We start from the raw sequence: 57,671 nt of genomic DNA, 5'->3' as shown, positions 1-57,671 counted from the left end.
CCACCATCGACCCGCAAACCGGCGAACGCAGCGAAGATCGCGAACCTTTGGCCACCTTGCAGAAGTACCGTGCCGAGGCCGATGGCGCGATGTTCGGCCAGAATCTGGTCAATGACAGCAATGGCCGGCTTGAAGTCGGCATGCCGGTGACGATCCTGGAATAAAGAGCCTGAATAATAAATGCCCGTGTCCAAGGACGCGGGCATTTATTTGTCGCCGTGAAAACCCAGGGTTTTAGCCGCGGTATTCGCACAGGTAAGCGGTGTCTACGGCCACTTTCAGCTGGAACTTGCTGTTGGCAGGTACATTGAACTGGCTGCCGGCGCCGAAGGTTTCCCAGTCGCTGCTGTCCGGCAGCTTGACGGTCAGGGCGCCGGACACCACGTGCATGATTTCACGCTGGCTGGTGCCGAATTCATATTCGCCCGGAGCCATGACGCCGATGGTCGCCGGACCTTCAGCGGTGCCAAAGGCGATCGACTTGACGGTGCCGTCGAAGTACTCGTTGACTTTAAACATGGGCGATTCCTCGAAAAGGGCTAAAAATGGCCGGCCAGTATGCACAAGGGGGCCGGTGTCGTCACCTCTCCAGAGGGGGGAGTATCTGCGGTAACAGGCGCGCGGTATTGCGCGCATCCTCCAGTGCCCGGTGTTGTTGCCCGGCAAATTGCAGGCCGGCCAGTTGCAGCGCGCCATTAAGTCCCAGCGGGCGCTCCAGGCGACGGGCCTTGGCAAAACGTTGCTTGAGGTTGATGTGCGGTGTACGGCTCAGGAGGCTGTCGAGTTGCAGACGCTGCCATTCCTGAATCAGCTGCTGGCGATCGTAATCGCCCCAACTGACCCAACTTTCCAGTGACGCTTGATGTTGTCCGAGCCATTGTTCGAATGAGGGCCAGATCTCGCCCAGCGTTTGTGCCGTATCAACGTCCGCCTGAGTGATGTGCGTCAGTTCGCGGCAAAACGGCGTCAGCAGCGGCCGCCGCAATGGCCGCACAAAGCACTGGAAGTGATCCACTTCGCGCCCTTTGCGGTCCACCAGGGTGGCGCCGATTTCGATGATTTCCATCTCCGTTACTGGCCAACCACCCTCGTCGGTGGTGGCCTCCAGATCAATGACCAGCCATTGAGGCATCGCAGGGTTCCTGGTATCCGCGTCCTGATAGGCTTTGAGCGTAGCCAAACCCGGCGGTTCCGCCTAGCGGCTTATTCGACCTCCAATAAAATCTGACGATTCTTGACCTGATCACCGACCCGGACCTGCAAACGCTTGAGTACGCCGTCGATGCCCGATTTGAGCGGATGCTCCATTTTCATGGCTTCGAGTACCACCAGCAGTTGGCCCTTGCTCACCGGACTGCCCTCGCTGACCAGCACATCGACGATTGCGCCGTCCATAGGTGCCTTGAGGGTGCCGGTGCTGGCACTGACCTGGCTGCCAACCAAAGCCTGGGTCCGATCCGTCAAGCACAGGCTGCCCGGACGGGTAAACAGGCAGATTTGCCCGGCCTGCAGCTGGTAGGCATGGCGTTGACGGATGCCGTCGATCTCCAGGGTAGCCCGGCGTGCATCGCACTCAATGATCTTCAGTTCAAGACTGCGGCTGGCGACTTGAATGCTGTACGCCTGGCCCGGCACGGCGTTCAACGCCACCGACCACTCCTGGTCTTCCAGACCCAGGCGATAGTGCAGCGGCACACTGGCGTTGTTGCGCCAACCCGCCAGCGGCCCGCGGTGCGCACCGGCAGAGGCCTGGTAGAGCAGGGCGCAGGCAATCGCCAACTCTTCTGCGGCGGGTACATGAGGGTGCAGGCACGGATGGTCGGCGAAATGCTGCGTAATGAATCCGGTACTGAATTGGCCGCTGATGAATTGCGGGTGCTGCAACAGGCTGGCGAGCAAGCGCTGGTTGCTCTGCATGCCCAGCAGCACGCTGTCCTGTACTGCCCGCAGCAGCTTGCGTCGGGCTTCTTCGCGGGTGGCGCCATGGGCGATGATCTTGCCCAGCATCGGATCGTAAAAGGGGCTGATGTGTCCACCTTCGATCAGGCCATCATCGATCCGCACGCCATCGCGCAGCGCCGGTTCCCAGGCCGTGATGTGCCCGGTTTGCGGGACAAACCCCTGGGCCGGGTCCTCGGCATAAAGCCTCACCTCCATGGCATGACCGTTGAGTTGTACCTGCTCCTGACGCAGCGGCAACGGTTGGCCTTCGGCGACGTTCAGTTGCCAGGCCACCAAGTCCAGGCCGGTGATCAGTTCGGTAACCGGGTGTTCCACTTGCAGACGGGTGTTCATCTCCAGGAAATAAAACTGTCCGCGCGCATCCAGCAGGAATTCCACGGTGCCCGCGCCGACGTAGTTCACCGCACGACCGGCCTTGAGCGCCGCTTCGCCCATGGCCTGACGCAAGGGGGCGGTCATGACCGGGCAGGGCGCTTCTTCGATGACTTTCTGATGGCGGCGCTGGATCGAACAATCGCGCTCGCCGAGGTAGATCAGGTTGCCGTGCTGGTCGCCGAACAGCTGGACTTCGACGTGCCGTGGCTCGATCAACGCCTGTTCGAGGATCAGTTCATCACTGCCAAATCCATGCAGGGCTTCGGAGCGGGCGGTGCGAACCTGCTCCAGAAAATCACCGGCATCGTGCACCAGGCGCATGCCGCGCCCGCCACCCCCGGCACTGGCCTTGATCATCAGTGGATAGCCGATGCGTTCGGCTTCGCGGCTTAAGGTGGCGTCATCCTGTTCGGCGCCCTGATAACCCTGGATGCAGGGTACGCCGGCGTTGATCATGGCGATTTTCGACAGGCGTTTGCTGCCCATCAGTTCGATGGCTTCGGGGCTGGGGCCGATGAAGGTGATGCCGGCGTGTTGGCAGGCGCGGGCGAACCCCGCGTTTTCCGAAAGAAAACCGTAACCCGGATGGATCGCGTCCGCTCCGGTTCGGCGAGCCGCGTCGAGGATCGCCGGAATGTTCAGGTAAGACTGTTGCACCGGGGCGGGGCCGATGTGCACGGCCTCGTCGGCCATTTGCACATGCAGCGCGTCGGCATCGGCATCGCTGAACACGGCGACGGTTCGATAGCCCAGAACCTGGGCGGTGCGCTGGATGCGACAGGCGATTTCACCGCGGTTGGCGATCAGGATTTTTGTGAATCCGGGCATTGGGTTGTTCCCTAGGTTTTGCGGTGATTGTGAAGGCCTCTTCGCGAGCAAGCCCGCTCCCACATTGGAATGCATTTCAAAATGTGGGAGCGGGCTTGCCCGCGAAGCTTTTTATGAGGCCCACCCCGGTTTTCTTTTTTGCACAAAGGCGATGGTCCCCTCGACGCCTTCCGCACCGGTCACGGCCTCGCTGAACCACTGGGCCGCTTCATCCAGCAGCTCGCTTGACGGCTGCACCGCACTCGCCAGCAACAACTTTTTGGTCGCCGCATTCGCTTGCGGAGCACAACACAGCACGTGGGCCAGCACTTCATCAAGGCGTTCGGCCAGGGCTTGCGGGTCGTGCTCTACAAAATGCACCAACCCCATGCGCCGCGCCTGCGTGCCATCGAAGCGTGCCGCCGTCAGGGCCAAGCGCCGGGTCTGGGTCAGGCCGATGCGCTGGACCACGAACGGAGCAATCTGCGCCGGCAACAGGCCGAGGCTGGTTTCCGGCAGACCGAATTGCGCCTGATGATCGGCCATGGCGATATCGCTGACGCAGGCCAACCCGAAGCCACCACCCAATACCGCGCCTTGCAGCACGGTGATGACGACTTGCGGCGCGTGCTGGGTTTCTTCCAGCAGGGCACCGAAGGCACGGTTCAATTCGCGGTATGCGGTCGCGCCCTGGGTGCGGGCGTTGGCCATGTCCTTGATGTCGCCGCCCGAACAGAAGTGCCCGCCGGCACCGCCGATCACCAGGGCGCGAACAGCACGGTCATCACGCACCGCCGCCAGCACCGCGCGCAGTTCGTTGACCATCTGCAAGCTCATGGCATTGCGGCTTTGCGGGCGATTGAGGGTGATGTGCAGCACGCCGTTATGGGGCTCCAGCAACAACGTCTGGCAAACGGGCAGGCTGCTCATTTCTTTTTCCCCGGCAGGATGCCCATGAGTTTGCAGATGATCCCCAGCATGATTTCGTCGGCGCCGCCGCCGATCGACACCAGCCGCACATCGCGGTAAGCCCGGGCCACCGGGTTGTCCCACATGAAGCCCATGCCTCCCCAATATTGCAGACAGCTGTCGCTGACTTCGCGACCCAGCCGCCCGGCCTTGAGTTTGGCCATGGACGCCAGGCGGGTGACGTCCTGGCCTTTGACGTATTGCTCGGTAGCTTGATAGACCAGTGCGCGCAGGCATTCGATTTCGGTCTGCAATTCGGCCAGACGGAAGTGAATGACCTGGTTATCGATCAGCGCGCTGCCGAACGTCTTGCGCTCCTTGCAGTATTCGATGGTGCTGTCGACGCAGTACTCCAGGCCCTTGATCATGTTTGCTGCGCCGAACAGACGTTCCTCCTGGAACTGCAGCATCTGCATCATGAACCCCGCGCCTTCATGACCGATGCGGTTGCGCTGCGGCACGCGCACGTTGTCGAAAAACACCTGGGCGGTTTCCGAACTGCGCATGCCGAGTTTGTCCAGGTGCGAGCTGAGACTGATGCCGGGAGTGTGCATCGGCACCATGATCAGCGACTTGTTGATGTGCGGCTTGTCGTCCGAGGTGTTGGCCAGCAGACAAATGAAATCGGCGCTGGGCGAGTTGGTGATCCACATCTTGCTGCCGTTGATCACATAGTCATCGCCATCCTTGCGCGCGGTGGTTTTCAACCCCGCCACGTCGGACCCGGCACCGACTTCGGAGACACCGATGCAGCCGACCTGTTCGCCGCTGATCGCCGGGCGCAGGAATTCGTCGCGCAGCTCATCGGAACCGAAGCGCGCCAGGGCCGGGGTGCACATGTCGGTCTGCACGCCGATGGACATCGGAATGCCGCCGCAATGAATGGTGCCGAACTCTTCGGCGGCGACGATCGAGTAGCTGTAGTCCAGCCCCATGCCGCCGAATTTTTCCGGTTTGGAAATCCCCAGCAGGCCAAGGTCGCCGGCCTTGCGGAAGATCTCGTGAATCGGAAAACGTCCGGCCTTTTCCCATTCCTCGACATGAGGATTGATCTCGTGATCGACGAATTGGCGGACGGTGCGGCGCAGTGCTTCGTGTTCCTGGGTGAAGATCATTTTTATTGTTCTCCTTTAGAGTCGGCCTAGAACCGGGCCACACCAAAACTGTTGGCTTGCAACGGCCGCACCTGAGCTTCGTGACAGATATCCAGCAAGTAACCGAGCAAGGTCCGGGTGTCCCGTGGATCGATCAAACCGTCGTCCCACAGATTGGCACTGCCGTAGAGTGCCGTGGACTGGCTGTCGAGTTTCTGCGCGGTGACCTGTTCCAGCGTGTCGAGCATTTTCGGGTCGGGTACCAGGCCATCCTTGGCCTGTTTGGCCTCGGTGACGATGCGCAGCACCTTGCCGGCCTGTGCGCCGCCCATGACCGCGGTGCGGCTGTTGGGCCAGGCGAAGATGAAGCGCGGGTCGAGGCCGCGGCCGCACATCGCGTAGTTGCCGGCGCCATAGGAACCACCCACCACAAGGGTGAGTTTCGGTACACGGGCGTTGGCCACCGCCTGGATCATCTTGGCGCCGTGCTTGATCACGCCTTGCTGCTCCGATTCGGTGCCGACCATGAACCCGGTGGTGTTGTGGAAAAACAGAAGCGGTGTCTGGCTCTGGTCGCACAGCTGAATGAACTGTGCAGCCTTGCTCGCACCCTTGGGCGTGATCGGGCCGTTGTTGCCGATGAAGCCGCAGGTGCGCCCCTGGATTTTCAGGTGACCGCAAACGGTCTGCTGGTCGAACTCGGCCTTGAACTCGAGGAAGTTCGAGCCGTCGGCGATACGGGCGATGATTTCGCGTACGTCGTAAGGCTTTTTCGGATCATCCGGGATCAGCCCCAGCAATTCATCGACGGGGTAGAGCGGTTCTTCCCATTGCGCTTCCGGGCACCACGGCAGTTGATCGTTCCAGGACAGCAGGCTGACGATCTCGCGCACCTGGCGCACGCCGTCGGCATCGTTTTCGGCCAGGTATTCTGCGGTGCCGGCGGTTTGCGCGTGCATCTCGGCGCCGCCCAGTTCTTCATCGGTGGCGACTTCGCCGGTGGCTGCCTTGAGCAGCGGCGGCCCGGCGAGAAACAGCTTGGCCTTGCCGCGCACCACCACCACGTAGTCCGACAAACCCGGCTGATAAGCACCACCGGCCGTCGCCGAGCCATGCACGACGGTAATCTGCGGCAGACCCATGGCCGACATTCGCGCCTGATTGGCAAAGCTGCGCGCACCCTCGACGAAAATCTCCGCTGCATAGTTGAGGTTGGCGCCGCCGCTTTCGGCAAGGGTAATCACCGGCAGTTTGTTTTCCATGGCGATCTGTTGCAGGCGCAGGGACTTTTTCAAACCGCTGGGGGAAATGGTCCCGCCCTTGATCGCGCTGTTGTTCGCCACCACCAGCACGCGCACGCCGGACACGTAGCCTATGCCGGCGATCAAGCCACCACCGGCGGAGCTGCCATCCTTGTCGTCGTGCAGTTTGTAGCCGGCCAGGCTTGCCAGTTCGAGGAACGGTGCACCGGGATCCAGCAGCAGGTTGAGGCGTTCACGGGGCAGCAATTGCCCACGCTTGTCGAATTTTTCCTTGGCTTCAGCGGCCTTGTTCAGCAGGTTCTGTTCGAGCACCCGGACTTGCTCGATGCACGTCAGCATCGCCGCGCGATTGCAGGCGAACTGTTCGCTTTGGGGGTCGAGTTGCGACTGAATCACCGGCATGGGTTATTCCTTGTTCTTGAGCACGTCGGACCGCAGTACGTCTGGTAAGTACGCGCGATGGAAGCCGTTGTACGACTCACTGTTCTGCGCCTTGTGAATCGGCCAGGCCCGCCCGCCGAGGCTGGCGGCGCCATCGATGCGCAAGGTGCTGCCGCTGATAAACGCCGCCGCCGGGCTGAGCAGGAAAACGATCGCGGCGCTGACTTCCGATTCGGTGCCGATGCGCTTGAGCGGGACGTGTTCACGCAAGGTCGGGATCACCGCCTTGAATGCGCCTTCGTAGGTGTCCATGCCACTGGATGCGATCCAGCCCGGTGCCACGGCGTTGACCCGCACCCCGGCATAGCCCCATTCGAAAGCGGCGGTCTTGGTCAGGTTGTCCATGCCCGAACGCGCCGCGCCGGAGTGGCCCATGCCGGGCATGCCGCCCCACATATCGGCGAGCATGTTGACGATGGCGCCGCCGTGCTTGCTCATGGACTGGTTGAACACTTCCCGGGCCATCAGGAAACCGCCCACCAGATTGGTGCGCATGACCGTTTCGAAACCCTTCTGGTTGATCGAGGCCAGGGGCGACGGGTACTGCCCACCGGCATTGTTGACCAGGCCGTGAATCGGGCCGTGCTTGTTGATCAGGTCGCCGACGCGATCCTTGACTGCATCTTCGTCTCGGATGTCGCAGACGATCCAGTCCGCCTTGCCACCGTCCTCGGCAATTTCCGCGGCAACGGCTTTCAGTTTGTCGGCCTTGCGACCCACTAGCAGCACTTGGGCGCCGAGGGCCGCCAGTTCGTGGGCGGTGCAACGGCCGATGCCACTGCCGCCACCGGTCACGATGATGGTCTGGCCTGCAAACAGCTCAGCTTTGAAAATCGAATCGTAAGCCATGGCGGCAATCCTCTAGTTGACCTGGTCGGCGATGCGTTGCGGCACCGGAATCTGGATTTCCAGCAGTTGCTGGGCGAAGGCCTTGCCTTGCGGGTCGATGCGCAGGCTGGCGACACCGCCGCCGCCGAGGGCGTTTTCCAAGAGAAAATTCAGGCTGTGGGTGGCAGGCAAATACCAGCGTTCGACGCGCCCGTGGACCGGGTCGAGGACATGGCTCATCCAGTCGACGATCACTTCCGGGGTCAGCGCTTCAGCGATCCACGGCAGGTACTCGGGCTCGCGGGCCATGACCCCGATGTTGCTGTGGTTGCCTTTATCGCCGGAGCGCGCCACGGCGAGCTTGATCAGTGCCACGCTGGCGTCGGCCGGGCCGTCGGGTTTGGGTGGTTCGAACGGCGCGGGCAAATCGTGGGTATCGAGCACTTCCAGGGCGGGCAGGGCGCATGAATGGCGCTGGCCCATGAGATCAATTTCCAGCGTGCAAGTGGTTTTGTCGATGAGGAACGAGAACAAGCGGATCAGCGGATACACCGTCGGCCGTCCACCGACGATGCCGGTCAGCCCCGGTGCCATGCCAGTGGCGGCCTGGGCGATTTCCCGGGAAAACAGGATCAACGCTTGTTTGTTCGGATGTCGCACCGCCAGTTTGATCACTACTTCACGGCTGTCCTGGCGGTGGCCATGGGGGCCGTAAGTGGCCTCGCTGCCAAGCAGTTCGATACTCACATCGCTGTAGGGCGCCCAGCCGCGCCGGGTGAAGATTTCCGAGGTCTTGTTGATGATCGCTTCGCTGACACGCCGGGCCTTGTCGACCGCATCGATGCCGGCGATCAGGCAACTGGCGGTACAGCGGTAACCATCCGGGTAGGTGGCGCTGACCTTGTATTGATCGGTCGGCGCAAGGCCTTTTGCACCGTGCACCTGAACGGCGTTCTTGCCTTGTTGCACGAGTCTGACCTGGGTGAAATCGCAGACTACGTCCGGCAGCAAATAAGCGCGCGGATCGCCGATCTCATAGAGCATCTGTTCGCCCACCGTCAGAGGTGTAACCAGGCCTCCGGAGCCCTCGGGTTTGCTGATGATGAACTGGCTGTCGGCGCTGACTTCGACGATGGGAAAGCCGATGTGTTCGTAGTCGGGCACATCGCGCCAGTCAGTAAAGTTGCCGCCGGTGCACTGCGCGCCGCATTCGATGATGTGCCCGGCCAGCGCAGCCTGCGCCAGTTTGTCGTAGTCGTGCCACGACCAGCCGAATTCATGCACCAACGCCGCGCTGACCACGGCGCTGTCGACCACGCGCCCGGTGATCACGATGTCCGCGCCAAGGCGCAGGGCCTCGACGATGCCCGGCGCGCCGAGGTAGGCGTTGGTCGAGACGCACATTGGCGGAAGCGGGGCGCCGCTGAACATTTCATGAACACCGCGAGCGCTCAATTGCTTGAACTGCGGTTGCAGGTCATCACCCAGCAGCACGGCGATCTTCAAGGCGACCCCGGTCTTGTCGCAAGCCGCTTGCAGGGCGGCGGCACAGGCCTGTGGATTGACCCCGCCGGCATTGCTGATGACGCGGATTTTCCGCTCGGCGATCTGCGGGAGCAGGGGGCTCAAGACTTCAACGAAGTCGCTGGCGTAACCGGCCTGGGGATCTTTCATCCGCGCGCCGGCCATGATCGACAGGGTGATTTCCGCCAGGTAATCGAATACCAGGTAGTCCAGGCGTCCGGCTTCCACCAGTTGCTCGGCGGCGGTCGAGGTGTCGCCCCAGAAAGCACTGGCGCAACCGATGCGAATAGTTTTGGGCGCAGTCAATTCCATAACCCCCTCCGGCAAATGTGTCTCGAGACTACCAAGCAAGCGCTTGGTTTGTAAACGACTGAAATATCTTATGCCCGAGCGCTTGCTTGGTTGCCAATGCCAGCTTAAATTGCCCGCGCAACCCCGCTGTTTTAGCGGTGATCATGACTGTAGGAGAGAACGGGTGGACGAGCAAAAAGCCCTGAGGGTCATGCGTGAACTGGTCGACAACGGCCAGTTGACCGATCCGGACAGCGCCCGTGGCAAGCTGCTGCAAGTGGCGGCCCACCTGTTTCGCAATAAAGGCTACGAGCGCACCACGGTGCGTGATCTTGCTGGCGCCGTGGGTATCCAGTCGGGGAGCATTTTCCATCACTTCAAGAGCAAGGACGAAATCTTGCGGGCAGTGATGGAAGAGACCATCCGCTACAACACGGCGCTGATGCGCGCAGCCATCGCCGAAGCCGGCAGCGTGCGCGAGCGGGTGCTGGCGCTGATCCGTTGTGAATTGCAGTCGATCATGGGTGGCAGCGGCGAGGCCATGGCGGTGCTGGTCTACGAATGGCGCTCGCTGTCCGAGGACGGCCAGGCCAAAGTCCTGGCGCTGCGGGACATCTATGAAGACATCTGGCTGCAGGTGCTGGGTGAGGCCAAGAGTGCCGGGTTCATACGCGGTGATGTATTCGTCACCCGACGCTTCCTCACCGGAGCATTGTCCTGGACCACCACCTGGTTTCGCGCCGATGGCAGTATGAGCCTCGATCAGTTGGCCGATGAGGCGCTGATTCTGGTGTTGGAGGAGAAATAATAAGTTTGTGTTGGTCGGCAGGAAACTGGCTAACTGGGCGAAACCGCCTAGCTTGAATGCATTGATGCGGTATTTCTGGGGAGTGGGTCGTTTTGATGTCTTCGCCAATTTGGACGGCTTCGCGTCTTTTGCTGGCAGCGCTGGCGGCGTTATCGATACTGCCGTCCCAGGCAGCACAACTGGTGCGCATCGGTGCCGCACATTTTCCGCCGTATACCGTGCGCCCGGAAACCGGTGTCGACACGGGGCTGCTGCCGCAACTGGTCGAAGCGCTCAACGCCCTGCAAAGCAATTATCAGTTCGTACTGGTGCCGACTTCCATTCCCCGGCGTTTTGGTGACTTCAAGCAAGGCCGGGTGGACATGGCGATCTTCGAAAACCCCGACTGGGGCTGGAAAGATATTCCACACACCACTGTCGACATGGGCCTGGAAGACGCCGAGATATTCGTCGCGCAACGCCGGCCCGAAGGACAACCAGCTCGCCAGCAAGACTATTTTGCCAACCTGACGGGAAAACGACTGGCGCTGTTCAGCGGTTACCACTACGAATTCGCCAATTTCAACGCCGAGCCCAAATACCTCGCCACCCACTACAACGCCACGTTGACCTACTCCCACGACAGTAACCTGCTGATGGTACTGCGCGGCCGCGCCGACATCGCCCTGGTCACACGCTCTTACTTGAGCGACTACTTTTTACGCAATCTGAAAGTCGCCGATCAGTTGCTGGTGTCCGATCGTATCGATCAGGTTTATCACCACTACGCCATCCTGCGCCCCACCGCGCCGATCACGGGCGAGGCGTTCGGAAACTTGCTGCAAGGGCTGCGGGACAATGGGCAGATGCTGAAGATTTTCAACCCGTACAAGATTGCGATCGTGCCGGTGCCGCACTAAGCGGGATGGCGTCACAGGTCGCGTTTTGACCGTAATCCTGTTCTTAGGAAGCGGGTGTATATCCGTCTTGATCAGATCCTCTTAAATTTCCCACCCCGGCTCACGTCACATCGTAGAACTGTCGACGATTATCGTGAGCCCGATCCATGTCCAATCCCAATGCCCTGACTGCCCTGGCCTTACCCACAGGCAACCGTCTTGTAGCCGACGAAACCGAAAACCGGCTGAGCCTCAGCCTTGAAGGACAACCACTGATCCAGCTGCGCCTGAACCGCGACTGCCAGTTGCAACTGCAATTGGAAGAGAGCAGCGATCATCCTGTCAGCCAGGCCATTTGGTCAGCCTGCTATTGGTTGTTCGCCCGAAACCCGGCCTGCCAGCGCCTGACCTGGCGACTGGATGAAGCGCCGACTGAGGCTTTGCTCAGCGGCTTACTGGTCACTACGGAAACCGTCGGCGAGTACCGCTGCGAACGCACCTTGTTCTGGCAGTTGCCGCAGCCCTGGCGGGTGCAGCCGCTGACCAGCAGTTATCCACAGCAAATGGTCATCAGTGGTGGCAAGCGCCATCCGCTGCGGCCGGTAAAGCCGCAGGGCGAGGTCTATCGGCGTTTCGATGCACGACTCGGGGCTTGGATTTCCTTGCGCACGGTCGACATCGACCAAGACCTTGCCCGTTTCAACCGTTGGCAGAACAGCCCGCGCGTGGCAAGTTTCTGGCAGGAGGAGGGCAGTCTCGAACAGCATCGTGAGTACCTGAAAAAACTCGCAGCGGATCCCCACACGGTGACGCTGATCGGCTGTTTCGACGATCAACCGTTCGCCTATTTCGAAGCCTATTGGGCCAAGGAAGATCGCATCGCACCGTTCTACGATGCCGGCGATTACGACCGGGGCATTCACATGCTGGTGGGTGAAGAAAACCACCGCGGTCCGCACAAGGTGGCGAGCTGGTTAACGGCGTTGACGCACTACCTGTTTCTCGACGATCCGCGCACTCAGCGAGTGGTTGCCGAGCCTCGTGCCGATAACGCCAGGATGATCGGGTACATGCAGGGGCAGCGATTCCATTGCGAAAAGGAATTCGACTTCCCGCACAAGCGTGCCGCGTTGATGGTGTTGGGGCGTGAGCGGTTTTTTGAGCGGTGTGAGTTGGTTTGATGGGTAGGGCTCAAGACCTTCACTGGTCTTGAGTCAGTCTTCGCGAGCAAGCCCGCTCCCACATTTGACCTGTGAACGCAGGACTAATGTGGGAGCGGGCTTGCTCGCGAAGGGGGGCGACGCAAATGTCAGATCTTAACGACGGGCGCTGGTATGCGCACGACTGCCCGAGACCTTGCGGCAATGCACCAGTGCATCGCGAATCATGAAGTTCACCAGGGTCGGCGAGACACCGAGTTCCTTGGCAATATCCTTTTGAGGCACGCCGTGCAGGCGGTACATCTCGAAGGCGTAGCGGGTGCGGCTCGGCAGTTCGGTGAGCGCGTCGGCGATGTTTTCCAGGGTGGAAAAATTGATGTGCGACGTTTCCGGTGAAGCCCCCTGAATCACCACGTTCAGACCTTCCTCTTCAGGCCCGGAATATTTCAGCTCCAGTGCCTGCTTGCGGTAATGATCGATCGCCAGGTTGCGCACGATCTGGAACAGATAGCTGAGCTGAGCCTTGAACGAGGACGTGATCTGCGGCGCCGATTGCAGGCGGAAGAATGCATCCTGCACCACATCCTCGGCACGCGAGCGACAGCCGGTGATGCGGGCAGCAATCTTGACCAGAATCAGTCGATTGTCGACGAAGGCCTGTAGTAGCGGCGAATCGCACCTGCTTGTGGACACTTGTTCCGTCATGGAAATCACCTTGCTGCCAAATAGGTCGGTAGGACGCCTGGATGACCTGGGCAGTCCTACACATCGAGCGACAAATTATGTTGAATGATAATGATTGTCAATTGAGAAAGAGAAGTAATGCTCCTTGAAGGTGCAGAACGAGAACTGCGACACGCTGTCGCTCCCCTTGCGGCCCCGGCCCGGTTGGCGTTCAAGCCAGTCGACTAATTATTTCAAGATGTCATCCGTTCTCATTGGTGAATGGCTCCGGGCCGCAACCCCGGGAGTACAGCATTACCAATGCCTCGCGCGCTCGGCGAAGACCGCGTCCTGCGCGCCTTTGAATGGGGCGTGACGTCCGTGGGAGCGAGCAGGCTCGCTCCCAAAAAAAACCGATTTTATTTGCAAGCCGAATTCAGGCAGGAAACCTCATGACCGACGCATTCGAAATCCCCGGCACACTGGTCCAAGCCCTTCAGCGCCGCGCGGTCCTGACGCCGGATCGGCTGGCCTTGCGTTTTCTCGCCGAAAGCGAGGATCAGGCTGTGGTGCTCAGTTATCGTGAGCTGGATCAGCGAGCGCGGATTATTGCCGGTGCGCTGCAGGCCGAAGCCGGTTTGGGTGATCGCGCGGTGCTGTTGTTTCCCAGCGGCCCGGATTACGTCGCGGCGTTCTTTGGCTGCTTGTATGCCGGGGTCATCGCCGTGCCGGCTTACCCACCGGAGTCGACGCGCCGGCATCATCAGGAGCGCCTGCTGTCGATCATCGGCGATGCCGAGCCGCGTCTGTTGTTGACCAGCGCCGGCCTGCGCGATGCACTGCTGCAGATTGAAGGTGCACCGCCGCTGCTGTGTGTCGACACGCTCGACAATGCGCTGGCCGAGCGCTGGTTCGAGCCGGACCTGCAAGATGATGACATTGCCTTTCTGCAATACACCTCCGGCTCCACCGCGTTACCCAAAGGCGTGCAAGTCAGTCACGGCAATCTGGTGGCGAACGAGCTGTTGATCCGCCACGGTTTCGGCATCGACCTCAATCCCGACGACGTGATCGTCAGCTGGCTGCCGCTGTACCACGACATGGGCTTGATCGGCGGCCTGTTGCAACCGATTTTCAGCGGTGTGCCGTGCGTGTTGATGTCGCCGGCGTACTTTCTCGGCCGGCCATTGCGCTGGCTGGAAGCGATCAGCGAGTACGGCGGCACTATCAGTGGCGGGCCGGATTTTGCCTATCGCTTGTGCAGCGAGCGGGTCAGCGAGTCGGCGCTGGAGCGACTCGACCTGAGCCGCTGGCGTGTGGCGTATTCCGGGTCCGAGCCGATTCGCCTCGACACCCTGGAGCGCTTTGCCCGGAAGTTCGCCCGCTGCGGTTTCACAGAGGACAGTTTCATGGCCTCTTACGGTTTGGCTGAAGCTACGCTTTTCGTGGCCGGTACTGCGCGCGGTCAAGGTATCGGCAACCTGCGTGTCGACGATCAAGCCCTGGCGCAGAACCGTGCACAAATGGGCGAGGGCAGCGCGATCATGAGTTGCGGCATCAGCCAGCCCGATCATGGGGTGCTGATCATCGACCCTGCATCGCTCGGCGAGCTGGCGGACAACGCGGTGGGCGAAGTCTGGGCCACCGGCCCGAGCATCGCCCACGGCTACTGGCGCAACCCCGAGGCGTCCGCCAAGACTTTCGTTCAGCACGCCGGCCGGACCTGGCTGCGCACCGGTGATCTGGGCTTCATGCGCGGCGGTGAACTGTTCATCACCGGTCGCCTGAAAGACCTGCTGATCGTGCGCGGGCACAACCTTTATCCACAGGACATCGAGCAAACCGTCGAGCGTGAAGTGGAGGTGGTGCGCAAAGGGCGCGTTGCCGCGTTCGCGGTGAACATCGGGGGTCAGGAAGGCATCGGCATCGCTGCGGAAATCAGCCGTAGCGTGCGAAAAGTCCTGCCGCCCGAAGCCCTGATCAAAGCCATTCGCCAGGCCGTGGCCGAGGCCTATCAGGAAGCACCGAGTGTGGTGGTGCTGCTCAATCCGGGCGCCTTGCCCAAGACCTCCAGCGGCAAGTTACAACGCTCGGCGTGCCGCAATCGCCTGGCGGACGGCAGCCTCGACAGCTATGCGGTGTTCCCGTCGGCCACCACTGAAAACCAAGAATCGACGGCATCTGCCTGCGAACTGGAAGCACGGATCGGCCAGATCTGGGCCGAACAATTGAACGTCAATCAGGTCAGCGCCGACGATCATTTCTTCCTGCTCGGCGGCAACTCGATCGCCGCCACGCAAGTGATCGCCCGGGTGCGTGATGAACTGGGCCTGGAGCTGAACCTGCGCCTGCTGTTCGAAGCACCGACCCTGGCTGCGTTCGCCGCCGCCGTGGCACAGCAACAACAAGACGGCGGCAGCGCCCAAGGCGAAATCACCGCGTTGTCGGGCACCGATGCGATGCCGCAATCGCTGGCGCAAAACCGTCTGTGGATAACCTGGCAACTTGATCCGCAAAGCAGCGCCTACAACATTCCCGGTGCCTTGCGCCTGCGCGGCGAGCTGGACGAAGACGCCCTGCGCATCAGCTTCCAGCAATTGATCGAGCGCCACGAATCCCTGCGCACGCGGTTCTTCGAGCGCGACGGCGTGGCCTTGCAACAGGTCCAAGCCGCAGGCGCGTTCAATCTGCAACTGATCGACATCAGTGATCTGCCGCTCTGCGAGCGTGAAGCTCGCGCTCGGCAAATCCGCGAGGACGAGGCTCGCACCCAGTTCGATCTGGAAAATGGCCCGTTGCTGTGGGTAACGCTGGTGCGCCTGGATGACGAAGATCATCAGCTGTTGGTGACGATGCACCACATCATCGCCGACGGTTGGTCGCTGAACGTACTGATCGACGAGTTCTCGCGGCTGTACACGGCGGCCTGCCAAGGGCAGCAGGCAGCGCTCGCTTCATTGCCCACGCAATACGCCGATTACGGCAGCTGGCAGCGCCAATGGCTGGCACAAGGTGAGGGCCAGAGGCAACTGGCTTACTGGAAAGCGCAATTGGGTGACGAGCACCCGACGCTTGAACTGGCCACCGATCATCCGCGTTCCGCCAGGCAGAATCACAGCGCCGCCCGTCACACCGTGCGTCTGGGCGCGCCCCTGAGCGAGGCCATTCGCCAGACTGCCCAGACCCATGAGTCGACATCCTTCATGTTGTTGCTCGCCGCGTTCCAGACCCTGTTGCATCGCTACAGCGGTCAGCGCGACATCCGCATCGGCGTGCCCAATGCCAACCGCCCGCGTCTGGAAACCCAAGGCCTGATCGGGTTCTTCATCAACACCCAGGTGCTGCGCGCCGAGGTGGATTCGCGGCTGCCATTCATCGAATTGCTGGGGCAAACCCGTCAGGCCGCGTTGGGCGCGCAGGCGCATCAGGATCTGCCGTTCGAACAATTGCTCGAAGCCTTCCCACAGGCGCGTGAACAAGGCTTGTTCCAGATCATGTTCAACCATCAGCAGCGTGACCTCAGCGCCTTGAAACGCCTGCCGGGGTTGCTCGCTGAAGAGCTGCCGTGGCACAGCCGTGAAGCCAAGTTCGATCTGCAACTGCACAGCGAAGAGGATCGCAACGGTCGCCTGACGTTGTCCTTCGACTATGCCGACGAGTTGTTCGACGCCGCGACCATTGAGCGTCTGGCCGCGCATTTCAGCCATCTGCTACAAGCCATATGTGCGCAACCGGCCACCGCTGTCGGCGACCTGCAGTTGCTGACGTCGACCGAACACGAACAGCAAAACACCTGGGGCGTTACCCCGTGCGAACCGGCGCAACAGTGGCTGCCGGCGCTGCTCAACGAACAGGCACGCCAGACGCCGGAGCGTACCGCACTGTTGTGGGACGGCGGCAGCCTGGACTTCGCCGAACTGCACACCCAGGCCAATCGCCTGGCTCATTACCTGCGCGACAAAGGTGTCGGTCCGGATACCTGCGTAGCCATCGCCGCCGAGCGTTCGCCGCAACTGCTGATCGGCCTGCTGGCGATCATCAAGGCCGGTGGCGCCTACGTGCCTCTGGACCCGGATTACCCCGCCGAGCGTCTGGTCTACATGCTCAGCGACAGTGGCGTCGAGTTGCTGCTGACCCAGACCGCTTTGCTCGACCGCTTGCCGGCCACCGATGGCGTCAGCGTGATCGCCATGGACACCCTGCATCTGGAAAACTGGCCGAGCCATGCGCCAGGCCTCCATTTGCACGGCGACAACCTGGCCTATGTGATTTACACCTCCGGTTCGACCGGCCAACCAAAAGGTGTCGGTAATACCCACGCAGCCTTGGCCGAACGTCTGCAATGGATGCAGAACACTTATCGCTTGAACGACAGCGACGTGCTGATGCAGAAGGCGCCGATCAGTTTCGACGTGTCAGTCTGGGAATGCTTCTGGCCACTGATCACCGGCGCGCGCCTGCTGATCGCCGGCCCCGGTGAACATCGCGATCCACATCGCATCGCGCAGCTTGTTCAAGCCTTTGGCGTGACCACGCTGCACTTCGTGCCACCGCTGCTTTCACTGTTCATCGACGAACCGCTGAGCGCCGAATGCACGAGTTTGCGTCGTGTGTTCTCCGGCGGCGAAGCCTTGCCCGCCGAATTGCGCAATCGCGTGCTGGCACACCTGCCGGCGGTGCAACTGCACAATCGCTATGGCCCGACTGAAACCGCGATCAACGTCACTCATTGGCACTGCAGCAGCGCCGATGGCGAGCGTTCGCCGATTGGCCGGCCGCTGGGCAACGTGGTCTGCCGCGTGCTGGATAGCGAATTCAATCCGGTGCCGGTCGGTGTGCCGGGTGAACTGTGCATCAGTGGCATTGGCCTGGCCCGTGGTTACCTTGGTCGTCCGGCGCTGACCGCCGAACGTTTCGTGGTCGACCCACTGGGTGAACAGGGGGCGCGGCTGTATCGCACCGGCGACCGTGCACGCTGGACGGCGGACGGCGTGATCGAATACCTCGGTCGTCTCGATCAGCAGGTCAAGTTGCGGGGCTTTCGCGTCGAACCGGAAGAAATCGAAGCGCGTCTGCTGGCCCGGGAGGGCGTCGCCCAGGCCGTGGTGCTGGTGCGCGAAACCGCGGCCGGTGCACAGCTTATCGGCTATTACACCGCCACTGACGCCACCGAAACCGAAGAGGCTCAAACCGCGCATCTGAAAACCGCACTGGCCGCCGAACTACCGGAGTACATGGTCCCGGCGCAACTGATGCGCCTGGTGCAAATGCCCCTCAGCCCGAGTGGTAAAGTCGACCGTCGCGCCCTGCCGGAACCGCAGTGGCAGGTGCGTGAACACGTTGAACCGGTGACTGAACTGGAACAACAAATCGCCGGCATCTGGCGCGAAGTGCTGGGGCTGGAACAAATCGGCCTGCGCGACGATTTCTTCGCCCTCGGCGGTCATTCGTTGCTGGCCACGCAAATCATCTCCCGTACCCGTCAGGCCTGTGACGTCGAGTTGCCGCTGCGTGCGCTGTTCGAGCACAGTGAACTCGGCGCGTTTGCCGAACAGATCCGCCTGATCCAGGCCAGCGGCCACACCAACAAACAGCCGCCAATTGAAAAGGTCGATCGTCATCAACCGGTGCCGCTGTCCTATTCCCAGCAGCGCATGTGGTTCCTCTGGCAAATGGAACCGGACAGCCCGGCCTACAACGTCGGCGGCATGGCGCGTCTGCGCGGGGTATTGGATGTCGGGCGTTTCGAGGCGGCGCTGCAGGCGCTGATCCTGCGCCACGAAACCCTGCGCACCACCTTTCCGAGCGTCGACGGCGTGGCCCGTCAGCAGGTGCATGCCGAGACGGGTGTGCGCATGGATTGCAAGGATTTCTCGACGTTGTCCATTGACGACCGCGAGCAGCGCGTGCAGCAACTGGCTGACGATGAAGCGCACCTGCCGTTCGACCTGGAAACCGGTCCGCTGCTGCGTGCTTGTCTGGTCAAGACCGCCGGGCAAGAACACTATTTCGTGCTGACCCTGCACCACATCGTCACCGAAGGTTGGGCGATGGACATTTTCGCCCGGGAACTCAGCGTACTGTACGAAGCCTTCGTCGACGACCGCGAATCGCCGCTGGCGCCGTTGCCGGTGCAGTACCTGGACTACAGCGTCTGGCAGCGCCAGTGGCTGGAGTCCGGCGAACGTCAACGCCAGCTCGACTATTGGACTGCGCAGCTGGGCGGCGAACATCCGTTGCTGGAGTTGCCCGGTGACCGTCCGCGCCCACCGGTGCAAAGCTATCAGGGCGAACTGTTCCGTTTCGACTTGAGTGATGATCTGGCGGCGCGGGTCCGTGCCTTCAATGCGCAACAGGGCCTGACACTGTTCATGACCATGACCGCCGCGCTGGCTGTGCTGCTTTATCGCTATAGCGGTCAGACCGACCTGCGCATCGGCGCGCCGGTGGCCAACCGCATCCGCCCGGAAAGCGAAGGGCTGATCGGCGCGTTCCTCAACACCCAGGTGTTGCGCTGCCAGCTCGATGGCCAGATGTCGGTCGGCGAGTTGTTCGAGCAGGTGCGCCACACCGTGATCGAAGGCCAGTCCCATCAGGACCTGCCATTCGATCATCTGGTGGAGGCCTTGCAACCACCGCGCAGCGCCGCCTACAACCCGTTGTTCCAAGTGATGTGCAACGTGCAGCGCTGGGAATTCCAGCAGAGCCGCACACTCGCCGGCATGAAGGTGGAGTACCTGGCCAACGATGCCCGCGCGACCAAGTTCGACCTCAACCTTGAAGTCACCGACCTCGACCAACGCCTGGGCTGCTGCCTGACCTACAGCACCGATCTGTTCGACGAGCCGCGCATCGCGCGCATGGCCAGACATTGGCGCAACCTGCTGCAAGCGCTGATCACCGATCCGCAGCAACGTCTGAGCGAACTGCCGCTGCTCGATGCGCCGGAACAGCAACAACTGCTCGACAGCCTTGGTGTCGAGCCGGGCGAGCATCGCCTCGATCAGTGCATCCATCATCTGTTTGCCGAGCAGGCGCTGGTGCGCAAGGACGCGCCGGCACTGACCTTCGCCGGGCAAACCCTCAGCTACGCCGAACTCGACAGCCGCGCCAATCGCCTGGCCTGGGCGCTGCGCGAACGTGGCGTCAGGCCGCAGGTGCGCGTGGGCCTGGCGCTGGAGCGTTCGCTGGACATGGTGGTCGGCCTGCTGGCGATCCTCAAGGCCGGTGGCGCCTACGTGCCGCTGGACCCGGAATACCCGCTCGATCGCCTGCATTACATGATCGAGGACAGCGGCATTGGCTTGCTGCTCAGCGATGCGGCGATGTTCAAGGCGCTGGGTGAGTTGCCATCCACCGTGGCCCGTTGGTGCCTTGAAGAGGACGCCCCCGAACTGGCCCATTACCCGACCACCGAGCTGCCATTGCTCAGCCTGCCGCAACATCAGGCTTACCTGATCTACACCTCGGGTTCCACCGGCAAGCCCAAAGGCGTGGTGGTGTCCCACGGTGAAATCGCCATGCACTGCCGCGCCGTGATTGAGCGCTTCGGCATGCGCCCGGATGATTGCGAGCTGCATTTCTATTCGATCAACTTCGACGCCGCCACCGAGCGCCTGCTGGTACCACTGCTCAGCGGTGCGCAGGTAGTGTTGCGTGCCCAGGGCCAATGGGATGCTGAAGAAATCTGTGGATTGATCCGCACCCATCGCATCAGCATTTTGGGGTTCACCCCAAGCTACGGCAGCCAGTTGGCGCAGTGGTTGGCGACGAAATACGAAATCCTGCCGGTACGCATGATCATCACCGGCGGTGAAGCACTGACCGGGGAACACTTGCAGAGGATTCGCGCGGCGTTCAAGCCGAGCCTGTTCTTCAATGCCTACGGCCCGACTGAAACCGTGGTCATGCCGCTGGCCAGTCTCGCGCCCGAGGTGTTGGAGGAGGGAACCGGCAGCGTGCCGATCGGCAGCGTGATCGGCGCCCGCGTGGCGTACATTCTTGACGCCGATCTGGCCCTGGTGCCACAAGGCGCGACGGGTGAGTTGTTCGTCGGCGGTGCTGGCTTGGCCCAGGCGTATCACGAGCGTGCGGGCATCACCGCCGAACGCTTTGTCGCCGATCCGTTCGCGGCCAATGGCGGGCGCATGTACCGCACCGGTGACCTGGTGCGCCAGCGTGCCGATGGATTGGTGGAATACCTGGGCCGGATCGACCATCAAGTGAAAATCCGTGGTTTCCGCATTGAGCTGGGTGAAATCGAAACCCGCCTGCTGGACCATGAGTCGGTGCGTGAAGCGGTTGTATTGGCACTCGATGCACCGAGCGGCAAACAACTGGTTGGCTATCTGGTAACGAACGTTGCCGAGCAAGGCGAAGTGCAACAGGCCGACCTGCGCGAAGCCCTCAAGTCACACCTCAAGGCGCAACTGCCGGACTACATGGTGCCCACGCATCTGATCCTGCTGGCCAGTATGCCGCTGACCGCTAACGGCAAGCTCGATCGCCGTGCGTTGCCGGCACCGGACCCGGAGCTGAACCGCCAACAGTACGTGGCACCGAGCAACGAACTTGAGGTGACCCTGGCGCAGATCTGGTGCGAAGTGCTCAACGTCGAACAGGTCGGTCTCAACGACAACTTCTTCGAACTCGGCGGCGACTCGATCCTGTCGATCCAGGTGGTCAGCCGCGCGCGGCAGCAAGGCATTCACTTCAGCCCGCGAGACCTGTTCCAGCACCAGACCGTGCAGACCCTCGCGGTCATGGCAACTCGCACCGAGCAGGTCATTGCCGATCAGGGATTGCTCACCGGCCAATCGCGCCTGACGCCGATCCAGCACTGGTTCTTCGACACCGACATCCCGCAGCGCCAGCACTGGAACCAGGCGTTGTTGCTGCAACCGACCATGACGCTGGAACCCCATCGCCTCGAGCAGGCGTTGCTGGCGCTGATTGAACAACACGATGCCTTGCGCCTGCGCTTCAGTGAAGTCGCTGGTCAATGGCATGCCGAGCATCAGGCAATTTCCGATACGCCGGTGTTGTGGCAAGTGCGCGTGTTGTCCATGGACAAATGTGCCGCCCTGTTCGCCGACGCCCAGCGCAGCCTCGACCTTGCAGAAGGACCGCTGATGCGCGTGCTGCTGGTCGATGGCCCCGAGGGGCAGCAACGGCTGTTCATCGCCATTCACCACCTGGTGGTGGACGGGGTTTCATGGCGTGTGCTGCTGGACGACCTGCAACGCGTGTATCGCCAACTCGACGCACAGCAGGTGGTGAAACTGCCGGCGAAAACCAGCGCGTTCAAGGACTGGGCCGCACGCTTGCAAGCCTATGCCGGCAGCGAATCCCTGCGAGAAGAACTGGGCTGGTGGCAGGCGCAACTGGCAGGGCCGAATGCGCATTTGCCGTGCGAACGCCCCGAGGGCGGCCGACAGAACCGCCATGCGCACACCGTCAGCGTGCGCCTCGATAGCAAGCGCACCCGGCAATTGCTGCAACAGGCACCGAGCGCTTATCGCACCCAGGTCAACGACCTGTTGCTGACCGCGCTGGCCCGTGTTGTGTGCCGCTGGAGTGGTCACGAATCGGCGTTGATTCAACTGGAAGGTCATGGCCGCGAAGCGCTGTTCGACGAGATCGACCTGACCCGCACCGTCGGTTGGTTCACCAGCGCTTATCCACTGCGCCTGACACCCGCGCCAGAGCAGGGGGACTCGATCAAGGCGATCAAGGAGCAACTGCGTGCCGTGCCGCATAAGGGCCTGGGTTACGGTGTGCTGCGTTATCTCGCCGATGATCTGAGCCGTCAGCGCATGGCCGCGTTGCCGGTGGCGCCGATCACCTTCAACTACCTGGGGCAGTTCGACCAGAGCTTCGGTGCCGAGGCGTTGTTCCGTCCGCTGGATGAAGCCATCGGCGCGGCCCACGATCCGCGGGCGCCGTTGCCCAACGAGTTGAGCGTCGACGGTCAGGTCTACGGCGGTGAACTGGTACTGCGCTGGACTTTCAGCGCCGAACGCTTTGATCCGCAAACCATCCGCGATCTGGCCGACGCTTACGTGGGCGAGTTGCAGAACCTGATCGAGCATTGCCTGGCGGATGACGCGGGCGGCCTGACGCCGTCGGACTTCCCGCTGGCGAAACTGAGCCAGACACAACTCGATGCGCTGCCGGTGCCGGCCTCGGTCATCGAAGACGTCTATCCGCTGACCCCGATGCAGGAAGGCATGTTGCTGCACACCTTGCTGGAGCCGGGCACCGGCCTGTACTACATGCAGGACCGCTACCGCATCAACAGCGAGCTTGATCCGCAGCGCTTCGCCCAGGCCTGGCAAGCGGTGATCGCCCGTCATGAAGCCTTGCGTGCGTCATTCTGCTGGAACATCGGCGAAGACATGCTGCAGGTTATCCACAAGCCGGGCAGCACGGCGATTGAATACCTGGACTGGAGCGATCTTGCCGGCGCCGAGCAGGAGGCCAAGCAGGAAGCCAGGCTGCAAACCTTGCTCAAGACCGAGCGCGAAGCCGGGTTCGATCTGCTCAATCAGGCACCGTTCCACCTGCGCCTGATCCGGGTCGGCGCGGCGCGTTACTGGTTCCTGATGAGCAACCACCACATCCTCATCGATGCCTGGTGCCGTTCGTTGCTGATGAACGATTTCTTCGAAATCTACAGCGCCCTCGGCGAAGGCCGGGAAATCCAGCTGGCCGTACCGCCGCGCTATCGCGACTACATCGGCTGGTTGCAACGCCAGAACCTGGACGAAGCACGGCAGTGGTGGAAAACCAACTTGCAGGGCTTCGAACGGACCACACCGATCCCGAGCGACCGACCGTTCCTGCGTGAACATGCCGGCGACAGCGGCGGCATGATTGTCGGCGACCGCTACACAAGGCTAGACGCCCGTGACGGTGCACAATTGCGCGAACTGGCCCAGGCCCATCAACTGACCATCAATACGTTCGCCCAGGCAGCGTGGGCTTTGGTGCTGCGACGCCTGAGCGGCGATCGAGACGTGCTGTTCGGCGTCACGGTGGCCGGGCGTCCGGTGGACATGCCGCAAATGCAGCGCACCGTCGGCCTGTTCATCAACAGCATCGCGCTGCGAGTGAAGATGCCGGAGGACGATCAGCGTTGCAGTGTGCGTCAGTGGCTGACGGGGTTGCTCGACAGCAACATGCAGTTGCGCGAGTACGAGTACCTGCCGCTGGTGAACATCCAGGAGCAGAGTGAGCTGCCCAAAGGTCAGCCGCTGTTCGACAGCCTGTTCGTGTTCGAAAACGCCCCGGTGGAAGTCTCGGTGCTGGACCGCGCACAAAGCCTCAACGCCACCTCGGATTCGGGCCGCACCCACACCAACTTCCCGCTGACGGCGGTGTGCTATCCGGGGGATGACCTTGGGCTGCACCTGTCTTACGACCAGCGTTACTTCGACGAGCCCACGGTCGAACGCCTGCTCGGCGAGTTCAAGCGACTGCTGCTGGCGTTGGTCGAAGGCTTCCACGAGGACATGGCCGACCTGCCATTGCTGGGGGGCGAGGAACAGGACTTCCTGGTCCATGGCTGCAACCAGAGCGAGCATGACTATCCGCTGGAGCAGAGCTACGTGGCGTTGTTCGAAGCGCAGGTAGCCGCGCATCCACAACGCATAGTTGCGAGCTGCCTGGATCAGCAGCACAGCTACCTGGAGCTGAACCAGCGCAGTAACCGGCTCGGTCACGCCTTGATCGCTGCGGGTGTTGGTGTGGATCAACCGGTCGCGTTGCTGGCTGAGCGTAATCTCGATCTGCTCGGCATGATCATCGGCAGCTTCAAGGCGGGCTCGGGGTATCTGCCGCTGGATCCGGGGCTGCCGAGCCAGCGCCTGAGCCGCATCATCGATCTCAGCCGCACGCCGCTGCTGGTCTGCACCCAGGCCTGCCGTGAGCAAGCGCTGGCGTTGCTGGATGAGTTCGGTTGCGCCAATCGACCGAAGTTGCTGGTGTGGGAAGAGGTGCAGGCGAGCGATGCATCGGTGGCCAACCCGGGCATCTACAGTGGCCCGGACAATCTGGCCTACGTGATCTACACCTCCGGTTCCACCGGTTTGCCCAAAGGTGTGATGGTCGAACAGCGCGGCATGCTCAATAACCAGTTGAGCAAGGTGCCGTACCTGAACCTGGGCGAGGCCGACGTGATCGCCCAGACCGCGTCGCAAAGCTTCGATATTTCGGTCTGGCAGTTCCTCGCCGCGCCGTTGTTCGGCGCGCGGGTGGACATCGTGCCCAATACCATCGCCCACGATCCACAGGGCCTGTTGGCCCATGTGCAGAACCAGGGCATCACCGTACTGGAAAGCGTGCCGTCGCTGATCCAGGGCATGCTCGCCCAGGAGCGCATGAGCCTTGACGGCCTGCGCTGGATGCTGCCGACCGGTGAGGCGATGCCGCCGGAACTGGCGCACCAATGGCTGTTGCGTTATCCCGATATCGGGCTGGTGAACGCCTACGGGCCGGCGGAATGCTCGGATGACGTGGCGTTCTTCCGTGTCGACATGGCCTCGACCCGCGGCAGTTATTTGCCTATTGGCACGCCGACTGATAACAACCGTTTGTACCTGCTCGATGTCGCGCTGGAACTGGTGCCGCTGGGTGCGGTGGGTGAGTTGTGTGTTGCCGGTACCGGGGTCGGGCGCGGTTATGTCAGTGACCCGCTGCGCACCGCCCAGGTGTTTGTGCCGAACCCGTTCGGTGCGCCGGGGGATCGCCTGTACCGCACGGGCGACCTGGCCCGCCGTCGCAGTGACGGTGTTCTGGAGTATGTAGGGCGTATCGACCATCAGGTGAAGATTCGCGGCTATCGCATCGAACTCGGTGAAATCGAAGCGCGTCTGCATGAACAGCCGGAGGTCCGCGATGCGGCGGTGGGAGTGCAGGAAGGGGGGAACGGCAAACACCTGGTTGGCTATTTGGTATCTGCTGATTCAGTGCTCAATCCGGCTGAACGTCTGGAACGCATCAAGCAACGCCTGCGCGCCGAATTGCCGGAATACATGGTCCCGCTGCACTGGTTGTGGCTCGACAGGATGCCACTTAACGCCAACGGCAAACTTGACCGCAAGGCCCTGCCGGCGCTGGACATCGGCCAGTTGCAGAGCCAGGACTATGCCGCACCGCGCAATGACCTGGAGCAGACTTTGGCCGCGATCTGGGCCCAAGTGCTGAAGGTGGAGAAAGTCGGCATCCGCGACAACTTCTTCGAACTGGGCGGGCATTCGCTGCTGGCCACGCAAATCGCCTCACGCGTGCAGAAAACCCTGCAACGGGACGTGCCGCTGCGGGCGATGTTCGAGTGCAGCACGGTGGAGGAGCTGGCGGGGTACATCGACGGATTGGCCGCCAGCGACATCACCGAGGAGAAGGTGGATCGGTTGAATGATCTGATGGCGGAGCTGGAGGGGCTTTGATGCTCTAGCGCCAGTACCGGCCCCTTCGCGAGCAGGCTCGCTCCCACATTTGGACTGCGAATACAGGTCAAATGTGGGAGCGAGCCTGCCCGCGAATGCATGGGTACAGGCGCATACAATCGTGCGATTGACTGCGAACCGTCAGCCGCTCAATCTTCCCGCTCCTTTTTCTCACGGAGCCACGCCGATGCCTTTCGTAACCATTGACGGACAACCCCTTCACTACATCGATCAAGGCACCGGCCCGGCAGTCCTGCTGGCCGGCAGTTACCTGTGGGACCAGGCCATGTGGGCGCCGCAGATCGCCGCGTTGTCGCAACAGTATCGGGTGATCGCTCTGGACCTGTGGGGCCACGGTGAATCGGGACCGTTGCCCGCCGGTACGACGTCACTGGACGATATCGCCCGCCAGGCATTGGTGCTGCTCGATCATCTGGATATCGATCGCGTGACCCTGGTCGGCCTTTCGGTCGGCGGCATGTGGGGCGTGCGCCTGGCATTGTCGGCACCGCAACGACTCAACGGGCTGGTGCTGATGGACACCTATGTCGGCGTCGAGCCGGAACCGACCCGTCAGTACTACTTTTCGTTGTTCAAGATGATTGAAGACACCGGGGTAATCGCGCCGCAGTTGCTGGATATCGTGGTGCCGATCTTCTTCCGTCCAGGCATCGATCCGCAGTCGGCGTTGTACCAGGACTTCCGCGCCAGGCTGGCGGCTTTGCCACCTGAGCGTCTGCGCGAAAGCATTGTACCGATGGGGCGGATTACCTTTTCCCGCGATGATCTGTTGCCGCGTCTGGGCGAACTGGATGCAGCGACCACGCTGGTGATCTGTGGCGATCAGGATAAGCCACGGCCGCCTTCGGAGGCCCGAGAAATGGCCGGGCTGATTGGTTGCCCGTGTGTGCTGGTGCCGGAGGCGGGGCATATTTCCAATCTGGAGAATCCGGGGTTTGTGACCGAGGTGCTGCTGGAGTTCTTATCCCGGAAAAATTAGTCGTTTTTACCGGTCCCTTCACGAGCGGGCTCGCTCCCACAGGTCATCGCAGTTCATTCGTGGGAGCGAGCCTGCTCGCGAAGGGGACGACGAGATCACTTCGGCCCGAGAATCTTCGCCAATTTATCCGGCGAAGGCGCCCCTTGCTGCTGTTGCAGTTCGCCCTTGCTGTCCATGTAGAAAATCGCCGGGGTGGCGGACAACTCCAGCTCTTCCATCAATTGCATGTTGGCCGCGAGCTTCGCCTGAATCGCCGGCGGCACATCCTTCAAGGCCTTAAGCGAGCTGCCCTTGCCAGCGGCTTCGTGTTCTTGCAGGGCCTTTTGCGGGTCCTTGGCGGCGAGTAGCGCGGCGGACTTTCCCGGGCTGTCTTCGCGGATGATGCCCACCATGATGTGGCGCAGTTGTACCTTGCCGGCCTTGACCCAGGGCCGCGCCTGTTCCCAGAACATGTTGCAGTACGGGCAGTTCGGGTCGCTGAACATGTAGACGATCCGCGGTGCATCCTTGTTGCCATCGGCGATCCAGTTGCTCGCTTCCATCTTGCCCCAGACTTCCTTGGCCATCGGTGCGTACACCAGTTTTTGCAAGGGGGCACTGCTCAGGTCATTCCCTTCGGCGTCGTACAGATTGCCCAGCAGCACGTGCTTGCCATCCGGTGTCAGGTACAGCGCCATGCCGCGGTTCTGGTATTGCGCGGCATAACCGCGCAAGCCACCGGGTGCATCGAACTGGCCAACGATTTTCGCGCCTTTGGCTTCGATCTTCTTGATCGCGTCGGGCAGCTCTTCAGCCTGCACCGCCGGCAGGTGCAGCAGGGCGGCACCCAGGGTCAGGGTCAGCAGGTGGCGGAGGCGGGGCATGGCAGTTTCCTTGAAGAGGTGGCAGGTACGGAATCGAAGTTTTCCAGGGCGCGGGCCAGGCTGGCTTGCGACAGTTCGCCCAGATGGCTGCCCAACAGGCGACCGTCGGGGCTATAGAACAGCGTAGTCGGGAGTGCCATGGATCCGACGGCCTGGCCCAGGCGACCGGTGCCGTCGAACAGCACGTTGGACAGGCTCAGGCCCTGGGTTTCCAGAAAAGTAGCGACGCTTTGCATGCTTTCGGCCTGATTGACGAACAGGAACGTCAGGTCCGGGCGCTGTTGCTGGGCGTTTTCCAGGACCGGCATTTCCCGGCGGCAGGGCGGGCACCAGGTGGCCCACAGATTGATCACCAGCGGGCCGCCCTTGTAGTCCGCCAGTTGCACGGTTTCGCCGGCGGCGTTGCGCAGGGTGATGTCCGGCAGGCGCGTGCCTTGCTCATAAATACCCAGGGAGAAGGTCGCCAGCAGCCAGAACGCAAGGCCGCTGGCCACGCCGAAGCCCAACGGGCGGCGCAAACCGGGGCGGCGCCAGCTCCGGTACAGCGTGGCGAGCACCAGTGTGATCACCCCCGGCCAGGCGAGGAAGCCGCCATCGCGCAAGTCGATGACCTGCCAGGGATCATTGCGATAGTGCGTCCAGTAAACGACGACGAAACCGATCCGTGCCGCAAGCATGCCGATCAGGAACAGACTGAACAGCACCGACTCGGGATTCTCGCCACCGCGCTTGGCCACCCGCCAGCCGACGAATGTCGCCAGTGCCAATGCACTGATCAGCAGCAGATGGTTAAGCGCGATGGCAAAGGTGCCGAGGGTGAAGGTCAGCATTAACGGGCATCTCGGGTGGTGGTCCAGCGTTGCAGGAAAGTCTCGGCATCGACCTCGCCGGTGATGCGCTGGCTGCGGCGCTCGCTGCCGTCGGCACCGATCCACAGCAGACTCGGTGGGCCCGGCACTTTATAACGTCCGAGCAGTTCGCGGCTGGCGGCATTGTCGGCGGTGACATCCAGTCGGAGCAAGCGCACATCGCTGAGGGCTTCGAGCACCTTGGCCTTGCCGAATACCTGTTTTTCCATGACCTTGCACGACACGCACCAGTCGGCGTAGTAATCGAGCAACACCCACTGGCCTTGGGCTTGCGCTGCGTCGAGTTCCCGTTGCAGGGCAGCGGGATCCTTGAGGGTGGTGAAGGCGTCATGACCCGTTGGCACCGCGGCGACGGCGGAGCTTGAAGCGCGGAATACCTGCAACGGCTTGAACAGATCATCACTGCCACCGGCGGCACCAATCACCAACAGGCTGCCCCATAGACCGAGCAGCAAGGCGCTGGCCCCGAACAGGTGGGCGATTCGGCCAAAACCGTCCGATTGCTTCCAGGCGCTGTAGGCTGCGATCAACAGCAGCGCACCGCACAAACCGACCCACAGCGATTCGTCCAGCACCGGGCGTAGCAATAACAACGCGGTGGCAAGGAACAGGAAACCGAAGATGCCCTTGACCAGGTTCATCCAGGCACCGGGTTTGGGCAGAAAGCGATTACCGATGGTTACCAGGAGCAACAGCGGTACACCGATGCCGATGCCCAGGGCGAACAGGATCAGCCCGCCGTGCAGCGCATTGCCGCTCTGGGCGATATAGAGCAGGGCGCCAGCCAGTGGCGCGGTCATGCAAGGGCCGACCAGCAGGCCGGACAAGGCGCCCAGCACACCGGCGCCGACCAGGCTGCCGCCGCGCTGATTACGCGAGACATTTTCCAGGCGATCACGCACGGCCACCGGCAGTTGCAGCTCGAAGAAGCCGAACATGGGCAACGCCAGCAGCACGAAAACTGCCGCGAAACTGCCCAGCAACCAAGGGTTTTGCAGCAGTGCCTGCAGGTTCGCGCCCAGCAGCGCCGCCAGCACGCCCATCGCCGCGTACACCAGCGCCATGCTCACGACGTAACTGCTGGCCAGGGCCAGACCGCGCTTGGGCGAAGCACCACTGCCGACGATCAAACCGGCCAGAATCGGCAGCATCGGCAACGAGCAAGGGGTGAAGGCCAGCAGCAGGCCGAGGCCGAAGAACACCAACAGGCTCCAGCCCAGCGCCCGTTGTTGCAGGTTACTGGCCAAGGCTTGATCCGGTGCTTCGTTGGTCGCGGAAACATCAGTATTCCCGCCCAGATCCACGATCTGTGTCTTCGGCGGATAACACAAACCGGCATCGGCGCAGCCCTGGAAGCCCACCTTGATCTGCCCGGTAGCGCCAGCGGGAATCTTCAGTTCCAGGCCCTGTCGATAGACCTGCTGTTCACCGAAGAACTCGTCGCTGTGGGATTCGCCCTGCGGCAACGCGGGATGCTGATCGACTGGCAATCCATCGAATTTCAAACGCTTCTGATACAGGTAGTAGCCATCGGCAATCTGCCAGAACAACTGGGTTTCACCGGATTCAAGGCGTTCGGAAGTGAAAACAAACGCTTTTTCCACAGGCAGAAAGTCGGGTTTGCTCTCAAACGGATTGGTGCCGGCCTGGGTCAGGCCGCAGAACAGCAGGGCGACGAGTAGAAGCAGTTGACGCATGGAAAAGCCTTATCCTTTTGCAAGTGAGCTGCACAATGGGCGGTGGCGATTAACCGATGATTAACCGCGGCGCCCTTGTGGCCGGCTTGTGGTGACGTCGCTTGCGGCATAATGTCCGCTTAATCGCTCAACGGCCTAATCCGCTTTATTTACACGAGGCTCCCTATGCACGTATTGGTTTGCGAAGACGATGAGTTGATCGCCAGCGGCATCGTCGCCGGCCTGACCGCCCAGGGCCTGACCGTAGAGCACGTGGCCACGGCGTCCGCGGCCCGGGCGATGCTCAAGGTGGCAGAGTTCGACGTGATGGTGCTCGACCTCGGCCTGCCCGATGAAGACGGTCTGAGGTTGCTACAGCAGTTGCGCCACAACGGCCTGGAGCTGCCGGTGCTGATCCTCACGGCGCGGGACTCGGTCACCGATCGTGTCGACGGATTGCAGGCCGGTGCCGACGACTATCTGCTCAAACCCTTCGATCTGCGCGAATTGGCCGCGCGCCTGCACACCCTGTTGCGACGGGTGGCGGGGCGTAGCGTCAACCTGATCGAGCATGGCGCGCTGACGTACGATCCGAGCAGCCGCGAAACCACGCTTGCCGGCCAGCCGGTGGATCTGTCGCGCCGCGAACAGTCGCTGTTGCAGGCCCTGCTGCATAACCGTGGCCGCGTGCTATCCACCGAACAATTGAAAGACAGCGTCTACGGTTTCAACGACGAGCTGGAGAGCAACGCCCTCAACGTGCATATCCATCACCTGCGGCGCAAGCTTGGCAATGGCATCGTCGAGACTGTGCGCGGCCTGGGCTACCGCCTGGGTCCGGCCGATGGCGGAGAACAATCGAAGTGATGAGTCTGCGTTTGCGCCTGAGCCTGACCCTCGGCGGCGCGTTCGCGCTGATCTGGGCGCTGGCGGCGGCCTGGATGCTCAGTGACCTGCGCAATCAGATGATGTTTTCCCTCGACCAGCGCCTGGTGGCCTCAGCGCGGATGGTCGCCGGGCTGATGGAACAATTGCCGCCGGTGCCGAGCAAGGGCGAAGGCACCCATTTCAGTGCCGAACAACTGAACCTCCCGGGTGGCATGGCCTGTCAGGTCAGCTCGTTGCGCGGGGAAATCCTCGCCCGCAGTCACAGCGATCCGGGGCAAACCCTGGAAGCTGAAAAAATGGGCTTCCACGATCAAATGATCGACGGCGCGCCGTGGCGTAGTTTCACCCTGGCTCGCGGTGATTTGCGCATCACCACGGCGGATCGGCAGATCGAGCGGGAAGCCCTGAACATGTCGATCCTGCTGGCTGCCTCGGTGCCGGTGGGCGTAGCGCTATTGGGTTGTTTGTGTCTGCTGTGGCTGGGGATCGGCCAAGGGCTGGCGCCGCTCAACCGCATGCGCGATGCCTTGATGCGCCGTAGCCCCGACTCCCTGGAGCCCTTGCAGGTCCAGCCGTTGCCCAGCGAGCTGCAACCCTTGCTCGACACGCAGAATCAGCTGTTCCAGCGAATCGGCAAGACCATCGAGCGCGAACGCCGGCTCACCGGTGATGCCGCCCACGAATTGCGCAGCCCGCTGACTGCCATCAAGACCCACCTGCAAGTGGCGCGCATGACCGATGGCGCGGCCCGGGATCAATCCCTGGCCCGAGCCGAGGAGGGCGCCGACCGTCTGCACCGGACGCTCGAACAATTGCTGTTGCTGGCGCGGGTCGAAGGCAGCCTGTCGTTCGATGACGGCGTGCAATGCAGCGCCGAACAAGTGGCGAAACTGGCGATCCAGGACACGGCCGGCGGTGATCGCCAGCGCATCAGATTCGAGGTGCCGGCCAGGTTCTCCCACGCTCCGGTGCAGATGCCCGCGGTGCTGTCGATCGCCGCGCTGCGCAACCTGCTGGACAACGCCCTGCGCCACACACCCGGCGACGGACCGGTGGAACTGAGCCTGCAAACCACCGACAACCGCGTGCAGTTTGTGGTGCGCGACCACGGACCGGGTATTGCCGAAGACGACCTGCAACATTTGACCCAACGATTCTGGCGCAATGGCCAGAGCACCGGTTGCGGCCTCGGCCTGGCGATTGTCCAGGCCATCGTCCAGCGCTGTGGCTGCACCTTGCGTTTCGACAGCCGGCCGGATGGGTTGCGGGTTGAGCTGAGCATGCCGTTACAGCCGGTCTAAAAAACATTACGACACTCCTTGTGGGAGCTGTGTTGCACATCAAAAGTAACCTCTCTCCATTGGCCGCCCGGACCTCGCAGGACTATCGTTCCTCGCACTCAAAGGATTGAGGCAAGAGCGCCATGGACGAACCGATTCACACCCGCAAGGCAATCCCGGCCGACGCCGGTATCATCAGCCGCATCATCGAGCGCTCCATTCGCGTCGGTTGCGCTCGCGACCACCGCAACCACCCGCAAACCGTCGCCACCTGGACCCACAACAAGAGCATCGAACATATCCAGCCCTGGTTCACCGACCCGCGGCTGTACCTGAACATTGCCCTGTTGCACGACAAACCGGTTGGCGTCGCCATGGCCTCGATCAGCGGCAAGGTGGCGTTCTGTTATGTGCAACCGGAATGGTTTCGCCGCGGTGCCGGGCAAGCGCTGGTTCGGGATCTCGAGGGCTGGCTGATCGGTCAGGGCCTGCATCAGGCACGACTCAATAGCACTTGCACCAGCGAAGCGTTCTACCGGCATCTGGGCTATCAGCCTTGCGCCCGAGCCTTCATGGTCGCAGGGCTGCGGGCCATCCCCATGCACAAGGGCCTGACATCTGCTTCATCGAAAGCTGATCGAGGGTGTAAATCCTTGGGCCGCTGATGCGTTTCCAGAACAGGAAAACCTTTTTGAGGTCCAGAGATGCCAGCCGCCACCAGCCTTATCGAAGATCAACCGGCCCGGGTCGCCCCGGCCGAGACGCTTTACCAGTTCAACGAATCACCGTTGCTGGCCCGACAGAGCCAGCAGGAATCCAACGCCCGTAGTTACCCGCGACGCATTCCCCTGGTGCTCAAGCGTGCCAAGGGTATTCATGTCGAAGACGTTGAAGGCCGCCGCTTCATCGATTGTCTGGCCGGTGCCGGGACTTTGGCCCTGGGGCATAACCATCCAGTGGTGATCGAAGCCATCCAGCAAGTGCTGACCGACGAATTGCCGCTGCACACGCTGGACCTGACCACGCCGGTCAAGGACCGGTTCGTGCAGGACCTGTTCGGTCTGTTGCCACCGGCACTGGCCGCGCAAGCGAAGATCCAGTTCTGCGGCCCCACCGGCACCGACGCGGTTGAAGCGGCCCTCAAGCTGGTGCGCACGGCCACCGGTCGCAGCACCGTGTTGTCGTTTCAGGGCGGATATCACGGCATGAGTCAAGGCGCGCTGAGCCTGATGGGCAGCCTGGGGCCGAAAAAGCCTTTGGGGGCCTTGCTCAGTAATGGCGTGCAATTCATGCCGTACCCTTATGACTACCGCTGCCCGTTCGGCCTGGGCGGTGCGCAAGGGGTGAAGGCTAACCTGAATTACCTGGAAAACCTGCTCAACGATCCCGAGGCCGGTGTGCAATTGCCGGCGGCGGTGATTGTTGAAGTTGTGCAGGGCGAGGGTGGGGTGATCCCGGCCGATCTGGCCTGGTTGCGTGGTCTGCGGCGGATCACCGAAAAGGCCGGTGTGGCACTGATCGTCGACGAGATCCAGAGCGGTTTCGCCCGAACCGGTAAGATGTTTGCCTTCGAACATGCCGGGATTATTCCGGACGTGGTGGTGATGTCCAAAGCCATCGGCGGCAGCCTGCCGCTGGCGGTGGTGGTGTATCGCGACTGGCTCGACACCTGGCTGCCGGGCGCCCATGCCGGGACCTTCCGCGGCAACCAGATGGCCATGGCCGCCGGTTCCGCGGTGATGCGCTACCTGACCGAGCACATGGTCTGCGAACACGCCGCCGCCATGGGCGAGCGCCTGAGCGAGCATTTGCGCTTTTTGCAGCGGGACTTCCCGCAACTGGGTGACATTCGCGGTCGTGGCCTGATGCTCGGTGTCGAATTGGTTGACCCGACCGGTGCACTCGACGCCTTGGGTCATCCGCCAGTGTTTGCGCGCCTGGCACCGCTGGTACAGCGCGAATGCCTCAAGCGCGGCTTGATACTTGAACTGGGCGGTCGGCATGGTGGCGTGGTGCGCTTCCTGCCGCCGCTGGTGATCACTGCTGCAGAAATCGACCAGGTGGCCGAGATTTTCGGCCGGGCATTGGCCGCTGCCACCACCAGCGTCTAAATTTTTCGTGCCCCCGAACGTTCCTTCTACATACCGGCTGCACGCGGCGTGCAGCCCGCCCTACAGTGATGGAGAGACAGCATGACGTCAGTATTCGACCGCGAGGACATCCTCTTTCAGGTCGTGGTCAACCACGAAGAGCAATACTCGATCTGGCCTGACTACAAAGCCGTGCCGGAAGGGTGGCGCACCGTGGGCAAAAGCGGGCTGAAAAAGGAATGCCTGGCTTACATTGAAGAAACCTGGACTGACATGCGTCCGCTGAGTTTGCGGCAGAAGATGGATGAGCAGGCGGCTGTGGCGCACTGATCGACTGCGTATACGAAAAGCCCGCTGAACCGGTGACGGTCAGTGGGCTTTTTCATGTGCGCTATCGATGTTGCCCGGTTTCCTGTGGGAGCGAGCCTGCTCGCGAAAAGCCATAATGCGGTCCAGCTGACGTCACGCCCCACTCAACCCCTTGATCACCAAATCCACATTCCCCTCCAGCTCTGCCACCGGATCCTCGGCATCGGTACTCAACACCACCAACCGGCTCCCGGCCTCGGTGATCGCGGTTTTCACTGCGTCTGAAGGCTGGCGATGATGCAACACCACCGCCACGTCATTGTCCTTGAGCGTCGCACCCAGTGCCTTGAGCGCCTCCGGTGTCCACTCGGCATCCGGTCGTGCATCGAGGTCAACCAGTTCCAGATTGAGACCACCGATCAGATAACCGAAGTGATCGCTCAGGCTCATCACGCTGAGGTTGTCCGCTGCGGCCAGACGCGCTTCGCTGTCGGCGCTGAGTTTGAGCAAGCGCTGCTTGAGTGCGGCCAGATTCGCTTCGATCGCAGGCTTGGCCGCGGGCGCCAGGCGTACCAGGTCTGCCGCCATCACATCGGCCATGCGCCCCATGTTGTTGCTGGCCAGCCACGGCTGGCTGTTCAAGCCATCGACCTTGTTGTCTGGCTGCACGGCGATGCCGGGCAGTGCGCCGTCCACCGGGCGGGCGGCGTCGACTTCGACGATGCGGATGTTGCTGCGGCGGGAGATCGGGTACAGCGGGTCATCGGCCCACAGTGAGCGCAGACCGATCACCGCATCGGCATCGGTTGCCAGTTTGGCCAGCGCTGGCCCGCCACGACCAGTGAAGTACGCGGTCTGACGGCTACCGGGCAAGTTCGCCGGTGCCGCGCGTTCGAGGTTGATGTCGGTGCCCTTGAGCAGCACCTCGCCCAATCCGTAAGTGATCGGCAAGGATGCCAGCACGCGCAACGGTCTGGCGCCGTCCGCCGCACAGGCAGCATTGGCCAGGCCACACAAGGCGATGGCCAGGGTCAGTTGTCGCAGAGAAAATGACATTTATCCTAGGTTCCCTTTCAGGCTGGGGACAATGCCGCGCGCGATGGCGGCCAGGGCGAAGGCGATACCGGCCACCAGAATGATCGCGGCACCGGACGGAATCGGCAGGTCGAAGATGATGGGCGCGAGGATCCCGCACAACGTGCTCACCGTGGCGATCAATACCGAGCACCAGAAAAAGCCCTTCAGCGACTGGCTGAGCAAACGAGCTGCCGCCGCCGGAATCACCAGCAGGGCACCGACCAGAATCGCGCCGATGACTTTCACCGCGGCGACGGTGATCAGGGTGACCAGGACCACGAACAGATAATCCAGCGTTTTCACCGCCACCCCGCGCACTGCCGCCAGTTGCGGGTTGAAACTGGCGAGCATGATGCGGTTGTACAACGGCAGGGCCAGCGCCATGACCAACGAGCCGACGATGGCCAGCACCAGCAGGTCATTGCCGTTGACCGTCAGCACCGAACCAAACAGCACGTTTTCCAGAATGTGCACGTTGATCTTGCCCGCCAGAATCAGCAGCAGGCTCGCCCCCAGTGCCAGCGACACCGAGAGGAACACGCCAATCAACGTATCCGGCGCCAGACCGGTGCGGTTACGCAGGTAATTGAGCAGGATGCCGAACAGTAGGCAGTAGCCGAACAGGCTGCCGTAGGGGCCGGTGTAGGGTTCGCCGAGCAGGATGCCGATGGCCACGCCGGTCAGCGCCGCGTGGCCCACGGCTTCGGAGAAAAAAGCGAAGCGCTTGACCACCACCAGCGTACCCAACCCGCCCAGCACCGGGCCGATCAACAGTCCGGCGAGCAGGGCATTGACCACAAAACCATAGGCCAGCGCCTCGGGCAGGTAACCCGACGAGGCCCAGCCTTGCACCATCAAACGAAAGGCTTCGTAACTCATCAGGCAAGGCTCCGTGGATGGGTCGAAAACAGCGTCAGCAGGCGCTCGGGTGTCAGTGCCTGTTGCGGCGTGGCATCGAACAGCACCCGACGGTTTAGCCCGGTGACGTGGTCCGCCAGACGCCCGACCGCTTCCAGATCGTGCTCGATCCACAACACGGTGATACCCGCCGTCCGCCAGTCACCGAGCAGGCGTTCGAACACTTGGATGCCGGCTTCATCGAGGGCCGACATCGGTTCATCCAGCACCAGCAACTGTGGTGCCGGAATCAGTCCTTGCGCCAGCAACACCCGCTGCCGTTCGCCACCGGACAACGCGCCCATGCGCCGCTTGCGCTTGTCCTGCATGCCGACCCGTTCCAGGGCCTCGCCAATCGCCGCCGCGTAGTGCTTGCTCAATCCAAGGAATGCCGGGCGCCGCTGACACATGGCAGCCATGAAATCGTCAACGGTCATCGGCAGGCCGCGGTCGAACTCCAGTGCCTGAGGCACGTAGCCGATGGTGCCTGGCTCACCTGGCCATTGCAGGCTCAAGCGGCCCTGATGCGGCATCTGCCCGAGCAGGGTCTTGATCAGTGAGCTCTTGCCACCGCCGTTGGGTCCGACCAGCGCATGCACGCTGCCGGGGCGTACTTGAAAGGTGACTTTATCGAGGATCGTCGTGCGACCGAGGGTCAGGCAGACGTCCGCAAAATCCAGAGTCGGCCCCGAACCTTGTGGGAGCGAGCCGGCTCGCGACTGCGGTGTGTCATTCGACATTGATGTTGGCTGAGCGGACACCTTCGCGAGCAGGCTCGCTCCCACAGGGAACTCGACTTCTTTTGAGGTCATGCGCCTGACTCCTGAATCGCCCGCACCACGGTGTTGAGGTTGCCGGTCATTTCCTTTTCATACTTGTCGGCGGTGTACTCGCCGTAGGAAATGTGCGACAGCGGGTACAGCTTCACCCCGGACTCACGCTGGATGGTGTCGACGTAGGTGGACGGGAAATCCATCTCCGAGAAGATCACCTTCACGTCCAGCTCCCGCAGTTGGTCGATGGTCTTCTTCAGTTGGCTCGGGCTCGGCTCGATGCCGTGGGCCGGTTCGACCACGGCAGTCACTTCCAGGCCGAACTCGCGCAGCAGGTAGTCATAGGCCGCGTGCACCGTGGCCACGCGCAGTTCGGCGTTTGGTGCCTGGGTCAGTTTGGCCAGGGCGTCGGCGCGCATCTTGCGCAGGCGTTTGCCATAGGCGCGGGCGTTTTCGGTGTAGGTCTTGGCGTTGGCCGGATCGAGCTTGCCCAGTTCCCGGGCGATGTTGTTGACCTGGGCAATCGAGGCGCTGATCGACAGGAAGGTGTGCGGGTTGACCACCTTGCCGGCGCCGCGTGCGGCAACGCCGGTGGCCGCCAGCAACGGCACGTTTTCGTTGGCTTCGATGACCTTGACGTTGGGGGTTTCGCTGGCGGCGATCATGCGGTCGGCGAAGTCGTCATGGCCGACGCCGTTGAGTACGATCACATCCAACCCGCTGATGCGCTTGATGTCCTCGGCCCGTGGTTCGTAAGCGTGGGGGTTGAACCCGGCCGGAATCAGCGGCACCACTTCGGCCTTGTCGCCGACGATGTTGGCCACGTAACTGTAATACGGGTGCAGGGTGATGCCGATGCGCAAGCGCTTGGCTTCGTCGGCGCTGGCCAAGGGTGTCAGCAGGCAGGCCAGCAGGCCGACCAGTGCCAGGCGCAGAACAGAGCGTAGAGATGAAATGGGCATGGGAAAGCAGTCTTCTCTCGGGTGAAGGCGAGGGTTCAGTGCCGGTGCTGGCGGGTTACGCCGGCATCGAATTGCGCGACGATCTGCTGCCAGCCGGCGCTTTCGAGGGTGGCATCGGTGAGGTCGGCAGGGGCTTTGATGCCTGTGGCGCGGTTGAGCCAGATGTCCGGCGCATCGTCGCCGGCGGTCAGGCGCATCAGAAACGAACCGGCGACGGTCGGCGTCTGGCTCTGGCCGATGTAGGCTTTGTCCGCCAGCAACTGCCAGGCATGCCCGCCACGACTCACCGAGCTGGCGTCCTGGGCGAACGGTGCAAAACCTTCATCGGCAAGGGCTTCGGGGCTTGGCAAGGTCTGCTGTTCCTGGCGCAACAGATGAATCTCGTCCAGGGTCACCCGCAGATCGGCGTAGATGCCTTGCTCTGAAGCGCTCAGGTCGCGGCGGGCATCCAGTTGGTGGCTGCTCACGGTGCTCACGTCCTGGGGCTCGTGGCGCCAGGCAACCACCGAACCGGCAATCGCCAGGATCATCAGGCACAGCAGCAGCACGTTGAGGGTTTCATGGCCGGCACCGGCCGGGCGGACGATTTGCGTGGTGGGGTTGCTCATGGCGCGTCGATGTCCGCTTGGTCGATCTCGACCACGTGGCCAGGGCCGGCGTCGAACAGCACATAGAACTCGGCGCCGGGCTTCTTGAAAGTCAGGGTCGAGTCGGCGCCGAGCTTGCCTGGCACGAGGATGGTTTCGTCGTAGCCGATCACGTCCAGGGTCACGCCCGGCGCACCGCTACCGTCGGAGAAACCGCCAATGCATTTGATCTGCTCGGCGTCGATGGCCTTGCATTCGCACATCGGGTTGTGGGCCAGGGCGCCGGCGCTGAAGCCGGCGCAGAGCACCAGTAATGCAGCGCGCAGAGGGCGAATAGGGTTGATCATGGTTTGCCTCCTTGTGAATTCAGCCAGGCGAGGGTGGCGGGGGACGCCTGGCCCAGAGGAATGGATGCCTGATGCATGGAGCCGTCCCAGCCTTCCATGGTTATCCACAGTTCGGCGTCGGCCCTGGTCTTTTCCGGGACCGGCAACATGGCGCCCATGCGGTACGGCGTGCCGAAGAAAATCACCCCGGCGGCACGCAGGCTGCGGGGTTTGCCGATGCGCAGGTAAGTGGCTTTGACGTGCTCGCGGCAACTGTCGCACAGCGCTGCGTTGAAGCTCTTCATGTAGCCTGCCGGGCCGTCGAGCTGGGGAGCTTCGTTGCGCAATTCCGCCAGGCGCAAGCTCCACGGGCCGACCTGGACTTCACCGATTTCCCTTTCGCCCAGGCCGGTGTCACCGCGCAAAAGTGCGGCGTCGGCGAAGTATTTGGGCATGAAGCCAAGCGGAATCAGCAACAGCAAAATGTTGATGTGGAAACGCCATTTGTGCCAGAAACGGCTCAGTTTCCAAGTCGGTTTTTCCGCAGCGAACAGGCTCATTGGCTGACCTCCGTGGCTTGACCGCTGGTGGCCGAAACACGCTCGCTGCGCGGGCGTTTGTTGCTGCGTTTGAGGGCGTTAGCCGTGGCCAGGGCGGTGCGCTTGGTCCAGATCAACAGGCCGCTGAGTACCATCATGCTCAGCAGCAGACCGAAGAAGAACCAGATCAATTTGATCCAGATCCCGCCGAAATCACCGGTATGCAGCGGTCGCATGGACTCGGTGACGAACTCCAGGCCCGAACGGTCCGACAGCAGACGCGTGGCGGCAATTTCACCCGTGTAAGGGTTGATGTCGGCGGTCTGGTACATCAGCGGATACCAGCTGCGACCACCCACCGACAGGTAGCTGAAGGCGTTGGCGGGCAGGCTGACAAAACTTTCGTCAAGACCGGGGATGCGTTCCTTGGCCTGCCGGATCGCCGTTTCCAGGCTAATCATCGGTGCCGGTGAGCCATCGGCGGTGAGCGGCACGCTTTCGCGCGGAACCACGGCGGCGACCGGTGCGGTGGAGATGGAAATCTGGTTATCGAACATGAACGCCTGGATCAGGAACCAGGTACTGGTGATGGAAATCACCGCGATGAACCAGATCGACCAGATACCGCTGAGTCGGTGGAAGTCGCCCCAGAAAATTCGCGCGCCGTGGCGGATGCGCAGGGTCGGACGCAAGAAGCCTTTCCAGAAACGCTTGTAGACCACCAGCCCGGTCACCAGCGAAGCCAGCAGCGGCAGACTGAGAAATGACACCAGGTACCAGCCCCAGCTGTAGCCATTGGTGAACGGCACCAGCCACCAGCCATGCAGGGCGCGGGTGAATGCCTGGAAATTGAATTGCGGGGCGGGACCCTGAATGGTACCGGTGTACGGATTGACATATACCGTCAGCGAACGACCGTCGGGGTAGCTGACGTTAACGTCCAGGGCAAAGTGTGATTCGTCCGGTCGATTGATGCCCTCGACCAGTGTGTCGGGTTCAGCCTTGCTGATCGCGGCGACGATCTGGTCGTAATTCAGGCGCGGTGCATCGTCCCAGGGCTGACTGGCACGCATCTGCGGGTTGGCCAGCCAGACGATTTCCTGGCTGACCACCGCCAGAGTGCCGGTCACGCAGACGATCAGGACGAAAAACCAGATGGGCAGCGCCAGCCAGCTATGGACCAGAAACCAGATTTTGGAACGGGATTTTTTCGACATGATTGGGCGTCTTGTTTCGATGAGAAGGCCTCTGCTACGGGCTTCGCAGCGACGAGGTCGATAAAAGTCCAGTCATGGCTTTTGCCTACGCGACAGGACTGCATCTAGATAAGACGGATGAGCATCCAAAATCCCGAAGGCCGATATGAAAGAAAATGTTTCTTATTTCGCGAAAGAGGATCTTTTCCCGGGCAAGTCAATGCGCGCAGGCCAATGACGACCGGCGCGCAAGGAGGGTTCAATTCAGCGAGAGGGCGAGGTCAGCGCAGAAAGCCCAGCACTTCGGCGAGCAGCACTTTGGGGACTTCTTCGGCGATGTAATGACCGGCGGGTAACGCCTTGCCACGGACATCAGTGGCGACCTGCTGCCATTCCTTGAGCGGCTCGAAGCAGCGCCCGACCGTGCCTTCGGCGCCCCACAGCACGAGCAAGGGCAAATTCAGCTGATGATCAGCTTCAATGTCGGCGCGCGGTCGAGCAGGCCAGGTCAGGCACTAAACAACTCAACCCTGCTGAAACATCTCCTTCGCCCGCTGCTCGATCTGCTCCTGGGTCAGATCCTCCTTGCGCGTAGCCAGAAACCACAGATGGCCATAGGGGTCCTTCAACGTCCCGGAACGATCGCCATAGAACTGATCCTTGACCTGCGACACCACGATGCCGCCAGCGGCAATCGCCTGTTCGTAAGACTTGTCGACATCGGTCACATACAAATGCAGACCCACGGATGGTGACTTGTCCGGATTGCTCAACGGTCCTTGATCGCACGGTGTGCCGAGCATGATCGGGCAATCGCCAATGCGCAGTTCGGCGTGGCCGATGCTGCCATCAGGCATGGCCAGGCGCATGACTTCGATGGCATTGAAGGCTTTTTTGTAAAAGTCGATGGCCTCGGCCGCTTTTGCGATGCCCAGGTACGGGGTGATGCTGTGATAACCCTCTGGAATAGGTTTGACGCTCATGATGGTTCTCCCTGATGTTGTTGTGAATCCGCTGCCTTTGAGCAGGACAAACAAGTGTAGGAGCTGCCGAAGACTGCGATCTCTTGATTTTGACTTTCGCCATGTTTCAAGTTCACAAAAAAAGATCACCGCCGGCGACGGGCGTATCTCATTTCGGATCGGTCCCGGACTCCAGGAGTTGTGCCCCCGGTCCCTGCTCCCCCAACACATCGCCAAAATTACGCAACGGACACGCCTCCATCGATAAACACCCACAACCGATGCAGCCATTGAGCCGGTCGCGCAACCGCGTCAGCTGATTGATCCGCTCATCCAGATCCCGACTCCACTGCGCCGACAACACCTTCCAGTCCGCCGCCGTCGGTGCTCGATTATCTGGCAGGTTTTTCAGTGCCTCGCCAATTTCCGCCAGTGGAATGCCCAGGCGCTGAGCTACCTTGATCAGCGCCACCCGTCGTAGCACCTCCCGTGGGAAACGCCGCTGGTTGCCCTGATTGCGATTGCTTTTGATCAAACCCTTGGACTCATAGAAGTGCAGCGCCGTGACCGCTACGCCGCTGCGCGCCGCCAACTGGCCGACGGTGAGTTCTTTATGCAGGTTTTCCGAGGTGATCATTTGAAAAATGCCCCTTGACCTCTAGTTAACTTGAGGTTTTAACCTGCACGCCTTCGGATCGCAAGATCCGTCTTACAGGTACTGGGGGACTATTCATGCAAACGCCAGAGAAAAATCGTAGCTTCACCCAACTGATCGAATTCGAGATCGAACCCCATCAGCAACCGGCACTGGTGTCGGCGTTATCCCGGCAGACCGAGCGTCTGGCTCAGCATTACAGCGGCTTTCTGAGTGCCAGCATTCAAGCCAGCGACGATGGCCGACGGGTGCTCAATTACCTGCAATGGCAAACCCGCGAGGCCGGGCAAGCCGCGTTCCGGAGTTTTGAAAGCGGCGAAGAGGATTTCTGGCAGTTGATCCGCACACACCAGGCGAAAACCGTGACCTTCGGCTCGTTCCAGGTGCTGCACAGCCTGGAGCGCAGCCACGACCATGCACTGCATTGCAATCTGGTGGGTTAAATAGAGAGCTGCATCAACCGTTCACCCTGCACATTTTCCGTGGGCCGACGCTTGTTCACCGCCAGCTCGCCGATCTTGATCAGGCGCGTGCGGGTCACGTTGCGGCTCAGTCCCAGCAGGGCAGCGGTGTGCACCTGGTTGTAATGACTGAAGCGGTAGGCGGCGCGCAGCAGGGCGTCTTCGACTTTCTCGTGCAGCGCACCCGCCTGCTCTTCGAAGAGCGTCTGAAAAGCTCGATTCAGCAGTGCTTCGGCGGAGTCGTCGACCTGTGCATGGTGGTCGTCCTGACGTTCGATGCGCATGTTCGACAGACGCAGGTCGTCGCGTTCGATCACGCCGTTGCGGCAAATCAGCAGCGTGTGGTGAATGACGTTTTCCAGTTCGCGAATGTTGCCCGGCCAACTGTAGCTGCGTAGTTTCAGTTCGGCCTCTTTGCTGATGGTGATGCTGCCGTAACCCAGGCGCTGGCTGTAGGCGTCGATGAAGTGGCGGGTCAGCGGCAGGATGTCGCCGGGACGATCACGCAGTGGGCTCAACTCCAGGCTGACCACGTCGAGCCGGTAGTACAGGTCTTCGCGAAAGTGCCCGGCGTTGATGGCTTTTTCCAGTTGCACGTTGGTCGCCGCCAGCACCCGCACATTGATGGGAATGCTTTTGCGCGAGCCCAGGCGCACTATTTCGCGTTCCTGTAGCACCCGCAGCAACTTGACCTGAATCGCCATCGGCAAATCGCCGATTTCATCGAGAAACAGCGTGCCACCGTCGGCCTCTTCGAACCAGCCGGCCTTGGCGCTCAACGCCCCGGTAAATGCGCCTTTCTCATGACCGAACAGCTCGGCCTCGACCAGGGATTCGGAAAACGCACCGCAATTCACCGCCACGAACGGTCGGTTGCGCCGTGCGCTGAGGTTATGAATGTGTCGCGCCACCAGTTCTTTGCCAGTGCCGGTTTCGCCAACGATCAGCACACTGGCTTCACTTGGCGCGACTTGTTGCAGATGCGCGAGCAAGGCCTGGGATTTCGGGTCTTCGAACACCTGGGCCGTGGCACGGATCGACGTGGCCAGAGCGGGCGAGGGCGGTAAGGTCAACAGGTGCATGGGGCACGCTCCTTGTAGGGCAAGCTATGAATAAAAAGTCGGAATCGGCAGGGCCTGGTTCAACGCCCAATCACCCAGTTCATGAATCTTGTAATCCACCGGGTCATGCAGGGTTTGCGTGCGCAGGTTGCGCCAGTGCCGGTCCAGGCGCAGCGAGGCGTGAGTCGAGCGCGCGCCGGTCACTTCGAACAAGCGACTACATAACTCCAGGCCATTGCGGGTCGCGGCAACCTTGGCGGTGGCGATGGCGGTGGCCAGATGCCCGCGTTCCTCGGCACTGAGATCCGGACCTTTGGCCCACGCCTTGTCGAGCAGGTCAGCGGCGCGTTCCACCAGTAACCGCACGCCTTCGAGGGCGACCCAGAATTCGCCGTAGTGGCCGAGCACATAAGGGTCCTGGCGCACATCCCGAGCCGTGGATTTGTGCCACGGCCGGGTCTCGGTCAGCGTGTATTGCCGCGCTTCTTCGAAGGCACCTTCGGCAATACCGAGGAACATGTGGGTAAACGTGAGCTGGGCGATCAGCGGGCGCAGGCAGGCGAACGGCGTACTCAGCGGACCCGGATCGAGCAGCAGTTCCGATTCTTCGACGCGCACCCGTTCGAACGTGGCGCTGCCGCTGTCAGTCTGGCGCTGGCCCATGTTGTTCCAGTCGTTGTGCAAGGTGATGCCACTGCGACCGCTGGGGATAGCGGCGATCAATAGCTTGCCGCCCGCGCTTTCGTCCACCGCCGAGGCGATCAGCATTTCCGAGTCGCTGGCCCCGGAGCAGAAGCTTTTCTTGCCGGAAAACTCACGCCAGCCTCCGAGATTTTTCACCACGGTGCGGGTGTCCAAAGGATTGAGCGCATTACCCCAGAACCAGTTCTTGCGCGCGGTCTGTTCGAACCACGGCTGCCATTGTTCGGGCCGGGCGAACAGGCGCACGGTGGCGAGCATCAGGTGATGGAAGCCGAACACGTGGGCAAGCGAACTGTCGACCTTGGCGAACTCGCGCACCACGGTCAGGGTTTCACTCCAGTTGGCGCCGAGGCCGCCGAATCGGGCAGGAATACTCAATGCAAGCAGGCCGCTGTGGCGCAGGGCGTCACGCTCGGCCTTGGGCGTACCGCCCCGCTCATCGCGCTCGACGGCGGTCAAGGCAAACCCGGCGGCCAATTGGCGGGCAGTCTGCAGCGGGGATATCAGGGCGCTGTGCGGCTTGGCAGTCACGCGGGTTTCCTTCTGAAAATCGAAGCAGTACCCCTGTGGGAGCAGGCTGGCGTCCACAGGGATTGCAGGGTCAGGCCGTGGCTTTGGCGGGCAGTACATCATTGGCAATCATTTCGCCAAACGGCCCGGTCAGATTGGTGACACCGCGCCCGGCAAGGCTGGCGTATGGCTCGGGCAGTAGCGGGAACACCAGTTCGGCAAAGCGATAAGCTTCTTCGAGGTGCGGATAGCCGGAGAAAATGAAACTCTCGATCCCCAGATCGGCGTATTCCTTGATGCGCGCCGTCACCTGCTGCGGATCGCCCACCAACGCCGTCCCGGCACCGCCACGCACCAGGCCGACGCCGGCCCACAAATTGGGCGAAATTTCCAGGTTGTCGCGACGCCCGTCATGCAGTGCCGCCATGCGCCGCTGGCCTTCCGAATCGAAGCGCGAGAACGACTTTTGCGCCGCGGCGATGGTTTCGTCACTGATGTGTTCGATCAGTTTGTCCGCGGCTTTCCACGCTTCTTCGGCGGTTTCGCGCACGATCAGATGCAGGCGAATCCCGAATTTCACCGTGCGCCCATGACGCGCAGCACGCTCACGGACATCGGCAAGCTTTTGCGCCACAGCAGCGGGTGGTTCGCCCCAGGTCAGGTAGACATCCACCTGTTCGGCAGCCAGGTCATGGGCGGCATCGGACGAACCGCCGAAGTACAGCGGCGGATAGGGTTTCTGCACCGGCGGATACAACGCCTTGGCGTTTTGCACCCGCAGGTGCTTGCCCTCGAAATTCACCGATTCGCCTTGCAGCACCCGGCGCCAGATCTTCAGGAATTCGTCGGTGACTTCGTAGCGTTCGCTGTGATCGAGGAAGCTGCCGTCGCCGCGGTTTTCATCAGGGTCGCCGCCGGTCACGACGTTGATCAGCAAGCGGCCGTTTGACAGGCGATCGAGCGTGGCGGCCATGCGCGCCGATACGGTCGGCGAGATAATCCCGGGGCGGATCGCCACCAGATAACGCAGACGCTCGGTCAGCGGCACCAGCGCCGACGCGATCACCCACGAGTCTTCGCAGGAGCGACCCGTGGGAATCAGCACACCGTGGTAGCCGAGGCTGTCAGCAGCCTGCGCCACTTGTTTCAGGTAGTTGAGAGTCACCGGGCGAGCACCTTGGGTAGTGCCCAGGTAGTGGCCGTCGCCGTGGGTGGGCAGAAACCAGAAAACATCCACGAAGAAGTCCTTAAGCGATTTTCAGCAGATTGTTGGGATACGCACCGAACAACGGCGCAGCGCGTTCTGCAGCAAGACGAATGCGGGCCTTCAAGGGCTCACTGGTTATTTGGTAATTGGAGAAATCGGCTTCGGTGGCATACACGCCAATCGGCAAGGTCAGCGCCTGGAAGAAACTGAACAGCGGGCGCAACTGGTGATCGAGTACCAGCGCATGACGTTCGCTGCCACCGGTGGCAGCCAGCAGCACCGGGGTGTTGATCAGCGCATTCAGATCAATCAGGTCGAACAGGTGCTTGAGCAGGCCAGGGTAGGAGCCGCGATACACCGGCGCGGCGACAATCAGCAAGTCGGCGTTTTCAATCGCTTGCAACTCGGCTTCGATTTCCACGCTCACTTCCTGACGGGACAGCGCCGCGCCCAGTGGCCTGGCGATGTCGCCCAGTTCGATCAGCTTGCTCTCGATCGGCAGTTGCTCGGCCAATTGCGTCAATAGCGCTTGAGTCAGCACCAGGGTACGGGAGGGACGCCAGGTGCCGCCGGAGAGGGCAACGACTTTCAATGGACGCGACATGATCAGTTCCTTTTTAAACAGTTGCTGGAGGAGCAGTGAGTCATCACTGGGCTTAACTCCCTGAGCAAGAGCTGTACCAATCCCTTGAAGCCAGGTTTTACAAGGCTTGCAGCGCATTGATCAGTCCACGCTGTTGGTTTTGCAGGGCTGTTTGTTGAATGACTGTTGCCTGGCGAACAGTTGCGTGAGCAACAGTGCACCAGCGGATGGAGTTGTTATAAAGCTTCGTTTTTATTCCGTAAAAGAAGTTAAATTGATATTTATAGTTTATTAAGGAATATGTCGTATTGAGCGGACTGACATTAGGAAAACTCAATAGCGACTATCGAGAGCGTTGATTTCTGCCCGTGCGAAGGCGCGAGTAGCCTGTGTTCATTGCCCCGAACCCAGATTGCCAGGACGCTCAAGATGAAAACCCTGATTACCACTTTGCTGCTGTCGAGCCTTTCGGTTCTTGCCGGATGTGCCAGTCATGTATCTCCGGAATTGCGCCCCTACACCGCCGAAGAAACCCGGGAACTGGCGCTGGAGGCATTGAATCGCCGCGGTTTGTCCTTCGACGAATACCACGCGAAAAAAGCCGAAATCCTCGGTGAGTCGCCAAAGACATTTGGCTTCGACAAACAGGGTGAGATGAACGCCGAGCGAGCTGTACAGCTGCACGGTCGCCCAAGCTAAGCAAAAACTGTACTGCTCGAACTTTCACTTAACTGTCCATGGGTTTGCGCTGAGGTGTGCGATAGGGTCAATACCTGACCGACCCTGATGGACTGCCACCCATGACGCTCTCGCTTGATCTGCTGCTGGGCTTCGCCCTGTTTGCCCTCGTGACCTCGATCACGCCCGGCCCGAACAACACGATGTTGCTGGCGTCCGGTGTGAACTTCGGCTTCAACCGCACCATTCCGCACATGCTAGGCATCACTTGCGGGTTCTTCGTGCTGGTCGTGGCGGTGGGGTTCGGCTTGGGCGCAGTGTTCCAGACTTACCCTGTGCTCTATACCGTGCTGCGATACGTTGGCGCGGCGTATTTGCTGTATCTGGCGTGGAAAATCGCCCATTCCGGGCCGGTTTCGGACAGTGAGAAGGGCGAGGCCAAACCGATCAGCTACCTGGGCGCCGCCGCATTTCAGTGGGTCAATCCCAAGGCCTGGATCATGGCCATCGGCGCGATCAGCACTTACACGCCGATGCAGGGTTACTTCACCAACGTCATCGTGATTGCCGCGGTGTTCGCCATCATCAATCTGCCGAGCGTCGGTGTCTGGGCCGCGTGCGGAACCCTGTTGCGCAATGTGCTGAAGGACCGCCGCTGGTTGCGCCTGTTCAATTGGGGCATGGCCGCGCTGCTGGTGGCATCGCTTTATCCAATCCTGCTTGAAAGCTTTAGCTGACGCATTGCTTCAACCGGTTGCCCGATGCCTGTTAAGCTCGCTTTTCAGGAGCGTTCCTACGCACTTTTAAATGAAGTTGTACTTCTTTAACGGCATCCGATCAGGTATTGGTAGCGTTCTGAAACCGGGCGTAGCTCACAAGGCTGCGTCTTGATGTTTACAGTCACGAGCTTCCTGATCCCGGAACACGCTCTGCGAGTCTTTTATGAACAAACGTCCGTTGTATTTCGACTACGCCGCCACCACGCCGGTGGATGAGCGAGTCATCAAGGTCATGGTCGAGTGTCTGGGGTTCAGCGGCAATTTCGGCAACCCCGCCTCCAGCTCCCACGCCTTCGGCCAACAGGCCCGACAGTCGGTCGAACAGGCGCGACGCCAGGTCGCCGGACTGGTCGGCGCCCTCCCAGCACAGATTGTCTGGACCTCCGGTGCCACCGAATCCAACAACCTCGCCCTCAAGGGCGTCGCCCAGGCGCGCGGCGTTGCCGGCGGCCACATCATCACCAGCCAGATCGAACACAAGGCTATCCTCGATACCGCGAAGCAATTGCAGGATGCCGGTGTCGCGGTAACGTACCTGGTGCCGGACGCCGATGGCCTGATCACCCCGCAAGCAGTCAGCGAAGCCATGCGCGAGGACACCTTTCTGGTGTCGCTGATGCTGGTCAATAACGAACTCGGTACGGTCAACGACATCCCGGCCATCGGTCAGTTGGTGCGTGATCGCCAGGCGTTGTTCCATGTCGACGCAGCGCAGGGCGCAGGTAAAGTGGCGATTGACCTGGCCGAGTGGCCGGTGGACTTGATGTCCTTTTCGGCGCATAAACTCTATGGCCCCAAGGGTATCGGCGCACTGTACGTCGGCCCGCGCGCGCAACAGCGCTTGCTTGCACAGATCCACGGCGGTGGGCACGAGGGCGGTTTGCGTTCCGGCACCCTGGCGACGCATCAAATCGTCGCCATGGGCGAGGCTTTTGCGCTGGCGGCGGCTGCATTCGATGAAGAAAAAACCCTGATCGTACAACTGCGAGAGCGCTTGCTCGAGCAACTGTTCAGCATTCCCGGCGTACGCCTCAACGGCAGCCCGAGCCAACGCATCCCCCATACCTTGAGCCTGACCTTCAATGAAGGCGAGTTCAATTCGGCGGCATTGCTTGTTTCGATCGCGTTTTCCGCGACCTCGGCCTGCAATTCCACGAGCAACGCACCCTCCCACGTGCTGCTAGCGCTTGGGCATGACGCTCGCGCGGCGAGTCGCACCATTCGCTTGAGCCTGGGACGTTTCACCACCGAACAGGACATCGATCAAGCGGCACAATTGATTAAAGCAGCCTGCGCCAGTGCTCCGGCATTCTGGCAATAGGGCAAAAAGGCGCCGGCATTGATCGGCGCTACACAACAACACAAACAATGATAAGTGGTTAGCAGGAGTCACGATGAGTACGCAGTCTTCGATCAATGGATCGGTGCCCCAGCGCCTGGCGCAAACCCGCGAGCTGATGAGCCGGGAAGGCATTCACGCGCTTCTGGTGCCGTCGGCCGACCCGCACCTGTCTGAATACCTGCCGGGCTACTGGCAAGGGCGCCAGTGGTTGTCCGGTTTCCATGGTTCGGTCGGCACCCTGATCGTCACCCCGGATTTTGCCGGTGTCTGGGCCGACAGCCGTTATTGGGAACAAGCGACCAAGGAACTCAAGGGCAGCGGCATCGAACTGGTCAAGCTGCAACCGGGCCAACCGAGTCCTCTGGACTGGCTGGCCGAGCAAACTCCTGAGGGCGGCGTAGTCGCGGTCGATGGAGCGGTGATGGCCGTGGCCTCGGCGCGAACCCTGGGCAGCAAACTCGAGGAGCGTGGCGCACGCCTGCGTACTGACATCGATCTGTTGAGCGAGGTCTGGACGGATCGCCCGGTTCTGCCGAACGAGCCGATCTATCAGCACTTGCCACCGCAGGCCACCGTCAGCCGTGGCGAAAAACTCGCCAAGCTGCGCGAAGCCTTGCAGGCAAAGGGGGCCGACTGGCATTTCATCGCCACCCTCGATGACATCGCCTGGCTGTTCAACCTGCGTGGCGGCGATGTGTCGTTCAACCCGGTCTTCGTGTCTTTTGCGTTGATCAGCCAGCAACAAGCGACCCTGTTCGTGGCGCTGAGCAAGGTCGATGCCGAGTTGCGTGCGGTGCTTGAACAGGACGGCGTGACCCTGCGCGACTACAGCGAAGTGGCGGCTGCCCTGAATGCGGTGCCAAGTGGTGCAAGTCTGTTGGTCGATCCGGCACGCGTAACGGCGGGACTGCTGGACAACCTGAACTGCGGCGTCAAGCTGATCGAAGGCCTGAACCCGACTACCCTGGCCAAGTCGCAGAAGAGCCTGGCCGATGCCGAGCACATTCGTCAGGCCATGGAGCAGGACGGCGCAGCGCTTTGTGAGTTTTTCACCTGGCTCGACTCGGCGCTGGGCCGTGAACGCATCACCGAACTGACTATCGACGAAAAACTCACCGCTGCACGTGAACGTCGTCCGGGTTACGTTTCATTGAGCTTCAACACCATCGCCGCGTTCAACGCCAATGGCGCGATGCCGCACTACCACGCAACCGAAGAAGAGCACGCGGTGATCGAGGGTGACGGCCTGTTGCTGATCGACTCCGGCGGCCAGTACCTGGGCGGCACGACCGATATCACGCGGATGGTGCCGGTGGGAACACCGACGGCGGAGCAGAAGCGCGATTGCACCCGCGTGCTCAAAGGCGTGATTGCCTTGTCTCGCGCACAGTTCCCTAAGGGCATTCTGTCGCCACTGCTCGATGCCATCGCCCGCGCGCCGATCTGGGCTGAAAACGTCGATTACGGTCACGGCACCGGGCACGGTGTGGGCTACTTCCTTAACGTTCACGAAGGCCCGCAAGTCATCGCCTATCAAGCTGCGCCAGCGCCGCAAACCGCGATGCAACCGGGCATGATCACTTCCATCGAACCGGGCACCTACCGTCCGGGCCGTTGGGGTGTGCGCATCGAGAACCTGGCAATGAACCGCGAAGCTGGCAGCAGCGAATTCGGCGAGTTCCTGAAATTCGAAACCCTGACCCTGTGCCCGATCGACACCCGTTGCCTGGAACCGTCGCTGCTGACCGAAGAGGAAAAGCAGTGGTTCAACGCTTACCACGCCGAAGTACGCGAGCGTTTGAGTCCGTTGCTGGACGGCGCGGCCCTTGAATGGCTGAACACTCGTACGGCGGCTATTTAACCAGCTGTAGCTCAGGGGCTGATTCCAGCGCCCGAGCCATGTAATCGACAAAGGCTTTGACCCTGGCGGATTGGCGACGATTCGCCGGGGATACGGCATGTATCGGCAATGATTGCGCGGTATATTCCCGCAATATCGCGGTCACTCTCCCGGCTTTCAGATCTTCGCTGAACAGCCATGTCGGGGACAACGCGATCCCCAATCCTCCCAGCACCATCTCGCGAATCGCTTCGGAGTTGTTGCTTTGCGCATTGCCTTTGATCCGAACTTCGTGACGCTGGGCACCTTTCTCATAAATCCATAGATTCTGACTGTCCAGCAGGTTGAACAGCAGGCAATTGTGCCCGCTCAGTTCCTGTGGTGCGCGGGGCTGACCGTGTCGCACCAGATAATCCGGGGTTGCGACCGTCACCCGGCGGGTAGTGCCGACATGGCGGGCGATCAAGCCGCTGTCGTTCAATGTGCCAATCCTGAACGTGACGTCCAGGCCTTCGCTGACCAGGTCCTGCTTCTGGTCGCTCAGTTGCAGGTCAATCTGAACTTCAGGATGACGCCTGAGAAACTCCGGCAGACGCGGCGCAATCTGCAAGCGCCCGAAGCTTACCGAGGAACCGATTCTCAGTGGCCCTGCGATGACTTCCCGGCCGGACTGGAAGCTGTGTTCGGCGGCGTCCACCGCTGCGAGGATTTGCCGGCACTCGATGTAGTAGCGCTGTCCTTCATCGGTCAGGGACAGCCGTCGGGTGCTGCGGGCTATCAGCTTGCCTCCGAGTTCCGATTCCAGCGCTTGCAGTACTTTGCTGATGGTCGGCTGGCTGCATTGCATCTCCCGGGCAACGGCGGAAAAGCTGCCCCGTTCGACCACGCGGACGAAAACGGCCATTGCGTTGAGTTTGTCCACAGGGTTCCTCACTCATGCCAAATGGGCATGCTTACTATAGCGATACGGCGTCTTATCGGCATGAGTAAGTGGGCGCAAGATCAATCCTACAACCACTTCTGACGGGAAATAGGCGAAATGACTGACTCACTGCACATGCGCGCGCTGATTGTTGACTCGGCTAATGCACCGCTACGCTTGGCTTCTATTCCGCGACCGATCCCTGGAGCGGGGCAGGTGCTGGTGCGCATTGCCGCCAGCGGGGTGAATCCGCTGGATGGGAAAATCCGCTCAGGCCAGGCCGCTCATGCACGTCAGCCGTTACCGGCGGTGCTGGGCATGGATCTGGCGGGAACGGTCGAAGCGCTGGGGGAGGGCGTCATTGGCTGGGAGCCGGGCGATGAGGTTTACGCCATGGCAACAGGGATTGGCGGGGGCCAGGGCTCACTGGCCGAGTACGTGGCGGTCGATGCGCGGCTGCTGGCGCGTAAACCGGGCAATTTGAGCATGCGTGAAGCTGCAGCGTTGCCGTTGGTACTGATCACGGCGTGGGAAGGATTGGTCGACCGTGCTCGGGTTCGGGCGGGTCAGAAAGTGCTGATTCACGGCGGGGCGGGTGGAGTGGGGCATGTCGCTGTACAAATCGCCCGTGCATTCGGTGCCGAGGTGTTTGCGACGGGTTCTGCTCGGCAGCAGGGCTTGATAGAGGACTTGGGCGCGACCTTTATCGATTATCGCGAGTCGTCGGTCGAGGGTTATGTGACTGAGTACACGGCCGGGGAGGGATTCGATATCGTCTATGACACAGTGGGTGGTGAAACACTGGATGCGTCATTCAAGGCTGTGCGGATGTATCACGGTCATGTGGTGAGTTGCCTGGGCTGGGGCCAGCACAGTCTCGCGCCACTTTCATTTCGCGGGGCGACTTATTCCGGTGTCTTCACCCTGTTGCCGCTGCTGACGGGGCATGGACGTGAGCATCACGGTGAAATTTTGCGCGAGGCGGCAAGCTTGATCGAGGCGGGCAGGCTTACACCGATACTCGATCCACGGCGGTTCACTCTGCAAACCGCCGAGGCCGCCCATGGGCTGCTCCTGTCGGGAGCGGCGCAGGGGCGGTTGGTCATCGAGGTTTAACCCAGGGCTTCGCGGACGAATTCCAGACGGTCCTGGCCGAAGAACAACTGACCATCGACAAACATGCTCGGTGCGCCGAATACACCGCGCTGTACCGCCTTCTCGGTGTTGGCCTTGAGCGCTGTTTTGACTTCCTCATCGGTCGTCAGGGCCAGCACTTCGTTGGGATCGAAGCCATTGCGGGTTAGCACTGCCGCCACGGTCGCCGGTTCATCGAGGCTGCGGCCTTCAACCCACAGTGCTTTGAACAGGCAATCGATGAATGCGGTAAAGCGCTCGGGATGGCGCAACTGCATGCCGGTGACGGCGCGCATGAGCATCAGTGTGTTGATCGGGAAATGCGGGTTGAACTTCAGTGGCACATCGTAGCGTCTGGCGTAACGGTCGAGGTCCTGAAACATGTAGCGACCCTTGGCCACAATGGTTGCGGGTGAAGCGTTGCCGGTGGCTTTAAACACGCCGCCAAGCAGGATCGGGATGTAGATCAACTGGCTGTCGGTTTGCTCACAGATCTTGGGCAGCTGGGTGTACGCCAGGTAGGTGGCGGGGCTGCCCAGGTCAAACATGAACTCCACGGTTTTGCTCATGGTCGATGCACTCTGCTTATTGTTGTAAGGGGGGCTTACCAGCGTTCGCTCCAGGGACGCAGGTCCAGCTCGAAGGTCCAGGCGTCGCGGGGCTGGCTGTGCAGGTACCAGTAGTTCTCGGCAATGTGTTCGGGGTTGAGAATGCCGTCCTGATCCTTGGTGGCGTATTTTTCGGGGAAGTTGTCGCGGATGAAACCGGTATCGATGGCGCCGTCGACGATGATGTGCGCGACGTGGATATTCATGGGCCCGAGTTCGCGGGCCATGCTTTGCGACAGCGCACGGATCCCATGCTTGGCCCCCGCGAATGCGGCAAAGCCGGCGGCACCGCGCATACCGGCAGTGGCACCGGTAAACAGAATCGTGCCCCGTTGTCGCTTTGCCATTCGCTTGGCTACTTCGCGGCCGTTGAGGAATCCTGAGAAACAGGCCATTTCCCAGATCTTGAAATACTTGCGGGCAGTTTCTTCGAGAATGCTGCAGGGGACGTTGGCGCCGATGTTGAACACAAACGCTTCAATAGGCCCTATTTCGTTTTCGATCTGCTCGACCAGTGCCACCACATCTTCTTCCTTGCGGGCATCGCAAGCGAAACCGTGAGCCTCGCCACCGTTGGCGCGGATGGTATCTACCAACGGTTGCAGCTTATCTGCACTACGGCGGGTAACGCAGGCGACAAACCCTTCCTGAGCAAAGCGCCTTGCAATGGCGCCGCCGGTGGCATCACCTGCACCGACAACGAGTACGACCTTCTTGTTATTCATGGGGTAGATCCCTTTAGTAAACGATCGTTAACTAAACGAACGTTATGCTACGATTCGGTCAGCGTCAAGATGATCAAACCGGAGGAAAGGGCAATGCGTTACACGGCCAATCACAAGCTGGAAACCAGGGAGAAACTGCTGCATAGCAGCGCGGTGTCTGCCAAGAAGGCCGGTTTTTCCACGGTGGGTGTCGATGGCCTGATGAAAGCAATCGGATTAAGTGGTGGCGCTTTTTACAGCCACTTTTCGTCGAAGGACGAGTTGTTTGCTTCAATTGTCGAACGTGAGTTGCGCCAAAGTCTGGAGCGTTTGGGGGCCGATCAGGATCGCGACAAGCTTGAGCGCTGCTTGAAGCGCTACCTCAGCATGTCCCATGTGGATCATCCGGAAACTGGCTGTGCATTGCCGGCATTGGGCGCCGAAATTGCCCGTTCCGACGTGATGATTCGACAGCAGGCGGAGCTCTGGATTTGTCGACTTCAGGAGAGTTGGGCGCAGGTGCTGGAGAGCGACAGCCTGGCCTGGGCCATCCTGTCGCAATGCATCGGTGCGTTGGTAGTGGCGCGGATGCTTGCCACGCCGGAGCTTCAGCGTAAGGTGCTGAAGTCCAGTTACGATGAGATCGGCCGTCAGATTGGCAGTAATGGAAACTGACGGCGAGGTATCAATTTATTTGCAAATGACGATCATGCTGCGGCTGGTATAGCCCGCGGGGTTGAGGCCAAACGGATAATCGCCGGGCTCTTCCACGGCATCCCCGGACTTGGCGATGACCTTGTATCCCTTGGGGGCACACGAGTTGGTAGCGCTGGCGTAGCACTTGTCCCAAGAGGATGACAGTCCGGAGCAGTTGATGTGCAACCCTTTCTTGCCGTGTTTCGTTTGTGTTTTCGACGTTGCCGCGCAGCCCGCAACTGCTAGTACGGCGATCAGTATCAAAATTCGTTTCATTGCTTTCCTTGGTGCATTTCCGGATCTGACGCCCGGTCTGGCAGAATTCGCTTTCGTTTGAAGCGTTCTGATATCCCTATTCTGAAAAATCCATGGCTTACACTAGGTTGCGGACCTAAACATGGCCTAAATGAGCGGTAAATACCAGCGTCTCGTCAAATCTTGCATTAATCCGCCGCAACTGCGGGCTTTGAGGCGTTGCCCATGGTCATGGTGGCGCCGACGGAAGCCAGGATGATGCACAGGATAGCCATCCATTGTGACAGGGAGAGGTATTCGTGCAGGAACAGCAAGCCGGACAGCGCACCGAATGCGGGTTCAATGCTCATCAATGTGCCAAAGGTCCTGGCCGGCATGCGCGTGAGTGCGACCATCTCCAGTGTGTAGGGTAGGGCGGTAGACAGGATGGCGACACCGATGGCGATCGGTATCAGGGATGGCGTCAGCAGTGCGGCACCTGCATGAACGATTCCGATGGGCGCCACGAACAGGGCGGCAATCATCACGCCCAGTGCAGCAGTCTGTACGCCGTTATCAGAACCGGCCTTTTGACCGAATAGGATGTACAGCGCCCAGCAGACTCCGGCGCCCAATGCGTACCCGGCGCCTGGCAGGTCGATACTCGCGGTCGTTGCACCGGTCGGTATCAGCAGCAGCAATCCGACAGCCGCCAGGGCTATCCAGAGAAAGTCGATTGCCCGGCGTGAGG

The 57,671-nt window shown here is 61.3% G+C and carries 49 protein-coding genes and 1 pseudogene (2 of these 50 only partly in view); 18 read left to right on the top strand and 32 right to left on the bottom strand.

Translation table 11 applies throughout. The annotated features are described in order from the left end of the window. On the top strand, nt 1-164 hold the 3' end of the coding sequence (locus AC07ZE_RS20690; RefSeq protein WP_207266451.1) for an MOSC domain-containing protein. The gene continues 643 nt to the left of window position 1, outside the view; the window shows 164 of its 807 coding nt (coding positions 644-807); its start codon lies beyond the left edge, outside the window; it ends in the stop codon at nt 162-164. 70 nt (nt 165-234) lie between these two features. Here AC07ZE_RS20690 and ppnP read toward each other — a convergent pair whose 3' ends face one another. From ppnP to AC07ZE_RS20650, 8 genes are all read right to left on the bottom strand, one after another. Continuing rightward, on the bottom strand, nt 235-519 hold the full coding sequence (gene ppnP / locus AC07ZE_RS20685) for a pyrimidine/purine nucleoside phosphorylase (RefSeq protein ID WP_207266450.1): 285 nt from the start codon (nt 517-519) through the stop codon (nt 235-237). Between the two features lie 61 nt (nt 520-580). Beyond that, a complete protein-coding gene (locus AC07ZE_RS20680) occupies nt 581-1,132 on the bottom strand; it encodes a 3'-5' exonuclease (protein WP_207266449.1) in 552 nt (183 codons plus the stop codon). A gap of 71 nt (nt 1,133-1,203) precedes the next feature. Then, nucleotides 1,204-3,165 carry an acetyl/propionyl/methylcrotonyl-CoA carboxylase subunit alpha gene (locus AC07ZE_RS20675; RefSeq protein ID WP_207266448.1) on the bottom strand — a complete coding sequence of 654 codons (1,962 nt, stop codon included), beginning with the start codon at nt 3,163-3,165 and terminating at the stop codon, nt 1,204-1,206. 111 nt (nt 3,166-3,276) lie between these two features. Next, nucleotides 3,277-4,074: an enoyl-CoA hydratase/isomerase family protein gene (locus tag AC07ZE_RS20670; protein WP_207266447.1), complete on the bottom strand. Its 798-nt coding sequence runs from the start codon at nt 4,072-4,074 to the stop codon at nt 3,277-3,279. After that, a complete protein-coding gene (atuD, locus tag AC07ZE_RS20665; protein ID WP_207266446.1) occupies nt 4,071-5,228 on the bottom strand; it encodes an acyl-CoA dehydrogenase family protein in 1,158 nt (385 codons plus the stop codon). The genes AC07ZE_RS20670 and atuD overlap by 4 nt, the downstream gene beginning before the upstream one ends. 26 nt (nt 5,229-5,254) lie before the next feature. Next, a complete protein-coding gene (gene atuC, locus AC07ZE_RS20660) occupies nt 5,255-6,871 on the bottom strand; it encodes an acyl-CoA carboxylase subunit beta (protein WP_207266445.1) in 1,617 nt (538 codons plus the stop codon). Between the two features lie 3 nt (nt 6,872-6,874). Beyond that, nucleotides 6,875-7,759, bottom strand: a complete 885-nt coding sequence (locus AC07ZE_RS20655; protein WP_207266444.1) for an SDR family oxidoreductase — start codon at nt 7,757-7,759, stop codon at nt 6,875-6,877. Nucleotides 7,760-7,771: 12 nt separating this feature from the next. After that, nucleotides 7,772-9,574, bottom strand: a complete 1,803-nt coding sequence (locus tag AC07ZE_RS20650; protein WP_207266443.1) for an acyclic terpene utilization AtuA family protein — start codon at nt 9,572-9,574, stop codon at nt 7,772-7,774. Nucleotides 9,575-9,737: 163 nt separating this feature from the next. Between AC07ZE_RS20650 and AC07ZE_RS20645 the strand changes: the two genes are divergently transcribed. The 3 genes from AC07ZE_RS20645 (at nt 9,738) to AC07ZE_RS20635 (ending at nt 12,420) form a co-directional block, all read left to right on the top strand. Then, entirely contained in the window at nt 9,738-10,361 is a 624-nt protein-coding gene (locus AC07ZE_RS20645) for a TetR/AcrR family transcriptional regulator (protein WP_137807296.1), read from the top strand. Nucleotides 10,362-10,456: 95 nt separating this feature from the next. After that, the gene (locus AC07ZE_RS20640; RefSeq protein WP_207266442.1) at nt 10,457-11,260 is read left to right on the top strand and encodes a substrate-binding periplasmic protein; all 804 of its coding nucleotides are present in this window, start codon (nt 10,457-10,459) and stop codon (nt 11,258-11,260) included. A 146-nt stretch (nt 11,261-11,406) separates the two neighbouring features. Beyond that, nucleotides 11,407-12,420 (top strand): GNAT family N-acetyltransferase, encoded by a 1,014-nt coding sequence (locus AC07ZE_RS20635; protein WP_207266441.1) that lies wholly within the window; start codon nt 11,407-11,409, stop codon nt 12,418-12,420. 135 nt (nt 12,421-12,555) lie between these two features. Here AC07ZE_RS20635 and AC07ZE_RS20630 read toward each other — a convergent pair whose 3' ends face one another. Next, complete coding sequence (locus tag AC07ZE_RS20630) at nt 12,556-13,104, bottom strand: RNA polymerase factor sigma-70 (RefSeq protein ID WP_207266440.1); 549 nt, start codon at nt 13,102-13,104, stop codon at nt 12,556-12,558. A 410-nt stretch (nt 13,105-13,514) separates the two neighbouring features. Between AC07ZE_RS20630 and AC07ZE_RS20625 the strand changes: the two genes are divergently transcribed. Beyond that, entirely contained in the window at nt 13,515-26,510 is a 12,996-nt protein-coding gene (locus AC07ZE_RS20625) for a non-ribosomal peptide synthetase (protein ID WP_207266439.1), read from the top strand. A gap of 187 nt (nt 26,511-26,697) precedes the next feature. Next, nucleotides 26,698-27,510 carry an alpha/beta fold hydrolase gene (locus tag AC07ZE_RS20620; RefSeq protein WP_207266438.1) on the top strand — a complete coding sequence of 271 codons (813 nt, stop codon included), beginning with the start codon at nt 26,698-26,700 and terminating at the stop codon, nt 27,508-27,510. A 95-nt stretch (nt 27,511-27,605) separates the two neighbouring features. On the opposite strand, the gene dsbG is transcribed toward AC07ZE_RS20620, so the two are convergent. From dsbG to dsbD, 3 genes are read right to left on the bottom strand one after another with little or no spacing between them, the layout of a single operon-like run. Then, nucleotides 27,606-28,373, bottom strand: a complete 768-nt coding sequence (gene dsbG, locus AC07ZE_RS20615) for a thiol:disulfide interchange protein DsbG (RefSeq protein ID WP_207266437.1) — start codon at nt 28,371-28,373, stop codon at nt 27,606-27,608. Further along, nucleotides 28,349-29,203: a TlpA disulfide reductase family protein gene (locus AC07ZE_RS20610; RefSeq protein ID WP_207266436.1), complete on the bottom strand. Its 855-nt coding sequence runs from the start codon at nt 29,201-29,203 to the stop codon at nt 28,349-28,351. Before AC07ZE_RS20610 ends, dsbG begins: the two co-directional genes overlap by 25 nt. Further along, complete coding sequence (gene dsbD, locus AC07ZE_RS20605; RefSeq protein WP_207266435.1) at nt 29,203-30,939, bottom strand: protein-disulfide reductase DsbD; 1,737 nt, start codon at nt 30,937-30,939, stop codon at nt 29,203-29,205. Before dsbD ends, AC07ZE_RS20610 begins: the two co-directional genes overlap by 1 nt. 165 nt (nt 30,940-31,104) lie before the next feature. Between dsbD and AC07ZE_RS20600 the strand changes: the two genes are divergently transcribed. The 5 genes from AC07ZE_RS20600 to AC07ZE_RS20580 all read left to right on the top strand — a co-directional run bounded on the left by AC07ZE_RS20600 (nt 31,105) and on the right by AC07ZE_RS20580 (nt 35,506). Beyond that, entirely contained in the window at nt 31,105-31,785 is a 681-nt protein-coding gene (locus AC07ZE_RS20600; RefSeq protein WP_207266434.1) for a response regulator, read from the top strand. Further along, nucleotides 31,782-33,107, top strand: coding sequence for an ATP-binding protein (locus tag AC07ZE_RS20595; protein ID WP_207266433.1), 1,326 nt, complete (start codon nt 31,782-31,784; stop codon nt 33,105-33,107). The genes AC07ZE_RS20600 and AC07ZE_RS20595 overlap by 4 nt, the downstream gene beginning before the upstream one ends. A 122-nt stretch (nt 33,108-33,229) precedes the next feature. Continuing rightward, nucleotides 33,230-33,751: a GNAT family N-acetyltransferase gene (locus tag AC07ZE_RS20590; RefSeq protein WP_207266432.1), complete on the top strand. Its 522-nt coding sequence runs from the start codon at nt 33,230-33,232 to the stop codon at nt 33,749-33,751. Nucleotides 33,752-33,790: 39 nt separating this feature from the next. Continuing rightward, nucleotides 33,791-35,197 carry an aspartate aminotransferase family protein gene (locus tag AC07ZE_RS20585; RefSeq protein WP_207266431.1) on the top strand — a complete coding sequence of 469 codons (1,407 nt, stop codon included), beginning with the start codon at nt 33,791-33,793 and terminating at the stop codon, nt 35,195-35,197. Nucleotides 35,198-35,278: 81 nt separating this feature from the next. After that, a complete protein-coding gene (locus AC07ZE_RS20580) occupies nt 35,279-35,506 on the top strand; it encodes an MbtH family protein (protein WP_128608950.1) in 228 nt (75 codons plus the stop codon). 132 nt (nt 35,507-35,638) lie between these two features. On the opposite strand, the gene AC07ZE_RS20575 is transcribed toward AC07ZE_RS20580, so the two are convergent. From AC07ZE_RS20575 to soxR, 11 genes and pseudogenes are all read right to left on the bottom strand, one after another. After that, nucleotides 35,639-36,541, bottom strand: a complete 903-nt coding sequence (locus AC07ZE_RS20575) for a metal ABC transporter substrate-binding protein (RefSeq protein ID WP_207266430.1) — start codon at nt 36,539-36,541, stop codon at nt 35,639-35,641. After that, nucleotides 36,542-37,441: a metal ABC transporter permease gene (locus AC07ZE_RS20570; protein ID WP_207266429.1), complete on the bottom strand. Its 900-nt coding sequence runs from the start codon at nt 37,439-37,441 to the stop codon at nt 36,542-36,544. Beyond that, nucleotides 37,441-38,199 carry a metal ABC transporter ATP-binding protein gene (locus tag AC07ZE_RS20565; protein WP_207267861.1) on the bottom strand — a complete coding sequence of 253 codons (759 nt, stop codon included), beginning with the start codon at nt 38,197-38,199 and terminating at the stop codon, nt 37,441-37,443. Before AC07ZE_RS20565 ends, AC07ZE_RS20570 begins: the two co-directional genes overlap by 1 nt. A gap of 68 nt (nt 38,200-38,267) precedes the next feature. Further along, a complete protein-coding gene (locus AC07ZE_RS20560) occupies nt 38,268-39,194 on the bottom strand; it encodes a metal ABC transporter substrate-binding protein (protein ID WP_207266428.1) in 927 nt (308 codons plus the stop codon). Nucleotides 39,195-39,229: 35 nt separating this feature from the next. Further along, nucleotides 39,230-39,802: a DUF6162 family protein gene (locus AC07ZE_RS20555; protein WP_207266427.1), complete on the bottom strand. Its 573-nt coding sequence runs from the start codon at nt 39,800-39,802 to the stop codon at nt 39,230-39,232. Then, complete coding sequence (locus AC07ZE_RS20550; protein WP_207266426.1) at nt 39,799-40,128, bottom strand: hypothetical protein; 330 nt, start codon at nt 40,126-40,128, stop codon at nt 39,799-39,801. Before AC07ZE_RS20550 ends, AC07ZE_RS20555 begins: the two co-directional genes overlap by 4 nt. Continuing rightward, nucleotides 40,125-40,667: a PA2404 family protein gene (locus tag AC07ZE_RS20545; protein WP_207266425.1), complete on the bottom strand. Its 543-nt coding sequence runs from the start codon at nt 40,665-40,667 to the stop codon at nt 40,125-40,127. The genes AC07ZE_RS20550 and AC07ZE_RS20545 overlap by 4 nt, the downstream gene beginning before the upstream one ends. Next, a complete protein-coding gene (locus tag AC07ZE_RS20540) occupies nt 40,664-41,863 on the bottom strand; it encodes a PepSY-associated TM helix domain-containing protein (RefSeq protein ID WP_207266424.1) in 1,200 nt (399 codons plus the stop codon). The genes AC07ZE_RS20545 and AC07ZE_RS20540 overlap by 4 nt, the downstream gene beginning before the upstream one ends. 260 nt (nt 41,864-42,123) lie before the next feature. Next, nucleotides 42,124-42,333, bottom strand: a pseudogene (locus tag AC07ZE_RS20535) (alpha/beta fold hydrolase); the annotation flags it as partial. 33 nt (nt 42,334-42,366) lie between these two features. Further along, nucleotides 42,367-42,825: a VOC family protein gene (locus AC07ZE_RS20530; RefSeq protein WP_207266423.1), complete on the bottom strand. Its 459-nt coding sequence runs from the start codon at nt 42,823-42,825 to the stop codon at nt 42,367-42,369. Nucleotides 42,826-42,973: 148 nt separating this feature from the next. Continuing rightward, nucleotides 42,974-43,441 (bottom strand): redox-sensitive transcriptional activator SoxR, encoded by a 468-nt coding sequence (gene soxR / locus AC07ZE_RS20525; RefSeq protein WP_207266422.1) that lies wholly within the window; start codon nt 43,439-43,441, stop codon nt 42,974-42,976. A 95-nt stretch (nt 43,442-43,536) separates the two neighbouring features. Between soxR and AC07ZE_RS20520 the strand changes: the two genes are divergently transcribed. Next, complete coding sequence (locus tag AC07ZE_RS20520; RefSeq protein ID WP_207266421.1) at nt 43,537-43,902, top strand: antibiotic biosynthesis monooxygenase; 366 nt, start codon at nt 43,537-43,539, stop codon at nt 43,900-43,902. Here AC07ZE_RS20520 and AC07ZE_RS20515 read toward each other — a convergent pair. The 4 genes from AC07ZE_RS20515 to msuE form a co-directional block, all read right to left on the bottom strand. Next, nucleotides 43,899-45,002, bottom strand: coding sequence for a sigma-54 interaction domain-containing protein (locus AC07ZE_RS20515; RefSeq protein ID WP_207266420.1), 1,104 nt, complete (start codon nt 45,000-45,002; stop codon nt 43,899-43,901). The genes AC07ZE_RS20520 and AC07ZE_RS20515 overlap by 4 nt on opposite strands. 24 nt (nt 45,003-45,026) lie before the next feature. Continuing rightward, nucleotides 45,027-46,214, bottom strand: coding sequence for an acyl-CoA dehydrogenase family protein (locus tag AC07ZE_RS20510; RefSeq protein ID WP_207266419.1), 1,188 nt, complete (start codon nt 46,212-46,214; stop codon nt 45,027-45,029). A gap of 70 nt (nt 46,215-46,284) precedes the next feature. Next, nucleotides 46,285-47,430, bottom strand: a complete 1,146-nt coding sequence (gene ssuD, locus AC07ZE_RS20505; protein ID WP_207266418.1) for an FMNH2-dependent alkanesulfonate monooxygenase — start codon at nt 47,428-47,430, stop codon at nt 46,285-46,287. Between the two features lie 10 nt (nt 47,431-47,440). After that, nucleotides 47,441-48,004, bottom strand: a complete 564-nt coding sequence (gene msuE, locus AC07ZE_RS20500; protein ID WP_207266417.1) for an FMN reductase — start codon at nt 48,002-48,004, stop codon at nt 47,441-47,443. A gap of 408 nt (nt 48,005-48,412) precedes the next feature. Here msuE and AC07ZE_RS20495 point away from each other — a divergent pair, with 408 nt between their 5' ends. The 4 genes from AC07ZE_RS20495 to AC07ZE_RS20480 all read left to right on the top strand — a co-directional run bounded on the left by AC07ZE_RS20495 (nt 48,413) and on the right by AC07ZE_RS20480 (nt 52,643). Further along, complete coding sequence (locus AC07ZE_RS20495; RefSeq protein ID WP_095197425.1) at nt 48,413-48,682, top strand: hypothetical protein; 270 nt, start codon at nt 48,413-48,415, stop codon at nt 48,680-48,682. A 101-nt stretch (nt 48,683-48,783) separates the two neighbouring features. Continuing rightward, entirely contained in the window at nt 48,784-49,398 is a 615-nt protein-coding gene (locus tag AC07ZE_RS20490; RefSeq protein WP_207266416.1) for a LysE family translocator, read from the top strand. A gap of 205 nt (nt 49,399-49,603) precedes the next feature. After that, complete coding sequence (locus tag AC07ZE_RS20485) at nt 49,604-50,761, top strand: cysteine desulfurase family protein (RefSeq protein ID WP_207266415.1); 1,158 nt, start codon at nt 49,604-49,606, stop codon at nt 50,759-50,761. A gap of 73 nt (nt 50,762-50,834) precedes the next feature. Further along, nucleotides 50,835-52,643 (top strand): aminopeptidase P family protein, encoded by a 1,809-nt coding sequence (locus AC07ZE_RS20480; protein ID WP_207266414.1) that lies wholly within the window; start codon nt 50,835-50,837, stop codon nt 52,641-52,643. On the opposite strand, the gene AC07ZE_RS20475 is transcribed toward AC07ZE_RS20480, so the two are convergent. Further along, nucleotides 52,636-53,544 (bottom strand): LysR family transcriptional regulator, encoded by a 909-nt coding sequence (locus tag AC07ZE_RS20475; protein ID WP_310650382.1) that lies wholly within the window; start codon nt 53,542-53,544, stop codon nt 52,636-52,638. The genes AC07ZE_RS20480 and AC07ZE_RS20475 overlap by 8 nt on opposite strands. 117 nt (nt 53,545-53,661) lie before the next feature. On the opposite strand from AC07ZE_RS20475, the gene AC07ZE_RS20470 reads away from it, so the two are divergent. After that, nucleotides 53,662-54,660 carry a zinc-dependent alcohol dehydrogenase family protein gene (locus AC07ZE_RS20470; RefSeq protein ID WP_207266413.1) on the top strand — a complete coding sequence of 333 codons (999 nt, stop codon included), beginning with the start codon at nt 53,662-53,664 and terminating at the stop codon, nt 54,658-54,660. Here AC07ZE_RS20470 and AC07ZE_RS20465 read toward each other — a convergent pair. Then, nucleotides 54,657-55,247 (bottom strand): 2-hydroxychromene-2-carboxylate isomerase, encoded by a 591-nt coding sequence (locus AC07ZE_RS20465; RefSeq protein WP_207266412.1) that lies wholly within the window; start codon nt 55,245-55,247, stop codon nt 54,657-54,659. The two genes, AC07ZE_RS20470 and AC07ZE_RS20465, sit on opposite strands and share 4 nt — an antisense overlap. A gap of 35 nt (nt 55,248-55,282) precedes the next feature. After that, nucleotides 55,283-56,011 carry an SDR family oxidoreductase gene (locus AC07ZE_RS20460; protein WP_207266411.1) on the bottom strand — a complete coding sequence of 243 codons (729 nt, stop codon included), beginning with the start codon at nt 56,009-56,011 and terminating at the stop codon, nt 55,283-55,285. Between the two features lie 93 nt (nt 56,012-56,104). On the opposite strand from AC07ZE_RS20460, the gene AC07ZE_RS20455 reads away from it, so the two are divergent. Then, nucleotides 56,105-56,665, top strand: coding sequence for a TetR/AcrR family transcriptional regulator (locus AC07ZE_RS20455; RefSeq protein WP_207266410.1), 561 nt, complete (start codon nt 56,105-56,107; stop codon nt 56,663-56,665). Between the two features lie 15 nt (nt 56,666-56,680). On the opposite strand, the gene AC07ZE_RS20450 is transcribed toward AC07ZE_RS20455, so the two are convergent. Both AC07ZE_RS20450 and rhtA read right to left on the bottom strand, forming a co-directional pair. Next, entirely contained in the window at nt 56,681-56,962 is a 282-nt protein-coding gene (locus AC07ZE_RS20450) for a hypothetical protein (protein WP_095197434.1), read from the bottom strand. A gap of 167 nt (nt 56,963-57,129) precedes the next feature. Next, nucleotides 57,130-57,671: the 3' portion of a threonine/homoserine exporter RhtA gene (rhtA, locus tag AC07ZE_RS20445; RefSeq protein ID WP_207266409.1), read on the bottom strand. The gene runs 346 nt beyond the window's last position; 542 of the gene's 888 nt are visible here — the last part of the coding sequence; its start codon lies beyond the right edge, outside the window — the gene reads right to left on this strand; the stop codon is at nt 57,130-57,132.

It is taken from the genome of Pseudomonas sp. GW101-3H06 (assembly GCF_059424605.1).
This window is presented reverse-complemented; position numbering and strand designations above follow the sequence as displayed.

Coding starts and splice junctions, on each gene's coding strand:
- AC07ZE_RS20520 (WP_207266421.1), top strand. CDS start 43,537: ATGCAAACGCCAGAGAAAAATCGTAGCTTCACCCAACTGATCGAATTC.
- AC07ZE_RS20550 (WP_207266426.1), bottom strand. CDS start 40,128: ATGATCAACCCTATTCGCCCTCTGCGCGCTGCATTACTGGTGCTCTGC.
- AC07ZE_RS20560 (WP_207266428.1), bottom strand. CDS start 39,194: ATGCCCATTTCATCTCTACGCTCTGTTCTGCGCCTGGCACTGGTCGGC.
- soxR (WP_207266422.1), bottom strand. CDS start 43,441: ATGATCACCTCGGAAAACCTGCATAAAGAACTCACCGTCGGCCAGTTG.
- AC07ZE_RS20635 (WP_207266441.1), top strand. CDS start 11,407: ATGTCCAATCCCAATGCCCTGACTGCCCTGGCCTTACCCACAGGCAAC.
- AC07ZE_RS20515 (WP_207266420.1), bottom strand. CDS start 45,002: ATGCACCTGTTGACCTTACCGCCCTCGCCCGCTCTGGCCACGTCGATC.
- AC07ZE_RS20600 (WP_207266434.1), top strand. CDS start 31,105: ATGCACGTATTGGTTTGCGAAGACGATGAGTTGATCGCCAGCGGCATC.
- AC07ZE_RS20470 (WP_207266413.1), top strand. CDS start 53,662: ATGACTGACTCACTGCACATGCGCGCGCTGATTGTTGACTCGGCTAAT.
- AC07ZE_RS20450 (WP_095197434.1), bottom strand. CDS start 56,962: ATGAAACGAATTTTGATACTGATCGCCGTACTAGCAGTTGCGGGCTGC.
- AC07ZE_RS20485 (WP_207266415.1), top strand. CDS start 49,604: ATGAACAAACGTCCGTTGTATTTCGACTACGCCGCCACCACGCCGGTG.
- ppnP (WP_207266450.1), bottom strand. CDS start 519: ATGTTTAAAGTCAACGAGTACTTCGACGGCACCGTCAAGTCGATCGCC.
- AC07ZE_RS20555 (WP_207266427.1), bottom strand. CDS start 39,802: ATGAGCAACCCCACCACGCAAATCGTCCGCCCGGCCGGTGCCGGCCAT.
- dsbD (WP_207266435.1), bottom strand. CDS start 30,939: ATGCGTCAACTGCTTCTACTCGTCGCCCTGCTGTTCTGCGGCCTGACC.
- atuD (WP_207266446.1), bottom strand. CDS start 5,228: ATGATCTTCACCCAGGAACACGAAGCACTGCGCCGCACCGTCCGCCAA.
- AC07ZE_RS20575 (WP_207266430.1), bottom strand. CDS start 36,541: ATGTCATTTTCTCTGCGACAACTGACCCTGGCCATCGCCTTGTGTGGC.
- dsbG (WP_207266437.1), bottom strand. CDS start 28,373: ATGCCCCGCCTCCGCCACCTGCTGACCCTGACCCTGGGTGCCGCCCTG.
- AC07ZE_RS20495 (WP_095197425.1), top strand. CDS start 48,413: ATGAAAACCCTGATTACCACTTTGCTGCTGTCGAGCCTTTCGGTTCTT.
- AC07ZE_RS20680 (WP_207266449.1), bottom strand. CDS start 1,132: ATGCCTCAATGGCTGGTCATTGATCTGGAGGCCACCACCGACGAGGGT.
- AC07ZE_RS20490 (WP_207266416.1), top strand. CDS start 48,784: ATGACGCTCTCGCTTGATCTGCTGCTGGGCTTCGCCCTGTTTGCCCTC.
- AC07ZE_RS20545 (WP_207266425.1), bottom strand. CDS start 40,667: ATGAGCCTGTTCGCTGCGGAAAAACCGACTTGGAAACTGAGCCGTTTC.
- AC07ZE_RS20610 (WP_207266436.1), bottom strand. CDS start 29,203: ATGCTGACCTTCACCCTCGGCACCTTTGCCATCGCGCTTAACCATCTG.
- AC07ZE_RS20540 (WP_207266424.1), bottom strand. CDS start 41,863: ATGTCGAAAAAATCCCGTTCCAAAATCTGGTTTCTGGTCCATAGCTGG.
- atuC (WP_207266445.1), bottom strand. CDS start 6,871: ATGCCGGTGATTCAGTCGCAACTCGACCCCCAAAGCGAACAGTTCGCC.
- AC07ZE_RS20630 (WP_207266440.1), bottom strand. CDS start 13,104: ATGACGGAACAAGTGTCCACAAGCAGGTGCGATTCGCCGCTACTACAG.
- AC07ZE_RS20585 (WP_207266431.1), top strand. CDS start 33,791: ATGCCAGCCGCCACCAGCCTTATCGAAGATCAACCGGCCCGGGTCGCC.
- AC07ZE_RS20455 (WP_207266410.1), top strand. CDS start 56,105: ATGCGTTACACGGCCAATCACAAGCTGGAAACCAGGGAGAAACTGCTG.
- AC07ZE_RS20460 (WP_207266411.1), bottom strand. CDS start 56,011: ATGAATAACAAGAAGGTCGTACTCGTTGTCGGTGCAGGTGATGCCACC.
- AC07ZE_RS20465 (WP_207266412.1), bottom strand. CDS start 55,247: ATGAGCAAAACCGTGGAGTTCATGTTTGACCTGGGCAGCCCCGCCACC.
- AC07ZE_RS20655 (WP_207266444.1), bottom strand. CDS start 7,759: ATGGCTTACGATTCGATTTTCAAAGCTGAGCTGTTTGCAGGCCAGACC.
- AC07ZE_RS20670 (WP_207266447.1), bottom strand. CDS start 4,074: ATGAGCAGCCTGCCCGTTTGCCAGACGTTGTTGCTGGAGCCCCATAAC.
- AC07ZE_RS20620 (WP_207266438.1), top strand. CDS start 26,698: ATGCCTTTCGTAACCATTGACGGACAACCCCTTCACTACATCGATCAA.
- AC07ZE_RS20565 (WP_207267861.1), bottom strand. CDS start 38,199: ATGTCGAATGACACACCGCAGTCGCGAGCCGGCTCGCTCCCACAAGGT.
- AC07ZE_RS20650 (WP_207266443.1), bottom strand. CDS start 9,574: ATGGAATTGACTGCGCCCAAAACTATTCGCATCGGTTGCGCCAGTGCT.
- msuE (WP_207266417.1), bottom strand. CDS start 48,004: ATGTCGCGTCCATTGAAAGTCGTTGCCCTCTCCGGCGGCACCTGGCGT.
- AC07ZE_RS20590 (WP_207266432.1), top strand. CDS start 33,230: ATGGACGAACCGATTCACACCCGCAAGGCAATCCCGGCCGACGCCGGT.
- AC07ZE_RS20580 (WP_128608950.1), top strand. CDS start 35,279: ATGACGTCAGTATTCGACCGCGAGGACATCCTCTTTCAGGTCGTGGTC.
- AC07ZE_RS20675 (WP_207266448.1), bottom strand. CDS start 3,165: ATGCCCGGATTCACAAAAATCCTGATCGCCAACCGCGGTGAAATCGCC.
- AC07ZE_RS20530 (WP_207266423.1), bottom strand. CDS start 42,825: ATGAGCGTCAAACCTATTCCAGAGGGTTATCACAGCATCACCCCGTAC.
- AC07ZE_RS20640 (WP_207266442.1), top strand. CDS start 10,457: ATGTCTTCGCCAATTTGGACGGCTTCGCGTCTTTTGCTGGCAGCGCTG.
- AC07ZE_RS20570 (WP_207266429.1), bottom strand. CDS start 37,441: ATGAGTTACGAAGCCTTTCGTTTGATGGTGCAAGGCTGGGCCTCGTCG.
- AC07ZE_RS20625 (WP_207266439.1), top strand. CDS start 13,515: ATGACCGACGCATTCGAAATCCCCGGCACACTGGTCCAAGCCCTTCAG.
- AC07ZE_RS20480 (WP_207266414.1), top strand. CDS start 50,835: ATGAGTACGCAGTCTTCGATCAATGGATCGGTGCCCCAGCGCCTGGCG.